At 75.2% G+C, this 56,364-nt stretch carries 53 protein-coding genes and 1 pseudogene (2 of these 54 running past the window's edge); 29 read left to right on the top strand and 25 right to left on the bottom strand.

Annotation, left to right across the window (positions count from 1 at the left end; genetic code table 11):
• From ACYX4T_RS09115 to ACYX4T_RS09105, 3 genes are all read left to right on the top strand, one after another.
• Window positions 1-6, top strand: partial view of a vitamin B12-dependent ribonucleotide reductase gene (locus tag ACYX4T_RS09115; protein ID WP_476014220.1) — the 3' portion only. Its footprint begins 2,862 nt before the window's first position; only the last 6 of its 2,868 coding nucleotides appear in the window; its start codon lies off the left edge, out of view; it ends in the stop codon at window positions 4-6.
• 112 nt (window positions 7-118) lie between these two features.
• Window positions 119-3,517: a BTAD domain-containing putative transcriptional regulator gene (locus ACYX4T_RS09110; protein WP_476014219.1), complete on the top strand. Its 3,399-nt coding sequence runs from the start codon at window positions 119-121 to the stop codon at window positions 3,515-3,517.
• A 54-nt stretch (window positions 3,518-3,571) separates the two neighbouring features.
• Window positions 3,572-4,243 carry a hypothetical protein gene (locus ACYX4T_RS09105; protein WP_476014218.1) on the top strand — a complete coding sequence of 224 codons (672 nt, stop codon included), beginning with the start codon at window positions 3,572-3,574 and terminating at the stop codon, window positions 4,241-4,243.
• 73 nt (window positions 4,244-4,316) lie between these two features.
• Here ACYX4T_RS09105 and ACYX4T_RS09100 read toward each other — a convergent pair whose 3' ends face one another.
• Window positions 4,317-5,108: an endonuclease/exonuclease/phosphatase family protein gene (locus ACYX4T_RS09100; RefSeq protein WP_476014217.1), complete on the bottom strand. Its 792-nt coding sequence runs from the start codon at window positions 5,106-5,108 to the stop codon at window positions 4,317-4,319.
• 52 nt (window positions 5,109-5,160) lie between these two features.
• Here ACYX4T_RS09100 and ACYX4T_RS09095 point away from each other — a divergent pair, with 52 nt between their 5' ends.
• The 6 genes from ACYX4T_RS09095 to ACYX4T_RS09070 all read left to right on the top strand — a co-directional run bounded on the left by ACYX4T_RS09095 (window position 5,161) and on the right by ACYX4T_RS09070 (window position 11,853).
• Complete coding sequence (locus ACYX4T_RS09095; RefSeq protein ID WP_476014216.1) at window positions 5,161-5,826, top strand: hypothetical protein; 666 nt, start codon at window positions 5,161-5,163, stop codon at window positions 5,824-5,826.
• Between the two features lie 19 nt (window positions 5,827-5,845).
• Window positions 5,846-6,628: a HipA family kinase gene (locus ACYX4T_RS09090; protein ID WP_476014215.1), complete on the top strand. Its 783-nt coding sequence runs from the start codon at window positions 5,846-5,848 to the stop codon at window positions 6,626-6,628.
• A complete protein-coding gene (locus ACYX4T_RS09085) occupies window positions 6,625-7,017 on the top strand; it encodes a DUF3037 domain-containing protein (RefSeq protein WP_476014214.1) in 393 nt (130 codons plus the stop codon). Before ACYX4T_RS09090 ends, ACYX4T_RS09085 begins: the two co-directional genes overlap by 4 nt.
• A 113-nt stretch (window positions 7,018-7,130) precedes the next feature.
• Window positions 7,131-9,512, top strand: coding sequence for a phosphoenolpyruvate synthase (gene ppsA, locus ACYX4T_RS09080; RefSeq protein ID WP_476014213.1), 2,382 nt, complete (start codon window positions 7,131-7,133; stop codon window positions 9,510-9,512).
• A gap of 242 nt (window positions 9,513-9,754) precedes the next feature.
• On the top strand, window positions 9,755-10,654 hold the full coding sequence (locus ACYX4T_RS09075) for a patatin-like phospholipase family protein (protein ID WP_476014212.1): 900 nt from the start codon (window positions 9,755-9,757) through the stop codon (window positions 10,652-10,654).
• On the top strand, window positions 10,651-11,853 hold the full coding sequence (locus ACYX4T_RS09070) for a CynX/NimT family MFS transporter (RefSeq protein WP_476014211.1): 1,203 nt from the start codon (window positions 10,651-10,653) through the stop codon (window positions 11,851-11,853). Before ACYX4T_RS09075 ends, ACYX4T_RS09070 begins: the two co-directional genes overlap by 4 nt.
• Before the next feature lie 82 nt (window positions 11,854-11,935).
• Here the strand turns inward: ACYX4T_RS09070 and ACYX4T_RS09065 are convergent, their stop codons facing one another.
• Together ACYX4T_RS09065 and ACYX4T_RS09060 are read right to left on the bottom strand one after the other, a co-directional pair.
• Complete coding sequence (locus tag ACYX4T_RS09065; protein ID WP_476014210.1) at window positions 11,936-12,124, bottom strand: alpha/beta fold hydrolase; 189 nt, start codon at window positions 12,122-12,124, stop codon at window positions 11,936-11,938.
• Between the two features lie 27 nt (window positions 12,125-12,151).
• Window positions 12,152-12,895 (bottom strand): TetR/AcrR family transcriptional regulator C-terminal domain-containing protein, encoded by a 744-nt coding sequence (locus ACYX4T_RS09060; RefSeq protein ID WP_476014209.1) that lies wholly within the window; start codon window positions 12,893-12,895, stop codon window positions 12,152-12,154.
• Between the two features lie 66 nt (window positions 12,896-12,961).
• Between ACYX4T_RS09060 and ACYX4T_RS09055 the strand changes: the two genes are divergently transcribed.
• Window positions 12,962-13,360: a VOC family protein gene (locus tag ACYX4T_RS09055; RefSeq protein ID WP_476014208.1), complete on the top strand. Its 399-nt coding sequence runs from the start codon at window positions 12,962-12,964 to the stop codon at window positions 13,358-13,360.
• 20 nt (window positions 13,361-13,380) lie between these two features.
• Window positions 13,381-13,869 (top strand): GNAT family N-acetyltransferase, encoded by a 489-nt coding sequence (locus tag ACYX4T_RS09050; protein WP_476014207.1) that lies wholly within the window; start codon window positions 13,381-13,383, stop codon window positions 13,867-13,869.
• 45 nt (window positions 13,870-13,914) lie between these two features.
• Here the strand turns inward: ACYX4T_RS09050 and ACYX4T_RS09045 are convergent, their stop codons facing one another.
• The 8 genes and pseudogenes from ACYX4T_RS09045 to ACYX4T_RS09010 form a co-directional block, all read right to left on the bottom strand.
• Window positions 13,915-15,984, bottom strand: coding sequence for a prolyl oligopeptidase family serine peptidase (locus ACYX4T_RS09045; RefSeq protein ID WP_476014206.1), 2,070 nt, complete (start codon window positions 15,982-15,984; stop codon window positions 13,915-13,917).
• A gap of 87 nt (window positions 15,985-16,071) precedes the next feature.
• Window positions 16,072-16,926, bottom strand: a complete 855-nt coding sequence (locus tag ACYX4T_RS09040) for an alpha/beta fold hydrolase (RefSeq protein WP_476015219.1) — start codon at window positions 16,924-16,926, stop codon at window positions 16,072-16,074.
• A gap of 220 nt (window positions 16,927-17,146) precedes the next feature.
• Window positions 17,147-17,896: a PadR family transcriptional regulator gene (locus tag ACYX4T_RS09035; RefSeq protein WP_476014205.1), complete on the bottom strand. Its 750-nt coding sequence runs from the start codon at window positions 17,894-17,896 to the stop codon at window positions 17,147-17,149.
• A gap of 182 nt (window positions 17,897-18,078) precedes the next feature.
• Window positions 18,079-18,336: a DUF6295 family protein gene (locus tag ACYX4T_RS09030; protein WP_476014204.1), complete on the bottom strand. Its 258-nt coding sequence runs from the start codon at window positions 18,334-18,336 to the stop codon at window positions 18,079-18,081.
• A gap of 4 nt (window positions 18,337-18,340) precedes the next feature.
• Window positions 18,341-19,096, bottom strand: a complete 756-nt coding sequence (locus ACYX4T_RS09025) for a dienelactone hydrolase family protein (RefSeq protein ID WP_476014203.1) — start codon at window positions 19,094-19,096, stop codon at window positions 18,341-18,343.
• Between the two features lie 169 nt (window positions 19,097-19,265).
• The gene (locus tag ACYX4T_RS09020; RefSeq protein ID WP_476014202.1) at window positions 19,266-19,574 is read right to left on the bottom strand and encodes a fumarate hydratase C-terminal domain-containing protein; all 309 of its coding nucleotides are present in this window, start codon (window positions 19,572-19,574) and stop codon (window positions 19,266-19,268) included.
• Between the two features lie 112 nt (window positions 19,575-19,686).
• Window positions 19,687-19,848: pseudogene (locus ACYX4T_RS09015) on the bottom strand (fumarate hydratase C-terminal domain-containing protein); the annotation flags it as partial.
• A gap of 41 nt (window positions 19,849-19,889) precedes the next feature.
• Entirely contained in the window at window positions 19,890-20,735 is an 846-nt protein-coding gene (locus ACYX4T_RS09010) for a fumarate hydratase (protein WP_476014201.1), read from the bottom strand.
• Between the two features lie 125 nt (window positions 20,736-20,860).
• Here ACYX4T_RS09010 and ACYX4T_RS09005 point away from each other — a divergent pair, with 125 nt between their 5' ends.
• On the top strand, window positions 20,861-21,988 hold the full coding sequence (locus ACYX4T_RS09005; RefSeq protein ID WP_476014200.1) for a baeRF2 domain-containing protein: 1,128 nt from the start codon (window positions 20,861-20,863) through the stop codon (window positions 21,986-21,988).
• Between the two features lie 90 nt (window positions 21,989-22,078).
• On the opposite strand, the gene ACYX4T_RS09000 is transcribed toward ACYX4T_RS09005, so the two are convergent.
• Together ACYX4T_RS09000 and sthA are read right to left on the bottom strand one after the other, a co-directional pair.
• Window positions 22,079-23,239, bottom strand: coding sequence for an aminotransferase class V-fold PLP-dependent enzyme (locus tag ACYX4T_RS09000; RefSeq protein WP_476014199.1), 1,161 nt, complete (start codon window positions 23,237-23,239; stop codon window positions 22,079-22,081).
• Window positions 23,217-24,623, bottom strand: a complete 1,407-nt coding sequence (sthA, locus tag ACYX4T_RS08995; protein ID WP_476015218.1) for a Si-specific NAD(P)(+) transhydrogenase — start codon at window positions 24,621-24,623, stop codon at window positions 23,217-23,219. The genes ACYX4T_RS09000 and sthA overlap by 23 nt, the downstream gene beginning before the upstream one ends.
• A 223-nt stretch (window positions 24,624-24,846) precedes the next feature.
• On the opposite strand from sthA, the gene ACYX4T_RS08990 reads away from it, so the two are divergent.
• On the top strand, window positions 24,847-25,977 hold the full coding sequence (locus ACYX4T_RS08990) for a DUF4192 domain-containing protein (RefSeq protein WP_476014198.1): 1,131 nt from the start codon (window positions 24,847-24,849) through the stop codon (window positions 25,975-25,977).
• Between the two features lie 32 nt (window positions 25,978-26,009).
• Here ACYX4T_RS08990 and galE read toward each other — a convergent pair whose 3' ends face one another.
• Complete coding sequence (galE, locus tag ACYX4T_RS08985; protein WP_476014197.1) at window positions 26,010-27,020, bottom strand: UDP-glucose 4-epimerase GalE; 1,011 nt, start codon at window positions 27,018-27,020, stop codon at window positions 26,010-26,012.
• Window positions 27,021-27,071: 51 nt separating this feature from the next.
• Window positions 27,072-27,800, bottom strand: a complete 729-nt coding sequence (locus ACYX4T_RS08980; RefSeq protein WP_476014196.1) for an iron-dependent transcriptional repressor DtxR — start codon at window positions 27,798-27,800, stop codon at window positions 27,072-27,074.
• An 85-nt stretch (window positions 27,801-27,885) separates the two neighbouring features.
• Here ACYX4T_RS08980 and ACYX4T_RS08975 point away from each other — a divergent pair, with 85 nt between their 5' ends.
• The 4 genes from ACYX4T_RS08975 (at window position 27,886) to ACYX4T_RS08960 (ending at window position 33,392) form a co-directional block, all read left to right on the top strand.
• On the top strand, window positions 27,886-28,845 hold the full coding sequence (locus ACYX4T_RS08975; RefSeq protein WP_476014195.1) for a sulfurtransferase: 960 nt from the start codon (window positions 27,886-27,888) through the stop codon (window positions 28,843-28,845).
• Window positions 28,842-30,038 (top strand): acetoin utilization protein AcuC, encoded by a 1,197-nt coding sequence (locus tag ACYX4T_RS08970; RefSeq protein ID WP_476014194.1) that lies wholly within the window; start codon window positions 28,842-28,844, stop codon window positions 30,036-30,038. Before ACYX4T_RS08975 ends, ACYX4T_RS08970 begins: the two co-directional genes overlap by 4 nt.
• 32 nt (window positions 30,039-30,070) lie before the next feature.
• On the top strand, window positions 30,071-32,764 hold the full coding sequence (locus ACYX4T_RS08965) for a bifunctional acetate--CoA ligase family protein/GNAT family N-acetyltransferase (RefSeq protein ID WP_476014193.1): 2,694 nt from the start codon (window positions 30,071-30,073) through the stop codon (window positions 32,762-32,764).
• 118 nt (window positions 32,765-32,882) lie between these two features.
• Window positions 32,883-33,392, top strand: coding sequence for a hypothetical protein (locus ACYX4T_RS08960; protein ID WP_476014192.1), 510 nt, complete (start codon window positions 32,883-32,885; stop codon window positions 33,390-33,392).
• Window positions 33,393-33,702: 310 nt separating this feature from the next.
• Here ACYX4T_RS08960 and ACYX4T_RS08955 read toward each other — a convergent pair whose 3' ends face one another.
• The 3 genes from ACYX4T_RS08955 to ACYX4T_RS08945 all read right to left on the bottom strand — a co-directional run bounded on the left by ACYX4T_RS08955 (window position 33,703) and on the right by ACYX4T_RS08945 (window position 36,856).
• Window positions 33,703-34,698 (bottom strand): sigma-70 family RNA polymerase sigma factor, encoded by a 996-nt coding sequence (locus tag ACYX4T_RS08955; protein ID WP_476014191.1) that lies wholly within the window; start codon window positions 34,696-34,698, stop codon window positions 33,703-33,705.
• A 190-nt stretch (window positions 34,699-34,888) separates the two neighbouring features.
• Window positions 34,889-35,314 (bottom strand): D-aminoacyl-tRNA deacylase, encoded by a 426-nt coding sequence (gene dtd, locus ACYX4T_RS08950; RefSeq protein WP_476014190.1) that lies wholly within the window; start codon window positions 35,312-35,314, stop codon window positions 34,889-34,891.
• 21 nt (window positions 35,315-35,335) lie between these two features.
• Entirely contained in the window at window positions 35,336-36,856 is a 1,521-nt protein-coding gene (locus ACYX4T_RS08945) for a DUF7782 domain-containing protein (RefSeq protein ID WP_476014189.1), read from the bottom strand.
• Between the two features lie 238 nt (window positions 36,857-37,094).
• On the opposite strand from ACYX4T_RS08945, the gene acs reads away from it, so the two are divergent.
• On the top strand, window positions 37,095-39,032 hold the full coding sequence (acs, locus tag ACYX4T_RS08940; RefSeq protein WP_476014188.1) for an acetate--CoA ligase: 1,938 nt from the start codon (window positions 37,095-37,097) through the stop codon (window positions 39,030-39,032).
• A 119-nt stretch (window positions 39,033-39,151) separates the two neighbouring features.
• On the opposite strand, the gene ACYX4T_RS08935 is transcribed toward acs, so the two are convergent.
• Together ACYX4T_RS08935 and ACYX4T_RS08930 are read right to left on the bottom strand one after the other, a co-directional pair.
• Window positions 39,152-39,988: a lysophospholipid acyltransferase family protein gene (locus ACYX4T_RS08935; protein WP_476014187.1), complete on the bottom strand. Its 837-nt coding sequence runs from the start codon at window positions 39,986-39,988 to the stop codon at window positions 39,152-39,154.
• Between the two features lie 48 nt (window positions 39,989-40,036).
• Window positions 40,037-40,804, bottom strand: a complete 768-nt coding sequence (locus ACYX4T_RS08930) for a M50 family metallopeptidase (RefSeq protein WP_476014186.1) — start codon at window positions 40,802-40,804, stop codon at window positions 40,037-40,039.
• A gap of 70 nt (window positions 40,805-40,874) precedes the next feature.
• Between ACYX4T_RS08930 and ACYX4T_RS08925 the strand changes: the two genes are divergently transcribed.
• On the top strand, window positions 40,875-42,200 hold the full coding sequence (locus ACYX4T_RS08925) for a class I SAM-dependent methyltransferase (protein ID WP_476014185.1): 1,326 nt from the start codon (window positions 40,875-40,877) through the stop codon (window positions 42,198-42,200).
• Window positions 42,197-43,009 (top strand): DUF1295 domain-containing protein, encoded by an 813-nt coding sequence (locus ACYX4T_RS08920; protein ID WP_476014184.1) that lies wholly within the window; start codon window positions 42,197-42,199, stop codon window positions 43,007-43,009. The genes ACYX4T_RS08925 and ACYX4T_RS08920 overlap by 4 nt, the downstream gene beginning before the upstream one ends.
• 6 nt (window positions 43,010-43,015) lie before the next feature.
• On the opposite strand, the gene ACYX4T_RS08915 is transcribed toward ACYX4T_RS08920, so the two are convergent.
• Window positions 43,016-43,477 carry a peroxiredoxin gene (locus tag ACYX4T_RS08915; RefSeq protein WP_476014183.1) on the bottom strand — a complete coding sequence of 154 codons (462 nt, stop codon included), beginning with the start codon at window positions 43,475-43,477 and terminating at the stop codon, window positions 43,016-43,018.
• 139 nt (window positions 43,478-43,616) lie between these two features.
• Between ACYX4T_RS08915 and ACYX4T_RS08910 the strand changes: the two genes are divergently transcribed.
• From ACYX4T_RS08910 to ACYX4T_RS08885, 6 genes are all read left to right on the top strand, one after another.
• Entirely contained in the window at window positions 43,617-44,321 is a 705-nt protein-coding gene (locus ACYX4T_RS08910) for an alpha/beta hydrolase (RefSeq protein ID WP_476014182.1), read from the top strand.
• A gap of 12 nt (window positions 44,322-44,333) precedes the next feature.
• Complete coding sequence (locus ACYX4T_RS08905) at window positions 44,334-45,575, top strand: NAD(P)/FAD-dependent oxidoreductase (RefSeq protein WP_476014181.1); 1,242 nt, start codon at window positions 44,334-44,336, stop codon at window positions 45,573-45,575.
• A complete protein-coding gene (locus ACYX4T_RS08900; RefSeq protein WP_476014180.1) occupies window positions 45,572-46,369 on the top strand; it encodes a DUF1365 domain-containing protein in 798 nt (265 codons plus the stop codon). The genes ACYX4T_RS08905 and ACYX4T_RS08900 overlap by 4 nt, the downstream gene beginning before the upstream one ends.
• 18 nt (window positions 46,370-46,387) lie before the next feature.
• Window positions 46,388-46,915, top strand: a complete 528-nt coding sequence (locus tag ACYX4T_RS08895; RefSeq protein WP_476014179.1) for a GNAT family N-acetyltransferase — start codon at window positions 46,388-46,390, stop codon at window positions 46,913-46,915.
• A 4-nt stretch (window positions 46,916-46,919) separates the two neighbouring features.
• Window positions 46,920-47,510 carry an HhH-GPD-type base excision DNA repair protein gene (locus tag ACYX4T_RS08890; protein ID WP_476014178.1) on the top strand — a complete coding sequence of 197 codons (591 nt, stop codon included), beginning with the start codon at window positions 46,920-46,922 and terminating at the stop codon, window positions 47,508-47,510.
• Between the two features lie 125 nt (window positions 47,511-47,635).
• Window positions 47,636-48,070, top strand: a complete 435-nt coding sequence (locus ACYX4T_RS08885; RefSeq protein WP_476014177.1) for a DUF3099 domain-containing protein — start codon at window positions 47,636-47,638, stop codon at window positions 48,068-48,070.
• Between the two features lie 26 nt (window positions 48,071-48,096).
• Here the strand turns inward: ACYX4T_RS08885 and ACYX4T_RS08880 are convergent, their stop codons facing one another.
• On the bottom strand, window positions 48,097-49,899 hold the full coding sequence (locus tag ACYX4T_RS08880; protein ID WP_476014176.1) for a DUF1996 domain-containing protein: 1,803 nt from the start codon (window positions 49,897-49,899) through the stop codon (window positions 48,097-48,099).
• Window positions 49,900-50,013: 114 nt separating this feature from the next.
• On the bottom strand, window positions 50,014-51,594 hold the full coding sequence (locus ACYX4T_RS08875; RefSeq protein ID WP_476014175.1) for a hypothetical protein: 1,581 nt from the start codon (window positions 51,592-51,594) through the stop codon (window positions 50,014-50,016).
• A 170-nt stretch (window positions 51,595-51,764) separates the two neighbouring features.
• Between ACYX4T_RS08875 and ACYX4T_RS08870 the strand changes: the two genes are divergently transcribed.
• Entirely contained in the window at window positions 51,765-52,016 is a 252-nt protein-coding gene (locus tag ACYX4T_RS08870; protein ID WP_274198675.1) for a DUF3039 domain-containing protein, read from the top strand.
• A 44-nt stretch (window positions 52,017-52,060) separates the two neighbouring features.
• Entirely contained in the window at window positions 52,061-53,836 is a 1,776-nt protein-coding gene (locus ACYX4T_RS08865) for a DEAD/DEAH box helicase (RefSeq protein WP_476014174.1), read from the top strand.
• A 415-nt stretch (window positions 53,837-54,251) separates the two neighbouring features.
• Here the strand turns inward: ACYX4T_RS08865 and ACYX4T_RS08860 are convergent, their stop codons facing one another.
• Window positions 54,252-54,446: a DUF7455 domain-containing protein gene (locus ACYX4T_RS08860; protein ID WP_274189263.1), complete on the bottom strand. Its 195-nt coding sequence runs from the start codon at window positions 54,444-54,446 to the stop codon at window positions 54,252-54,254.
• Between the two features lie 332 nt (window positions 54,447-54,778).
• Between ACYX4T_RS08860 and ACYX4T_RS08855 the strand changes: the two genes are divergently transcribed.
• Window positions 54,779-56,131: a type I glutamate--ammonia ligase gene (locus ACYX4T_RS08855; RefSeq protein WP_476014173.1), complete on the top strand. Its 1,353-nt coding sequence runs from the start codon at window positions 54,779-54,781 to the stop codon at window positions 56,129-56,131.
• Window positions 56,132-56,137: 6 nt separating this feature from the next.
• Here the strand turns inward: ACYX4T_RS08855 and ACYX4T_RS08850 are convergent, their stop codons facing one another.
• A protein-coding gene (locus ACYX4T_RS08850; RefSeq protein ID WP_476014172.1) for an inositol monophosphatase family protein crosses the window boundary here: on the bottom strand, window positions 56,138-56,364 show its end. It continues 556 nt past the right edge of the window; only the last 227 of its 783 coding nucleotides appear in the window; its start codon lies beyond the right edge, outside the window — the gene reads right to left on this strand; the stop codon is at window positions 56,138-56,140.

Here is a 56,364-nt window from a genome sequence, read left to right as displayed (position 1 = left end):
AGCTAGTACTCCACCACCGGCTCGCTCCCCGGCCCGCACGAGGGGCGCCCCGTCCGTCACCGGAGGAGGCGCCCCTCGTGCCGGGGTGGCACGAGGATGATCGCCGTAGCCTGGTCGCGTGCTGGAGATCGGCGTGCTGGGGGAGGTACGGGCGCACCTCGACGGGCGGCGTCTCGACCTCGGCGGACCCCGCCAGCGCGCGGTGCTCGCCCTGCTCGTGGCCGCGGGCGGATCGGTGGTGCCGACCGAGCGGTTCGTCGAGGACCTGTGGGCGGGCGAGCCACCGCCGCGGGCGATCGGCGCCCTGCAGGCCTACGTCTCCCACCTACGACGGGTGCTCGAGCCCGACCGCGCCCCGCGACGCCCCGCGACCGTGCTGGTCAGCGCCGCGCCGGGCTACCGGCTCGCCCTCCCCGTCGAGGCGGTCGACGCCTGGCACCACGTCGCCCTCGTCACCGCGGCCCGCCGGGCGCTCGGGGCGGGCGACGCGACCGGCGCGCTCGCCCACCTCGAGCACGCGCGGACCCGCTGGACGGGCCCGCCCTACGCCGCGTCCGCCGACCAGCCGTGGGCCGCGGCCGAGATCGAGCGGCTGGCCGGCGTCCGCGTCGCCGCGGCCGAGCTCGGCGGCGAGGCCGCGATCGCGGCGGGCCGCCCCGACGAGGCGGTCGCCGATCTCGAGGCCGTCCTGCGGGACGACCCCCTGCGCGAGCGGACCGCCGCCGTGCTCGCCCGCACCCTCGCCGCGGCCGGGCGCCAGCACGACGCGCTCGCCGTCCTCCGCGCCACCCGCGATCGCCTCGTCGAGGAGCTCGGCGTCGACCCGGGCGCAGACCTCCGCGCCGCCGAGGGCGCCGTCCTCGCCGGTGACGGCGGTCGACATCCTCGCCAGGCGCTCTCCGAGGCCCTCGCCGCCGGAGCGAACGGGACCATCGCGCGCGTAGAAGCAGCGAACGGCGCGTTCGCGGCACCGGACCCCGCGACCGCGCAGCCGCCCCGCGGTGTGAACGGGGAGTTCGCGCGCCTAGAAGCAGCGAGCAGCGCGTTCGCTGCACCCGATCGGGACACCGACCTGCCCGGCGTGTTCCTCGGTCGCGCCGCCGAGCGGGAGCGCCTCCACCGCGCGGCGCGGGTGACGGGGCCGGGCGCGACCGTCGTGTGGGTCGAGGGCGCGGCGGGCAGCGGCAAGTCCGCGCTCCTCGAGCAGGTGGCGGGCGAGCTGGCGGCGGAGGGGGCGGGGATGCTGCGCGCGCGGTGCTCGGAGGTTGACGGAGCCCCGCCCGGGTGGGCGTGGCGCGACCTGCTCACCCGCTCGGCGGGCACCTCGGCCGCGGCCCGCGACGCCTTCACGCTCGCCGGCGACCTCGCGGCCGTGCTGGACACCGCGCGCGGGGACGGGCTCGGCGTGCTGGTGGTCGACGACCTCCACCGCGCCGACGGCGAGACCCTGCAGGTCCTGCGCCACCTCGTGACGACGTCCGCGGCCCCGCTGCTGGTGCTCGCCGGGTTCCGGGACGACGAGGTGTCCGACGACCTCGCGCGCACCCTCGCGCTGCTGGCCGGCCGCACCGCCGACCGGGTCGCGCTCGCCGGGCTCGACGAGGCCTCCGCCCGGGCCCTGCTCCGGCGCGCCGCGGGACGCGAGCTGCCCGAGCCGATCTGGCGCACGCTGGTCGAGCGCGCCGCGGGCCACGCCCTGTTCCTCGGCCAGCTCGGGCGCCTCGTCGCGTCCGAGGGCGTCGAGGTGGCCGCCCGCGGGGTGCCGGCCGGGGTGCGCGAGGTGCTCGACCGGCGCATCGAGCGTCTCCCGGCGCGCGCCGTGGCGACGCTGACCCGGGCGGCGGTGCTCGGCCGCGACGTCGACGTCGACCTGCTGCTCGCGGTCGACGCGCTGCGGGGCGGGCTCGCCGACGACGACCTGCTCGACGACCTCGACACCGCCCTCGTCACGGGGCTGCTCGTCGAGCGGCCGGAGGGCGGGCTGCGGTTCGGGCACGCCCTGATCCGTGACGTCTTCGCCGCGCGCACGCCGCCGATGCGCCGCGCCCGGATGCACCTCGCGCTGCTGGACGTCCTCGAGCGCTGCCACCCCGGCCGGGTGCACGCGCTGGCGCACCACGCCGAGGTCGCCCTGTCCACGACGACCGCTCCCCGGGCGCGCGGCCACCTCGAGCGCGGCGCGCGGGACGCCCGGGCGGCCGGGGCGGTCGACGACGCCGTGCGCTGGTGGCGGGCGGTGCTGCGCGCGCACGAGCTGGGCGCCGGCACGCCGGAGGGTCGCGTGGAGGCCCGCAGCGAGCTGGTCGGCGCCCTGGCCGCGAGCGGGGACCTCGTGGCGGCACGCGCCGAGCGGGCCCGGGCGGTGGCCGAGGCGTCAGCGCTCGGCGACCTGGCCGCGGAGGCCCGGGCGTGGCGCTGGGACGTCGCCACGCTGTGGGGCACCCGACCGAGCGACGAGGACAACGCCCCGGCCGTCGCGCGCGTGCAGGAGCTGCTCGAGGCCGTGGACCCCACCGACCGGGCGCTGCGCGTCGAGCTCCTGCTGGCGCTGGCCCACGAGTGCGAGCCGTGGCTGCTGGAGGTGGGGCGGCCCGCCGCGGTCGAGGCGCTGACGACCGCCCGCGACCTCGGTGACCCGCGGCTGCTGTGCCGGGCGCTCAACGTCGCGTACCTGCACACGTTCGCCGTCCCCGACCCGGACCACCACCGCCGCACCGGCGAGGAGATGCTCGCGCTGGCGACCCGCGCGGGCCTGACCGAGCACCGCGCACTCGCGCACCTCGTGCTCTCGGCCGAGGCGGTGGGGCGCGGCGCACCCGGCGAGGCCCGCCGCCACCTCGACGGCGCGGCGGCGGCGGCGACCGGCGGTCAGCTGCCGGTGCTGCTGCTGTCGATCGCCCTGTTCGAGGCGACGCTCGACCTCGTCGCCGGCCGCACCGACGCCGCGCACGCCGCGTTCGACGACCTCACGGCCCGCCTCGCCGCCACCGGCGACCCCAACGGGCGGGCGATCCGCGCCTGGGCGATGACCACGCTCGCGGTCGCCGCGGGCGACGCCGCACCGATGCTCGCCGATCTCGAGGACATCGCCACGCGTGACGCCCCGGCCGTCGCGGTCCTGCTCGTGCACGCCCGACTCGACGCCGGGCTCGAGGACCGTGCCCGGGCGGGCTGGCCGATCCCGCGACGGCCGCGCGAGGGGACGTGGCTCCTGGACACCGCGCTGCAGTGCCTCGCCGCTGCGCGCCTCGGCGACGCCGCCGTCCTCGGCCGCACCCGCGCCGACCTCGCGCCGTGGCGCGGTCGGCTGGTGCACACCGTCAACGGCCAGCTCGTGCTCGGCCCCGTGGACCTCGTCCTCGCCCGCGCCGCGCTGGCCGCGGGGGAGCCCGGGGACGCGGCGGCCGCCCTGGACCGCGCCGAGACCCTCGCCGCGCGCCTCGACGCCCCGCACTGGCGTGCCGAGGTCGCGACCCTGCGCCGGCGTCTGCAAGTCGCTCGCAAGGACGGAGCGTGAGGGTGATCCCCGTCAGGGCGGCCATGAGGGTCGTCCGCGGACCGGGAGGCCCCCATGATCGTCTCGCGTCGTCTCGTCCACGTCCTCGGCGCGTCCGCGCTCGGCCTGTCCGGCCTGACCGGGCTCGCCGGCGGCGTCCTCCACCCCGTCGTGGACGGGCAGTCGCACTCCCCGGCCTCGCTGACCGCCCCGGGCGGTCCACCGGCCTACCTGCTGCTCTACGGGGGTGCCGTGCTGCTCATGCTCGGCCTGCCCGCCGCCTACGCCTGGCTCGCCCCGCGGGTCGGCCTGCTCGGGCTCGTCGGGTTCGGCCTCTACATGATCGGGAACGCGCTGGGCGCGCAGTCGCACCTCGTCGTCGAGGGCTTCGTCGCCCGCGACGTGGCGGCCCGTGCCCCCGAGCTGGTGCCCGCGGACGGCTCGATCCTCGACGCCCCGTCCTTCACCACGCTGCAGGTCGTCGGGGGTCTCACCTTCGTGGCCGGGGTGCTCCTCGTCGGTGTCGCGCTGCTCGTCCACCGGCCCGTGGGGCGCTGGGTCGGCGTGGCGTTCGTGCTCTCGGCGCTCGGGGTGCTCGTGCCGCTGCCCGAGGCCCCGGTGCTGACCGGCCTGCAGGTCGAGCTGTTCGAGGCCGTCGCCACCGTCGGCCTGGCCCTCGCCATGCTGGCCGCCGCCCGTCGCCCCGCGCCGCTGGCCGACGCCCATGCGCCCGCTCTCGCCGGCTGAGCCCACCGGGGAGCGAGGGACGCCTCCGCTGCGTGCCACGCAGCCGAGGTGACCCGCGCTCCCGGGGGCCGCCTCACTCCGCCGGCACCACCGTGGCCGAGAGCGCGCGGTGGTCGGACAGCGGCGGGTGGTGCACCTGCGGCGCGGTGGCGACGACGCCGCGCCCGAGGACGTGGTCGATCTGGCGCTGCGGGGCGTCGGCCGGGAACGTCAGCCCGGCGACGAGGCCGGGCAGGCCGCTGCCGAGGTGGGCGCGGCGGGCGCCGAGGTTGAGGTCGCCGGTGACGACCAGCGGGTCCTCGTCGCGCAGCTCGCGCACGAGGTGGCGCAGCTGGACGAGGTTCCAGCCGGGGATGAACGACAGGTGCGTGGTCACCACGGTCACCGGGCCGTGCGGGCCGACGACGCGGGCGGCGAGCGCGGTGCGGGGCTCGTCGCGCACGAGGACCGGGCGGCGCGGGCTCCCGAGCAGCAGCGGGACCCGGCGGGGCAGGTGGGGCAGGGACAGCACCCGCCAGTCGACCACCGGCAGCCGCGACACCAGCGCGATCCCGTACGCGGGCGAGGTCCCCGGTGGGGGGCGGGTGTCGCCCTCGGTCGTCTCGCCCACCGGGTCCGGCGCGGGCACCCAGTCGCCGGGCACCCCGTGCAGGGTCGGCGCGAACCGGTGCTCGACGGCGCCCATCGCGTCGGCCGCCACGGCCGCCAGGTCCGCGCCGTCGGAGCGTGGCTGGGCGCGGTCGACCTCCTGCAGCCCGAGCACGTCGACGTCGAGCGCGTCGACGGCCGCCGCGAATCCCTCCACGTCGGCCGGGCCGGTGGCCGTCGCGGCGCCGTGCAGCACGTTCCAGGTCCCCAGTCGCACGAGCCCCAGGGTGCCCGGTTCGCTCGCGATCTCCCCGGGTACCGCCCTCGGGGTGAGCGGACCCCACGGCGACGTCGATCACCCGCCCGACGGCGTCGGCCGCCGCGAAGCGCTCAAGCGCGTCGCGGTCGCGCTGCGCGCGGGTGGGGTCGGGTTCGCGCTGGCCGGAGGGTACGCGGGCTGGGCGCTGGGCGGGCCGGAGCCGGAGAACGACGTCGACTTCGTCGTCGCCGAGGCCGACGCGGAGCGCGCCGAGGAGGTGCTGGCCGCCGCGGACCTCGACGTCCGGCAGCCGCCCGAGGACTGGCTGTTCAAGGTCTACAGCGACGGCGCGCTGGTCGACGTGCTGTTCCGCCTCGCCGGCGAGTCCGTCGACGAGGCGCTGCTCGCCCGGGCGCACGAGCAGGAGGTGCTGTCGGTGGCGATGCCGGTCGTCGACGCCACCGACCTCCTCATCGGCAAGCTCGCCGCGCTCAACGAGCACGCCTGCGACCTCGCCAAGGTGCTGCCCACCGCGCGGGCCCTCCGCGAGAAGATCGACTGGTCGCGGGCGGAGAGCGCCACGGCGTGGAACGACATCGCCGTCGCGTGCCTGTTCCTGCTCCGGCGGATCGGGGTGGCGCCGCAGGTCGAGCAGGTCGAGCAGGTCGAGCAGGTCGAGCGCGCCGAGCACCGGGTCGACCACCGGGCCGGGGACGCCGCACCCCCGGCCCGCTGAGCGGACGGGGACCGGCACGATGACGCCCGTGGACGAGGGCGGGGCGGGGCTGCGCCGGGTCGTCGCCACCCGGTACGTCACCCCGCTGCGCGAGGGCGGATCGCTGCCCGGGCTGGTCGAGGCCGACGACCTCGGCACCTACGTCGCCAAGTTCGTCGGGGCGGGTCAGGGCGCGAAGGCACTGGTCGCCGAGGTGATCTGCGGCGAGCTCGCCCGGCGCCTGGGGCTGCGGGTGCCCGAGCTCGTGGTGCTGGAGCTCGACCCCGTCATCGCCCGCGCGGAGCCCGACTGGGAGGTCCAGGAGCTGCTCGCGCGCAGCGGCGGCGAGAACCTCGGCATGGACTTCCTGCCCGGCGCCATCGGCTTCGACCCGGTGGCGCACCGCATCGACCCCTCCGAGGCCTCGCGGGTGCTGTGGTTCGACGCGTTCGTCGAGAACGTCGACCGGTCGTGGCGCAACCCGAACCTGCTGCGCTGGCACCGTGACCTCTGGCTGATCGACCACGGCGCCTGCCTGTACTTCCACCACTCCTGGGCCCGCGCCGACGCCGTGGTCGCGCGGCCCTACGACACGGGGGACCACGTCCTCGCGCCGGCGGCGACGGCCCGGGCGGAGGCCGACGCCGAGCTCGGCGTGTCGGTCGACCGGGCGCTGCTGACCGACGTGGTGGCCCGGGTGCCGGACGGGTGGCTCGACGAGCCGGGCACCGACCCGACCGCTGGGCCCGACGCCCGCCGCGAGGCCTACGTCGAGCACCTCCTGGCGCGGCTCGACGCCCGCGAGGCGTGGGTGCCGCGATGAGCGCCCCCGAGGCCAGGGACACCTTCGAGTACGCCCTGCTGCGCGTGGTGCCCGACATCGAGCGCGGCGAGCTGGTCAACGTCGGCGTGCTGCTCTACTGCCGTCACCGCGAGCACCTCGCCGCCCGCACCGACCTCGACCCGGACCGCGTGCGCGCCCTCGCGCCGCACGCCGACCTCGACGCCGTGCGCGACGCCGTCGCCGCGTGGGAGCGGGCGGTGCGGGGTGAGGGACCGGCGGCGGTGCTGTCGGCGGGCGAGCGGTTCCGGTGGCTGACCGCGCCGCGCAGCACCGTCCTGCAGCCCGGGCCGGTGCACACCGGCCTGACCGCGGACCCCGAGACCGAGATCGACCGGCTGGTGGCCCGGCTGGTGCGCACGCCGTCCTGAATCGTTCCGCCGTTTCCTGCAGCGCCGGCACGGGGGACTCCGCCCGGTGCTCGGCCGCGCGCAACCCGTCCCGGGAGGGACCGGCGGCGCGGCCACGGACGGAGGAGGACGCGGTGGCCGACGAGGTGCGCTGGCTGGAGACGGTGGGGTCCGGCGACGTCGAGGAGGTGGGCGGCAAGAACGCCTCGCTCGGCGAGATGATCGGGAACCTGGCCGGGCGCGGCATCCGCGTCCCCGGCGGCTTCGCGACGACGGCGAGTGCCTACCGCACGTTCCTCGCGCACAACCACCTCGACGAGAAGATCGCCGGCATCCTCGGCGAGCTCGCCGACGGCTCCCGCGAGCTCGCCGACGCCGCCGCGGCCGTCCGCGACCTGTTCGCCCAGGCCGAGTTCCCGGAGCCGACGGCGGAGGCGATCCGCGCGGCGTACGCGGAGCTGGGAGAGCGGTACGGGACCACCGACGTCGACGTCGCCGTGCGCAGCAGCGCGACCGCCGAGGACCTGCCCGACGCGAGCTTCGCCGGCCAGCAGGACACCTACCTCAACATCACCGGCGCCGACGCCCTGCTCGCGGCCTGCCGCGACTGCTACGCCTCGCTGTTCACCGACCGCGCGATCAGCTACCGCGTCGAGCAGGGCTTCGAGCACACCGACGTCGCGCTCTCGGTCGGCGTCCAGAAGATGGTGCGCTCCGACCTCGGCTCCGCCGGGGTGATGTTCACGATCGACTCCGACACCGGCTTCCCCGACACCGCTATCATCAACGCCGCCTGGGGTCTCGGCGAGAACGTCGTCGGCGGTGAGGTCACCCCGGACCAGTACACGGTCTACAAGCCGTTCCTCGACCGCGAGGAGCTCGTCCCGATCCTCGCGAGGACGATCGGGGCGAAGGAGCGCAAGCTCGTCTACACCGACAGCGGTGACGAGCCGACGGAGAACGTCGACACGACCGACGAGGAGCGGCGCGCGCTCGTCCTGTCCGACGAGGAGATCCTCGCGCTCGCGCGCTGGGGCTCGGTCATCGAGGGACACTACGAGCGCCCGATGGACGTCGAGTGGGCCAAGGACGGGCGCAGCGGCGACCTGTTCGTCGTCCAGGCGCGTCCCGAGACCGTGCAGTCGCGCGCCGGCGCCGGGACGCTCTCCACCTTCAGCCTCACCGAGACCGGCGAGGTGATCCTCTCGGGCCTCGCGATCGGGCAGGCCATCGCGGCGGGCGAGGTCCAGGTCATCGCGTCCGCCGACGACGTCGACCGGTTCACCGACGGCAAGGTCCTGGTCACCGAGATGACCGACCCGGACTGGGTGCCGATCATGCGCCGGGCCGCCGCCATCGTCACCGACCGCGGCGGGCGCACCTCGCACGCCGCCATCGTCAGCCGCGAGCTCGGCGTGCCCGCGATCGTCGGGTCCGGCAACGCCACCGAGCTGCTCGCCGACGGCCGCGAGGTGACGATCTCCTGCGTCGAGGGCGACGAGGGGCGCGTCTACGAGGGGCTGCTCGCCTACGAAGAGCGCGAGCTCGACCTCGAGTCGGTGCCGCAGCCGGAGACGCGGGTGATGATGAACATCGGCAGCCCGGCGGCGGCCATGCAGTGGTGGCGCCTGCCCGCCCACGGCATCGGGCTCGCGCGCATGGAGTACCTGGTCAACAACGTCATCCAGGCCCACCCGCTGGCGCTGCTGCACCTCGACGACGTCGAGGACGCCGAGGCGAAGGCACGGATCGAGGAGCTCACCGCCGGCTGGGACGACAAGGGCGAGTACTTCGTCGACCACCTCGCCCGCGGCGTCGCGACGATCGCGGCGTCGCAGTACCCGGAGCCGGTCGTCGTGCGGCTCTCGGACTTCAAGACCAACGAGTACGCCGGTCTGCTCGGCGGGACGCAGTTCGAGCCCGACGAGGAGAACCCGATGCTGGGCTGGCGCGGGGCGTCGCGGTACTACAGCGACGACTACGAGGAGGCGTTCGCCCTGGAGTGCCGGGCGCTGCGGCGCGTCCGCACCGAGATGGGCTTCACCAACGTCGTCGTCATGGTCCCGTTCTGCCGCACGCCCGAGGAGGCCGACCGGGTCCTGGAGGTCATGGCCGAGTACGGGCTCGAGCGCGGGCAGGACGGCCTGCAGGTCTACGTCATGGCCGAGATCCCGTCGAACGTGCTGCAGGCCGACGAGTTCGCCGACCGCTTCGACGGCTTCTCCATCGGCTCCAACGACCTCACGCAGCTCACCCTCGGCATCGGCCGCGACGACGACCGCCTTTCGCACCTGTTCGACGAGCGCAGCCCGGCGGTCAAGAAGATGATCACGATGCTGATCGGGGCGGCCCACGCCAAGGACCGCTACGTCGGCATCTGCGGCCAGGGCCCCAGCGACCACCCCGACCTCGCCGAGTTCCTCGTCTCCCAGGGCATCGACTCGATGTCGCTCAACCCCGACAGCGTGCTCACCGTGATCGAGCGCGTCGCCGAGGCCGAGTCCCGCCGCGGCTGAGGTGTGTCAGCGAAGTGCCGTCGCTGACACTCAACGTCCGTATCGGTACTTCGATCACGGTCGCCGGCCGTTCACCTCGGTGCGGCACGGTGCCGCGGTGATCCGCGCGGCGGCCCCTCGCGGCGCTGCCAGTGCTCGTGGCGAGCGGGTGCGCCGGGTCGTGGTGGGCCTCCCACCGAGGTGAACGTGCGATCCGTGACACCGCGCGTGCGGAGCGTGCCCCGGAGGTGGAAGGTGGCGCCGTGACCGCCGACGCTCGCACCCGTCCGACCCGCGCCCTCGTCCTCGGCGGCGGAGGCCTCGCCGGCATCGCGTGGGAGGTGGGCGTGCTCGTGGGTCTGGCCGAGGGCGGCGTCGACCTCGGCCTCGCGGACCGCGTGGTCGGCACCTCCGCCGGCTCGGTCGTCGGCACCCTCCTGACCACCGGCGTGGACCTGGCGAAGGTGCACGAGGAGCACCTCGCCGGGTCGTCGGGCACCACGGAACCGCCCGCGAACCTCGACATGGAGGTCCTCGGCGCCGAGCTCGCCGCCGCGATGGACGGCGCCCGCGACGCGGGGGAGATGCGGGCCCGGCTCGGCGCGTGGGCGCTGGCCGCCGACACGCCCCCGGAGGCCGAGCGGCTCGCCGTGATCGACGCCCGCTTGCCGGTCAAGGAGTGGCCGGCGACCGACCTGCGCATCACCGCGGTCGACGCGCAGTCCGGCGACCTCGCGGTCTTCACCAAGGACGCCCGGGTGCGGCTCGTCGACGCGGTGGCGGGGAGCTGCGCGGTGCCCGGCGTCTGGCCGCCGATGACGGTCGGCCGGTGGCGCTACGTCGACGGCGGCGTCGCGTCGGTGGTGCACGTGGCGCGCGCCGACGACGACGGCTTCGAGATCACCGGCCCGGCCGACCGGCTGCTCGTCGTCGCCCCGCTCGACCCGCCGGCGGGCGGCCCGTTCCGGTCGGTGAGCCAGGAGATCGAGCACCGCCAGGAGCAGTACCCGGACACCACGGCGATCGCGATCCTCGCCGACGAGAACGCGGTCACCGCGTTCGGCACCAACGTGCTCGACCCGGCCACCATGCCGGCGTCGGCGAGGGCCGGCCGGGAGCAGGGCCGCGCCCGCGCCGCCGAGGTCCTGCGGTCCTGGGCATGAGTGCCCCGACCACCACCGCGACGACGGTGCGCCGTGGCGGCGCGCTGGCCGCGTTCGCGGTCCTGCTGCTCGCGGCGAACCTGCGCCCGCCGGTGGTCGGCGTCGCGCCGTTGGTGGACCAGGCGCGAGACGCGCTCGGCGTCTCCAGCGGCGTCGCGGGGCTCTTGACCAGCCTGCCGGTGCTCTGCTTCGGTCTGCTCGCCCCGGTCGCGCCGCGGCTGGCGAGGCGCTGGGGTCTCGAGCGGCTGCTCGTCGCGGCGCTGGTGGTGCTCGCGGCCGGGATCGCGCTGCGGCTGGTGTCCTCGCTGGCCGTCATCCTCGCGGGCAGCGTGCTGGTCGGCACCGCGATCGCGGTCGGCAACGTCTCGCTGCCGACGCTGGTCAAGCGCGACTTCCCGCACCGCACGGGCGCGATGACCGGCGCCTACTCGATGGTGCTCACCGGCGGCGGCGCGGTGGCCGCGGCGGTCACCGTGCCGCTGCAGCGGGTCACGGGCCTGGACTGGAGCGCCACCCTCGGGCTGTGGGGGCTCCTGGCGCTCGCGACGCTCGTCGTCTGGCTCCCGCGGGCGCGACGGCGCACGGTGCCCCCGCCGCCCGCGCGCGAGGGGCCGACGCTGCGCAGCGCGCTGCTGCGCGACCCGCTCGCGTGGCAGGTCACGCTGTTCATGGGCCTGCAGTCGCTGCAGTTCTACGCGCTGTCGGCGTGGATCCCGACGATCTTCGTCGATGCCGGGCGCACCCCGGCCGAGGGCGGCCTGCTGCTCTCGCTCGCCGGGTTCGTGGGGCTGGTGTTCTCGGCGACGGCGCCGTCGTTCGCGATGCGCCGCCCGTCGCAGAGCCTCGTGGTGACCACGACGTGCCTGTTCTACGTCGTCGGCTACGTCGGGCTGCTCCTCGCGCCGGACTCGCTGGCCGTGCTGTGGATGGTGCTGCTCGGGATCGCGCAGGGCTCGAACATCGCGCTCGGGCTGCTGCTGATCACCCTGCGCTCGCCCGACACCGAGCACACCGCGGAGCTCTCGGCGATGGCCCAGGGCGTCGGTTACACCCTCGCCGCGCTCGGCCCGTTCGCCCTCGGCGCGCTGCACGACGTCACCGGCGGCTGGACGGTGCCGCTGGTCGTGATGCTGGTGCTCGTCGTGCCGCTGATCGCCGTCGGCTGGGGCGCCGGGCGGGACCGGCACGTGCTCGGCTGAGGAGCCCCAGGAGCACCCGGGCGGTGCCGTCGGGGTCGGTGACCATCGCGTCGTGGCCGGTGTCGAGGACCTCGACCCCGCGTCACGTCGCGACGACGTCCTGCACGTGCGTCGCCGGCCCGACGTGCGGTCCGTGGAGGTGCGCGCGGTCCCCGACGCCGGTCAGCGTCGGCGTGTACACGGCGTGGCCCGCGGCGCGCAGCCGCGCGGTGGCCGGGCCCCACACCCAGCCGCCGTGCCACCCGCCGTGCACCAGGACCACCGCCGCCACGGGTCCATGGAACCGCGGGGGAGCCGTTCAGTCGACGAGCGCGGCGAGGCCGTCGAGCACGCGCGCGAGGCCGAAGCGCCAGGCGCGGTCGGGGTCGCGGGCGGAGTCCTGCGCCGCGCCCGCCGCGGCCCCGACCCGGACCGCGCGCGGGTAGCGCTCGGGGTCGAGGACCTGCTCGAGTACGGGGGCGCGGGCCGCCCACCAGGCGGAGGGGTCCTCTCCGTCCGACGACTGCTGCTCCACCAGCGCCGCCGCGCGCGTGACGTCGAGCAGGAACGTCAGAGCGGCGTCACGGTCGGCGTCGTCGAGGTCCGCGAGCGCGGCGAGCTCGTCGAACGCGGCCAGCTCGTGCTCGTACTTCGCGGTCTCGCCGGGTCCCAGCACCGGTCGGCCGGGGTCGACGCGCGCGGCCCACGGGTGGGCGCGGTGGAGCGCGCGGTTCTCCTCGGCGACCGCGGTGAGGCGCTCGCGCCAGGGCCGCCCCGTCGTGTCGCGCCGGGCCATCGCGGCGTAGGCGGCGTCGACGACGAGGTCGGCGAGCTCCTCGCGCCCGGGCACGTAGGTGTAGAGCGTCATCGGGGCGACGCCGAGCTCCCGGGCGAGCGCGCGCACGGAGAGCCCGGCGAGCCCGTCGGGGCCGCCGGCGTCGGCGAGGGCGGTGGCGCGGGCGACGACGTCGTCGAGGTCGAGAGCCCGCCGCGGGCCGCGGACACCGATCGTCGGCTCGACCCGCCACAGCAGCGCGAGCGTGCGCGCGGGGTCGGGGGCCACGAGGGCATCGTGGCACATCGTCTCCGTACAGCGTACGTTGTACGGCGTACGGAGAAAGGGGTATCCATGCAGATCAGCGCCTCCGCGGTCTCGCTCACCGTCGCCGATCCGGCGGCCTCGGCGGCCTTCCTCGTCGAGCACTTCGGGTTCACGCCGGCGATGGCCGCCGACGGCTTCGCGTCGCTCCAGCGCGAGGACGCGGGGATGTCGGTCGTGTTCCTGCGCACCGGGCTCGCGTCCCTGCCCGCCGACCAGCGTGACGAGCACGCCGCCGGGCTGATCCTCGCGTTCGTCGTCGACGACCTGGAGGGCGAGCTGGCCCGGCTCGAGGCCGAGGGCGTGGCGATCACGATGCCGCTCACCTCCGAACCCTGGGGCGAGCGCGCCTTCCAGGTGCGCGACCCGAACCGGGTGATCGTGCAGCTCGTGGACTGGGAGGGCGAGGTGACTCCCGAGTACCGCTGAGCCGTGGGCAGGATGGGGGCGTGGAGATCGTCCTGACGGCCGTGCGCCCCGACTCGCCCGACGGGCTGACCGCCCTGCGCGCCTACGCCGGCGAGCTCGCCCGCCGCTGGCCCGCCACGGCGCCCGAGCCGCAGTGGTCCGAGGAGCTCATCGCCGACGACCCGTTCGCGCTCACCCCGCCGTCGGGGATCTTCGTCGTCGCCAAGCAGGGCGAGCGGGTGGTCGCGTGCGGGGGCCTGCGGCTCGAGGGCGCCGACGTCCCGCCCGGCGCGGGGGAGATCAAGCGGATGTGGGTCGACCCGGACGTCCGCGGCCAGGGGCTGGGCCGGCGGCTGCTCGCGCACCTCACCGACCTGGCCCGCGAGGCCGGGCTGCGCCGGCTGGTGCTCGACACGGCCGACGACCTCCTCGAGGCCCGCGCGCTCTACGCCCGCGAGGGGTTCGTCGAGACCGAGCCCTACAACGCCAACCCCTACGCCCACCACTGGTACAGCCGCGACCTGTGGTGACCGCCGCATGTGAGCACTTTCCGGGCCTATGGGCCCGGAAAGTGCTCACATAGCGGACCCGACCTGCTGCCAGCAGAAGGTGAACACCAGCGCCCACTGGAAGGCGCGCTGGGCGTTGTCGGCGGCGCCGCCGTGGCCGCCCTCGATGTTCTCGTAGTACTCGACCTGGTGGCCCTGCTCGCGCAGGCGGGCGACGGCCTTGCGCGCGTGGGCGGGGTGCACCCGGTCGTCGCGGGTCGACGTCGTCACCAGCACGGGCGGGTAGGCCGCGTCGGACCGCAGGTTCTGGTACGGCGAGTACTGCGAGATCCAGCCCCACGCCTCCGGGTCGTCGGGGTCGCCGTACTCCGCCATCCACGACGCCCCGGCGAGCAGCAGGTGGAACCGGCGCATGTCGAACAGCGGCACCATCACCACGATCGCCCCGAACAGCTGCGGGTAGCGCGTGAGCATCACGCCCATGAGCAGCCCGCCGTTGCTGCCCCCGTGGATCGCCAGCTGCGAGGCGGTCGTGATCCCGCGGTCGACGAGGTCGCGCGCGACGGCGGCGAAGTCGGCGTAGGCGCGGTGGCGGTGCTCGCCGAGCGCGGCGGTGTGCCAGGTGGGGCCGTACTCGCCGCCGCCGCGGATGTTGGCGACGACGTAGGTCCCGCCGCGCGCGAGCCAGCCGCGTCCGATCACCCCGCTGTAGCCCGGGGTCAACGCGATCTCGAAGCCGCCGTAGCCGGTCATCAGCGTCGGGCCGGGGGCGTTCGACGGATCGCCCACCACGAAGTACGGGATCCGCGTGCCGTCGTCGGAGGTGGCGAAGAACTGCCGCACCTCGAGCCCGGTCGCGTCGAAGCGCGCGGGCGCGGTGCGCAGCACCTCGGGCTCCGGGTCGGACTCGAGGCCGAGCTCGCCGCGCAGGAACGTCGAGGGACGCGTGTAGCCGTCGGTGTCGAGGAAGTACTCGTCGCTCTGGTCGGGGTCGACGCCGACGACGTCGACCGAGCCCAGCTCCGGGCCGGCGGGCAGGTCGCGGCGGGCCCAGTCGCGCGACGGCGTGAGCACCTCGAGGCGGGTGACGACGTCGGTGAGCACCGTCAGCACCAGGTGGTTCCTCGTCCACGCGTGGTGGCTCAGCGAGCGGCTCGCCGTGGGCGCGAAGAGCACTCGCGCGGTGCGGTCCCCGGCGAGGTAGGTCTCGAGGTCGAAGCACAGCAGCGAGCCCGCGGGGTGCTCGGTGCCCTCGACGGACCACGGCGAGCGGGTGCGCACGAGCAGCCACTCCCGCTCGACGTCGGTCTCGGCGTCCGGCGGCACATCGATGAGAACCTGCGTCCCGTCGGGGCGCAGCAGGTACTCCTCGGTGGTGTGGAAGTCGGGGCTGCGGCCGACGAAGTCGCGTTCGTAGCCGGGGGTGTGGTCGTGGCCGGCGAAGGCCGCGACGTCGGTCTCCTCGGCGGTGAACACGACCTCGGCGTCGGTGACCGACTGCCCGCGGCGCCAGCGCCGCATCACCCGCGGGTAGCCCGACGTCGTCAGCGACCCGGGGCCGAGGTCGGTGCCGACGAAGACGGTGTCGTCGTCGATCCAGCTGATGCGGCTCTTCGCCTCGGGCAGGGTGAAGCCGTCGGTGACCCAGCCCTTCGTCGGCAGGTCGAACTCGCGCACGACGGTGGCGTCGGCGCCCCCGCGCGAGAGCTGGACGAGCGCGCGCGAGTAGTCCGGGTAGCGCACTCCCGCGCCCGCCCACACCCAGTTCTCGTCCTCCGCCGCGGCCAGCGCGTCGACGTCGAGCAGCAGCTCCCAGTCGGGGTCGCCGGTGCGGTAGCTCTCCAGGGTCGTCCGCCGCCAGAGCCCGCGGGGGTGCTCGGCGTCCTGCCAGAAGTTGTAGAGCAGCTCGCCACGGCGCCGGACGTAGGGGATGCGGTCGTCGGCGTCGAGCACCGCGCGCAGGCCGTCGCGCAGCTCGTCGAAGTCCGCGGAGCCGGTGAGGACCCCGAGGGACTCGGCGTTGCGCTCCTGCACCCACGCCAGGGCCTCGTCGCCGGTGACGTCCTCGAGCCAGAGGTACGGGTCGTCGGGGGCCTGCGTCGTCGTCGGGGAGCTCACCCGGCCATCCTCACCCATCGCCGGGGGTCCCTGCCCGCGGGCGGGATCCGGCGCGGTGGACGACCTCCTCGACGAGGCCACGTCGTCGCCCACGACGGTCCCGGGTCACGATCCTTCGTCGCGGCCGCGCCGCAGCAGCGCGCGCCACTCGGCGGCGCTCCAGTGGGCGGGCTCGGTGTCGGCGAGGAACGCCCGCAGGGTCGCGAGGACCTCGGCCGGGTGGGTGTGGAACGGGAAGTGCCCGGCTTCGTCGAACACCTCGAGCCGGCTGCCCGGCATCGCGTCGTGGGCGAGCTGCGCGTGCTCGACCGGGACGATCATGTCGTCGGAGCCCCACAGCAGCAGCGTCGGCATGCCGGCGGTGAGGTAGCAGCGGTCGAGCATGGTGACGACCTGCCCGCGCCAGTCGACGACCGCGCGCAGCGTGCGCAGGAAGGCGCTGCGGCTGGTGGCGTCGGGCAGGGCGTCGACGAGCCGGACCAGGTCCTCGGCGTCGCGGCCCAGCGGGTGGTCGAGGCGGGCGAGCGCCCACAGCACGGCCTCGGTCTGCGTCCGCATCCCGGGCAGCCCGAGCATCCCGAGGACGAGCTGCGCCCCCGGCAGCGACGCCGCGCGCAGCGCCGGGCTGACCGACTGCGAGACACCGCCGGCGCCGACGAGGACGATCCGCTCGGTGCGCTCGGGGTACTGGTAGGCGAACTGCATGGCGACGCCGCCGCCGAGCGAGTGCCCGACGAGGGTGGCGCGGTCGATGTCGAGGACACCGAGCAGGTCGCGCATGCCGTTGGCGTAGGCGGCGACCGAGTAGTCGCCGCGGGGCTTGTCCGAACCGCCGTGCCCGAGGAGGTCGGGGGCCAGGACGGTGTGGTCCCGGGCGAGGTCGTCGAGCAGCGGCCGCCAGGTCGACGAGTCGTCGCCGATGCCGTGGATCAGCAGGAGCGTCGGCCCCGACCCCGCCATGCGGAAGGCACGGCGGTACCCGTGGACGGTGCGGTACTGCAGGGCCCACGCCTCGCCCGGGACGTCGCGGAGGACGGGCCCGGGCGAGGGGGGTCCCGACGGGGGTCGGCGCAGGAGCACGGCCGGTCCTCGGGCCTCCTCGGTCTCGGCGTCTGCGGGATCGGGAGCCTAGGCCGTGCGTGTGACGCCACGTGACGTCGGCGTTGCCGGCCCGTCACGGTCACCCGTCGTCCTCCGCGGTGTCGGTCGACCCGGCCGTGCCCTCACCCGCGAGCAGCAGGTAGAGGCGCCGGCGGGTGTCGTCGAGCAGGCGCACCGCCTCGGCGACCTGCTCGTCCCGCCCGACCTGGGCAACCTGCGTCACCGCGCCGAACAGCCCGCGGCCGGCCTCGCGCAGCGCGCCGAAACCGTCCTCGGCCGCCGCGGTGTTCCACACGGCGTCGAGCTCCTCGCGGTGCTCGTCGACGTAGGCGCGGCCGGCGTCGGTCAGGTGGATCACCGAGCGGCCCTCGGCCTTCTCGGTGCGCACCAGGCCCTCGTCGGCGAGCTGCGAGACGGTCGGGTAGACCGAGCCGGGGCTGGGGCGCCACGAGCCGCCGGAGCGCTCGCCGATCTCCTGGATGATCTGGTAGCCGTGCATCGGCTCCTCCGCGAGGAGGGCCAGCACCGCCGTGCGCACGTCGCCGCGCGCCCGGCGTCCGCGGTGCCCGCGCGGGCCGCCGCCAGGGCCGAACGGTCCGGGACCCCCGAAGCCGAAGCCCCCGGGGCCCCCGGGACCGCCGAACGGGCCGCCCCGCCCGGCCCGTCCGCCGCCGCGCCGGAACCCGCCGCGCGGGCCGCCGTGACCGAACACCCCCTCGCGGGCGAACCCGCCGTGGCGGCGCGGGCCGTGCCCGTGACCGCTTCCGTGACCCCGGTGCTCGGGGCCCTCTCCGTGTCCCCGTCCGTCGGGGATGTCGTGCCAGCTCATGTCGCTCCTCCTTCTACGTTCGTTCGCGACACGTCAACGATATATCGTGAGTGTCGGCAGAGCAAGGCGTTCTCGAGCGAAGGGCCCCTTCGCTCGCATAGACGGGCGAGCGGTGCCCTTCGCCGACCCGCGCGGGCGTCAGAAGAGAGCGAAGGGCCCCTTCGCTCGAACGGGCGACCGCCTCAGTGGTCGGCGGCGCGTTCCACGGTCACCTGGAGGGCGGCGAGGAGCTCGCGGGCCGCGTCGAGGCTCAGCTCGACGGCGACCCGGGCGCCGGCGCCGCGCTCGGGGTTGAGGAAGTCGATGTTCACGGTGTGCGCGTCCGGGGCGTGGACGGGGTGGTCGTAGTAGACGGTCGCCGTCCGCAGCGGGAACCAGCCGTCGGCGCCCTTGCCGCTCGAGCGCGCGAGGTCGAGCTTCTCGGTGCTGTAGGTGCACACGGTCCTAGACCTCCCGGGTGGCGAGGTGGCGGGCGAGGAAGTCGGCGATCCTCTGCCAGCCGTCGACGGCCGCGGCCGGCCGGTAGCTGGGCCGGTCGACGGCGAAGAAGGCGTGGCCGGCGTCGTCGTAGCGGTGGAACTCGTAGGTCTTGCCGTGCTCCTGGAGCAGCTTCTCGAGCTCGTCGACCTGGTCGGGGGAGGGGTAGGAGTCCTCGTTGCCGAACAGGCCGAGCAGGGGTGCCTGCAGCTGCGGGACGCGGTCGGCCAGCGCGGAGACCTGGAGCGGGAAGCCCTCGGGCGGGGTGCCGACGACGAAGGCGCCGTAGCAGTCGATCGCCGCCTGGACGTCGACCGCGATCCCGGCGAGGACGGCCTGGCGCCCGCCGGAGCAGAAGCCGATCGCGCCGACCCGTCCGTTGGACGTCGGGAGCGAGCGCAGCCAGCGCGCGGCGCCCGCGGCGTCGCCGACGAACCGCTCGTCGGGCACCCCGCCCTGCGCGCGGGCGGCGGCCGCGGCGTCGTCGGGGTCGGCGCCGGGCGCCTCGCGGGTGTAGAGGTTCGGGCAGACGGCGTGGTAGCCCATCGCGGCGAAGCGCCGCGTGATCTCCTTCGTCGCGGCGTCGTAGCCCGGCATGTGGTGGATGACGATCATGCCCCCGCGCGGGGTGCCGTCCATCGGCCGCGCGGTGTAGGCCTCGATCTCGTCGTCGCCGTGTCCGCGGATGCCGATCGTCTCGGCCAGGACCGCGTCGTGCTGCATGTTCTCTCCTCCGGTCTGGTGCTGGCGCGCTCGATCAGAGCACCCCCCGGCGCCCCGGGCCGCGCGAGGGCGTGGTTCGCGTGGTCTGCGAGGCCCGGGGTCGTGCCAGCGATGCGGCATCGCTGGCGATTCGATGCAGCACGCCGATAGGGCCAGGATCGCCACATCCTCACTGCGCGGCGCGCCGCCAGCGGGCCGGGCCGTCGCGGTACAGGTCGCCGCCGTCGAGGTCGTTGACGACCAGGGCGGGGAACTCTCGGATCTCGAGGCGGTGCACGGCCTCGGCGCCCAGGTCCTCGTACGCGATCACCTCGGACGACGTCACGCACTGCGAGAGCAGCGCCGCGGTGCCCTCGATGGCGCCGAAGTAGACGCATCCGTGCCGGGCCATGGCGTCCTTGACCGCGTCCGAGCGCCGGCCCTTGCCGATCATGCCGCGCAGCCCGCGCTCGACGAGCAGCGGCGACCAGGCGTCCATCCGCGACGCGGTGGTCGGGCCGGCGGCGCCGATCGGGTGGCCGGGACGCGGGCGTGGGGCCGACGAAGTACAGCGTCTCGCCGGCCGGGTCGAACGGGAGGTTCTCGCCGGCCTCGATCGCCGCGGCGAAGCGGGCGTGCGCGGCGTCCCAGCCCGTCACCAAGGGGCCGGAGAGGAGCACCGAGTCCCCGCTGCGCAGCTCACGCAGCGTGTCCGCGTCGAGGGGGAGGCGGATCGAGGATGTGGAGTTCCTCGCCCTAGCGGCGTGCTGCATTGAATCGCCAGCAACCGCATCGCTCGTGCCACCCGAGCCGCTCACAGGGTCACCGTGCGCACGCGGTGGGAGTGGCAGTCGAGGTTGACGGCCACGGGGAAGGCGGCGATGTGGGTCGGGTAGGCCTCGACGTGCACGGCCACCGTCGTCACCGTGCCCCCGAAGCCGGCCGGCCCGATGCCCGTGGCGTCGATCGCGTCGACGAGCTCGGCCTCCAGCTCCGCCAGCTCCGGGACCGGCGACGGCGACCCGGTCGGCTCGCGGGTCAGGGCCTTCTTCGCGAGCACCGCGGCCCGGTCGAACGTGCCGCCCATCCCGATCCCGACGGTGACCGGGGGCGACGCCGACGGGCCCGCGGTCTCGATCGTCTCCACCACGAAGCGCTTCATGCCCTCGACGCCGGCGGCGGGCGTGAGCCTCCGCAGCGCCGACATGTTGTCGCAGCCCGCGCCCTTGACCAGGAGCGTCAGCCGCACGTCGGCGCCCTCGACGAGGTCGTAGTGGACCATCGCCGGGGTGTTGTCGCCGGTGTTGGCGCGGTCGACCGGCGAGCGCACCAGCGAGGCCCGCAGGTAGCCCTCCCGGTAGCCCTCGGCGACGCCCCGGTCGAGCGCGGCGGCCAGCGACCCGCCGGTGAAGTGCACGTCCTGCCCGATCTCGAGGAAGCACACCGCGTACCCGGTGTCCTGGCAGAACGCGATCCGCTCCCGCGCGGACACCTCGGCGTTCGCGAGCAGCCGGTCCAGCACCTCCTGCCCGATCGGCGACTCCTCGCGCTCCCGGGCCCGCCGCAGGGCGTCGACGTGGTCGCCGCGCAGCTCGTGGTTGGCCTCGACGCACAGCCGCCGGACGGTGTCGGCCACCTCGTCGACCGGAATCTCCCGCACGCCGCAGGGCTTACCGCACACCCGCCGGGGACGCATGCCGGACCGGACGAGAGGGTAGGCGTCGAGGACGAGCAACGACGTTCCCCGCCCCACACCGGGACGGGGTGGAGCAGGAGGAACACCGGATGGACCTGTCGCGTACTCGGGACATCTTCGAGCGGCCGGGGCCGTTCGCGACGGTCTACCTGGAGGCTGTGCAGGCCGGCGAGAACTCGGCCAAGCAGGTCGAGCTGCGGTGGCGGGACCTGCAGGAGCAGCTCAAGGGCGCGGGCGCCGACGACAAGACGCTCGCGGCGCTCGACGACGAGCTCTCCGGCGAGCGCTCGGGATCGATCACCGGAGTCGGCCGTGTCCTCGTGGCCTCGTCGGAGGGGATCCTCTTCGACGACGAGGTGGAGGCCGTCGACGCCGCCGGTGATCTCGCGATCTGGTCGCCGCTGCCCGAGCTCGGGCGTTACTACCGCAGCCAGAGCGGCTCGGTGCGCGTGCTGCTCGCCGTGGTCGACCAGACCGGTGGCGACCTCTACCAGGTGATCGCCGACAACTCCGAGGGCGCCCGCGAGCTCGACGAGCAGACGATCAAGGGCCAGGCCCTCGAGACCGTGCACAAGGCCCGCGGCGGCGGCCCCGGCAACCGTACGCGGCAGAACCGCCACGAGATGGCCTCGTACGAGAACGCCGACGAGGTGGTCAAGGGCATCCGCAGCGCGGTCAAGCAGTTCCGCCCCGAGGCCATCGTGCTGGCGGGCGAGATCCAGGGGCGGTCGTCGGTGCGGGGCGAGCTCCCGGGCGACCTGGCGCAGATCACCCGCGAGATCGAGGCCGGCAGCCGCGCCGCGGGCGCGTCGGAGAGCGCGCTCGAGGACGCCATGCTCACGGCGGCCGGCGTCGTCGCCACCGAGCGCGAGACCGGCGTGCGCGAGCGCTTCGCGGAGGCCAAGGGCCACGGCAACGCCGTCGAGGGCTTCGAGCCGGTGCTCGAGGCCGCGCGGCAGGGGGCCGTCGACACGCTGCTGGTGATCGACGGCAAGGAGGTCCCGGGCGAGCTGTACGTCGGCTCGTCGCCGGAGCAGATCTCCACGGACCCGAAGAACCTCGAGCAGCTCTCGGACACCGAGCCGGTCAAGCGCCCGGCCGAGCAGGTGCTGCTGCGTACCGTCGGCGCGCTCGGCGGCAACGTCGACGTCCTCGGCGGGGGCACCGACCTCGTCGACAACGTCGGCGCGATCCTGCGCTTCCCGACCGGGAGCTGAGCCGCCCCGGCCGTCGCGACGACGACACGAACGCGCCGTTCGCTGCTTCTACCGCAGCGAACGGCGCGTTCGTTGTTCCCGGGGGCCGCGCTACAGCAGCGCCGCGAGCTCCCGGGCCGCGGTCCGGGCGTCGTCGAGCGTCACGTAGGGCGCGGCGAAGCCGAAGCGCAGCAGGTCCGGTGGGCGGGCGTCGACGACGACCCCGCGCCGGGCCAGCGCCGCGCACGTCGCGTCGGCGTCGCGCACCCGCACCGCCACGTGCCCGCCCCGGCGCTCGTGCTCGCGCGGGGTGACGACGTCGGCGTCGGCGGGCAGCGCCTCGAGGAACGCGTCGGAGAGCGCCAGCGACGCCGCCCGCACGCCGGCGAGGTCGGGGCTGCCGGGGTCGTCGAACACCTGCAGCGCGCCGTCGAGGGCGAGCATCGACAGCATCGGCGGCGTCCCGACGCGCAGCCGCCCGACGCCGGGCGCGGGGGTCCACGCCTCGGTCATCCCGAAGGGGTCGGCGTGCCCGGTCCAGCCGGTCAGCGGGGGGTCGAGCACCTCGTGGTGGCGCGCCGCGACGTAGGCGAAGGCGGGCGCGCCGGGCCCGCCGTTGAGGTACTTGTACGTGCAGCCGACGGCCAGGTCGACGCCCAGCGCGTCGAGCTCGACGGGCATGGCGCCGACCGCGTGCGAGAGGTCGGCGACGACGAGCGCGCCGGCCGCGCGGGCCCGCTCGACGACCGCGGCGAGGTCCCACCGCTCGCCGGTGCGGAAGTCCACCGCGGGCACGGCGACGACGGCGGTGTCGGCGTCCGGGGTCATGGCGTCAGGCGAGGTGGCCCGCAGCGTCAGCCCGGTCAGGCGCGCCACCGACGTCGCGAGGTAGCGGTCGGTGGGGAAGTGGCCGGCGTCGGAGAGCAGCACGTGACGGTCGGGACGCAGCCGCGCGGCCGCGACGAGCAGGCCGAAGAGCTGCACCGACGTCGAGTCCCCGACGACGACCTGCCCCGGCGCCGCCCCGACCAGGGCTCCCACCCGGTCGCCGAGGCGCTGCGGCGTCGCCCACCAGCCGCAGTCCTCCCAGCCGGCGACCCCGACCCGCGCCCACTGCTCGTCGACCGCGGACAGCAGCGCCGCCCGCGCGGCGTGCGGCTGCGCGCCGAGGGAGTTGCCGGCGAGGTAGACCGCCTCGGCGCCGTCGGGGGCGCGGGGGAGGGTGAAGGCGGCGCGGGCCCAGCCGGGCTCAGGAGAACTGTTCGAGGGCACGGATCTTGTTCGTGGCGTCGAGGGCGGCGACCTTGTAGGCCTCCGAGAGCGTCGGGTAGTTCAGCACGGCCTCGACGAGGTAGTCCACGCTCCCGCCGCAGCCCATGATCGCCTGGCCGATGTGCACCAGCTCGGTCGCCGACGTCCCGAAGACGTGCACCCCGAGCAGCGCGTGGTCCTCCGGCGACACGAGGAGCTTCAGCATCCCGTAGTCGTCGCCGACGATCTGGCCGCGCGCGAGCTCGCGGTAGCGCGAGATGCCGACCTCGTAGGGGATCGCCTTCTCTGTCAGCTCGGCCTCGGTGGCGCCGCAGTAGCTGACCTCGGGGATCGTGTAGATCCCGAACGGCGACACCTCGGCCATCGAGCGCACGGGCTCGTCGAACGCGTGGTACGCCGCCTGCCGGCCCTGCTCCATCGAGGTGGCGGCGAGTGCGGGGAAGCCGATGACGTCGCCGACGGCGTAGATGTGGGGCACGGCGGTGCGGAAGTGCTCGTCGACCTTGACCCGACCGCGCGCGTCGGTCTCGAGCCCGGCGCGCTCGACGTCGAGCTGGTCGGTGACGCCCTGGCGACCCGCCGAGTACATGACGGTCTCGGCCGGGATCTTCTTGCCCGACGCGAGCGTCGTGACCGTCCCGCGCTCCGACACCGACACCCCGGACACCTCCTCGCCGAAGCGGAAGGTCACCGCGAGATCGCGCAGGTGGAACTTCAGCGACTCGACGACCTCGGTGTCGCAGAAGTCGAGCATGGTGGGGCGTCGCTCGACGACGGTGACCCGCGTCCCGAGCGCGGCGAACATCGAGGCGTACTCGATGCCGATCACCCCGGCCCCGACGACGACCATGCTCGCCGGGATGTGCTCCATCGCGAGGATGCCGTCGGAGTCGACAACGCGGCGGTCGTCGAACTCGACCTGCGGCGGGCGCGCCGGCCGCGTGCCGGTCGCGATGACGAAGCGGTCGGCGGTCACCGTCCGGTGCTCCCCGGGGCGGTCGCCGAGCACCTCGACGGTGTGGTCGTCGAGGAAGCGGGCCTCGCCGCCGAGCAGGTCGACCCGGTTGCGCTGCAGCTGCGCGCGGACCACCTCCTCCTCGCGCCCGATGACGAAGTGGGTGCGGGCGAGGAGGTCCTGGACGGTGATGTCCTGCTTGACCCGGTAGCTCTCGCCGTAGAGCCCGCGCATGGCGTAGCCGGTGAGGTAGAGGACGGCCTCGCGCATCGTCTTCGACGGGATCGTGCCGGTCTGCGTGCAGACGCCGCCGATCATGCCGCGGCGCTCGACGACGGCGACGCGGCGACCGAGCTTGGCGGCCGCGATCGCCGCCTTCTGCCCGCCGGGCCCGGAGCCGATGACGACGAGGTCGTAGTCGCGGCGCACGGCGGCGGCGTCGCCCGCGGGCTCCGGAGCGGGCGCCGAGCGGGGCGGGGTGTCCGTCGCGGGATCCACCGGGTGCACCCGCCCACCCTCGCCGCCACGGGGAGTGCGGGCAAGCCGACCGCCGGTGACGGTCCCGCGAACTCCCACGGGCCGCGGCCGCCGAGTTGTCCACAGGCCCGGAATCCCCGGGAGCCGCCGGAGCGGGGGCTGCGTCGAAACCCGTGTGAGCAACCGTCACCGTCGCGCCCGCCCCCGACCCGGGCCGCCGGGGCCCTCGTCCGCCGACGGGGAGCCCCTGCGGCTGCGCCTGCACGAGCCCGGCGAGCTCGTCGCCGCCGTACCCCACCTGCTCGGGTTCCGTCCCGTCGCGTCCCTCGTCCTCGTCGCCGTGCACGACGACGCCGGCGGTGCCGCGGGCCGCCGGCGCCTCGGCGTCGTCGCCCGCGCCGACCTGCCCGCGCCCGGCGACGTCGCGGCCGTGGTCGGCGCGTGCGCCACCCGCATGGTGCCGACCGGGCCGGCGGAGGTGACGGCGGTGGTGGTGGCGGAGGGCCCCGACGGCGCTCCCGACAGCGCTCCCGACGGCGCCGGCGTCCCGCCGCGGACCGACGTCGCCGACGCCGTGGGCTCGGTGTTCGCCGCGCACGGGATCGTCGCGCCGACCCGGCTGTGGGTGCCGCGGATCGTCTCGGGCGCGCCGTGGCGCTGCTACCCGCCGTGCGACTGCCGGGGCCGGGTCGCGGCCACCGACGACTCGCCGGTGGCCGCGGCGTCGGCGTGGCTCGGGCAGGTCACCTACGAGTCGCGCGCCGCCCTCGAGGCCTCGCTGGCGCCCGGGCCGCCCCGCCCGGGTCTCGCCGAGCTCGTCGACGCCGAGTGGGAGGCCGCCGTGCTCGACCGGGAGCTGGGCGGGCCCGCCGCCGCGCGCCGCGACCTCGCGGCCGTCGCGGCGGCGCGGGATGAGGTGGCGGCCGGGCGCCCGCTGGGCGACGGGGAGCTGGCGCGGCTCGCGGTGGCGCTGGCCGACCCCGGGGTGCGCGACGTCGTCATGGGCTGGGCGCTCGCCGACGAGGCCGTCGCCGCGGCCGCCGAGCAGCTGTGGACGCTGCTGGTGCGGGCGCTGCCGGCCCCGGAGGTCGCCGAGCCCGCGGTCCTGCTCGCCTGCGCGCAGCTGGTGCGCGGGGGGTCGGCGCTGGTCGGCGTGGCGCTCGAGCGGGCCCGGCGCGCCGACCCCGGGCACCGCCTCGCCGGACTGGTCGAGAGCCTGCTGGCGAGCGGCGCCGCCCCGGACGCCGTGCGCACCGTGATCCGGGAGGCGAGCACGGAGTCCGCGGCGCGCCTGCGGCCCGGGTGAGCCGGGGTGAGCCGGGGTGAGCCCGGGTGGGCTCAGGTGGCGCGGCTGCGGGCGAAGGCCCAGGCGTCGGCGACGATGCCGTCGAGGTCGGTGTGGGTGGGCTTCCAGCCCAGCTCGGCGCGGGCGCGGGCCGACGACGCGACGAGCACGCCGGGGTCGCCGGTGCGCCGCGGGGCGACGCGGGCGGGGATCGGGTGCCCGGTGACCCGCCGGCACGCCTCGATCACCTCGAGCACCGAGAACCCGGTGCCGTTGCCGAGGTTGCACACGAGGTGGCCGCCCGCCCCGGTCGCCGCGGCATCGCCGCGGCCCAGCAGGTCGAGCGCGAGCAGGTGGGCCTCGGCGAGGTCGTCGACGTGGATGTAGTCGCGCACGCAGGTGCCGTCGGGGGTGGGCCAGTCGTCGCCGAAGACGGCGATCTCGTCCCGCTGCCCGAGGGCGACCTGGAGCACGAGGGGGATGAGGTGGGTCTCGACGGTGTGCCGCTCGCCCAGGGCGGGCGCGCCGCCGGCGCCGGCGTGGGCGCCCGCGACGTTGAAGTAGCGCAGGCTCACCGCGGCCAGCTCGCCCTGCGACGCCGTGGCGTAGGTGCCGATGGCGTGGTCGATGGCGAGCTTGGTGGCCCCGTAGGTGTTGGTGGGGCGGGTGGCGGCGTCCTCGGTGATCGGCGAGGTCTCGGGCTCGCCGTAGGTCGCCGCGGTGGACGAGAACACCAGGCGCGGCACGCGGTGGCGGCGCATCGCGTCGAGCAGCGCGATCGAGGTGACGACGTTGCCGTGCCAGTACTTCGCGGGCTCGACGGCCGACTCGCCGACCAGCGAGCGCGCCGCGCAGTGGATGACGCCGTCGACCTCGCCGGCGCCGAGGACCTCGTCGGCGACCACGGCGACGTCGCCCTCGACCAGCCGCGCGCCCGCGGGGACGGCGTCGCGGTGCCCGGTGGACAGGTCGTCGACCACCACCACGTCGTGGCCGGCGTCGAGCAGGTGCTGCGCGCAGACGCTGCCGACGTAGCCCGCCCCACCCGTGACCACCAGCGTCATGCGCGCCAGTGTGCCGGGCGGAGCCGGGCGTGCCCCGTGCGGGTCGGATGGCTACTGGGCGCGGACGAGCACCGCGTGCGCGACCAGCGGGTCGACCTCGGAGCGCGAGCCCTTGTGGCCGACGCCCACCGCGTCGCCGAAGCGGGGGATGGCGACGACGTCGACGTCGCTGCCCGGCAGCACGCCGGCCTTCTTGAGGTGCGCCATCAGCGGCTCGTTGAGCTGGATGTGCTCGGCGATCCGCCGGACCTCCACCTTGCCGCCGCCGCTGCGGGCGAACTCGTCGAGGCGCACGAGGCCGGCCTCGTCGGGCGTCGGGGTGCGCTGCGGCGCGGTGACCTCGCCGTCGATGTCGGTGCCGCTGCGCAGCGCCTCGAGGCCGGGGATCGGGTTGCCGTACGGCGACACCGAGGGCTCGCCGAGCAGCGTGAAGAGCTTGCGCTCGACCGCGTCGCTCATCACGTGCTCCCAGCGGCACGCCTCGACGTGCACGTGCTCCCACTCGAGCCCGATGACGTTGACCAGCAGCAGCTCGGCGAGGCGGTGCTTGCGCATGACGGCCACGGCCTTGGCGCGCCCGGAGGGGGTGAGCTCGAGGTGGCGGTCGCCGGCCACGTGGACGAGACCGTCACGCTCCATGCGCGCCACGGTCTGGCTCACGGTCGGCCCGCTCTGCTCGAGACGCTCGGCGATGCGGGCTCGGAGGGGGACGACCCCTTCCTCCTCGAGCTCGTAGATCGTGCGCAGGTACATCTCGGTGGTGTCGATGAGGTCGTTCATGCCCACCCCTTTCCGCCCGCCCATCCTACCGACGGCGGACCCCACCGGACGGCGGCGTCGTCGTGGGGCAGGGCACGATCGTGACATGGCCACCTCGCCGGGTCCCCTGCCCACGCCCGTCGTGCCCGTCGCCTGGCTGCGCGACGCGGTGGCGCGGCCCGACGGGAAGCCCGTCGTGCTCGACGTGCGGTGGACCCTGCGCCCGCCGCCGCGCACCGCCAAGGAGCGCAGGGCCGCCGCGAAGCAGGACCCGCCGGGCCTGGTGGAGCACGAGGCCGGGCACGTGCCGGGCGCGGTCTACGTCGACCTCGACACCGAGCTCGCCGGTCCGCCCGGGCCCGCGGGGCGCCACCCCCTGCCCGACCCCGACGTGCTCGAGGAGACCCTGCAGCGCGCCGGGGCCGGGGCCGACTCCGAGATCGTCGTCTACGACGGCGGCGACGGGATGGGTGCCGCCCGTGCCTGGTGGGTGCTGCGCTGGGCCGGGGTGCGCGCGGACCGGGTCGCGGTGCTCGACGGCGGGTGGCCGGCGTGGGTGGCGGCCGGCGGCGAGGTCTCCACCGCCGGCGGCGGCGTCCGCCGGCCCGGCGACCTGCAGATCCGCACCGGCGCCATGCCCGTGCTCACCGCCGACGCCGCCGCGGGCCTGGCCGCGGGCGGGGAGGGCGTGCTCCTCGACGGCCGGGCCGCCGAGCGGTTCCGCGGCGAGGCCGAGCCGATCGACCCGGTCGCGGGCCACGTGCCGGGGGCCGCCAACCTGCCCGCGGCGTCGCTGATCGCCGACGGACAGTGGCGCGCGTCGGACGACGCCGCCGAGGTGCTGCGCCCGCTGGTCGAGGACGCCGGGGCCGTCGGTGCCTACTGCGGCTCCGGGGTGAGTGCGGCCATGCTCGTCCTCGGGCTCGAGCACGCGGGCCTGCGCCCACCGGACGACCCCGCCGGGCTCTACGTCGGCAGCTGGTCGCACTGGTGCGGCACGGGGCGCCCGGTGGAGACCGGCGACCCGGGGCCCGGTGCCGCGGGTCCCGGTACGGTTCGGGCGTGACCAGCTCCGGGGCGACGGTGGACCCGGCCCGTGTGGCCGTGGTGTGGGACGAGAGCCTGCTGGGCTACAAGCTCTCGGAGTCCCACCCGCTGCACCCCGTGCGCCTCGACCTCACGATGCGTCTGGCCACGGCGCTCGGGGTGCTCGAGGGTGTCGAGCCGCTGGTGCCCACGCCCGCGCCCGACGAGGAGGTCGAGCGCATCCACGTGGCGTCGTACCTCGACGCCGTGCGGCGCGCGCCGCTCGAGGGGGACGACCCGCGCCACCAGCTCGGCACCACCGACAACCCGATCTTCGAGGGCATGCACGAGGCCAGCGCGCTGGTGTGCGGCGGCTCGATCGCGGCGGCCCGCGAGATCGCCGAGGGCCGCGCCGACCGCGCGGTGAACATCGCCGGCGGCCTGCACCACGCGATGGCCGACCACGCCTGGGGCTTCTGCGTCTACAACGACTGCGCGGTCGCGATCTCCTGGCTGCTCGACCACGGCTACGAGCGCATCTGCTACATCGACACCGACGTCCACCACGGCGACGGCGTCCAGGCCGCGTTCTACGACGACGACCGCGTGCTGACGATCTCGACGCACCAGCACCCGCGCACGCTGTGGCCGGGCACGGGGTTCGCCTCCGAGCTCGGGGGCGGGCGGGCGTCGGGCACCGCGGTGAACCTGGCGCTCCCGCCCGGGACGCGCGACGCCGGGTGGCTCCGCGCGTTCCACGCGGTGGTCCCCGGGCTGCTGCGCGCGTTCCGGCCGCAGATCCTGGTCACCCAGTGCGGTGTGGACACCCACCACGAGGACCCGCTGGCCGAGCTGTCGCTCTCGGTCGACGGGCACCGGGCGATCTACCGGTCGCTGCGCGCGCTGGCCGCCGAGTACAGCAACGGCAAGTGGCTCGCCCTCGGCGGGGGCGGCTACGGCCTCTACCGTGCGGTGCCGCGGTCGTGGACGCACCTGCTGGCCACGGTGCTCGACCGGGACGTCGACCCGTCGCGCCCGATCCCCGCCGACTGGACCTCCTACGCCAGCGAGAAGACCCGCCGGCCGCTGCCGACCTCGATGACCGAGGAGGCGCCGACCGACTTCGAGCCCTGGGGCGGCTTCACCGAGGTCGAGGTCGACCCGTTCCTGCTCGAGACGCGCCGCGCGGTGTACCCGCTGCACGGCCTCGACCCCCAGGACACCCGCGACTGACGAACCCCCCACCCCTGAGCCAAAGGGCGAGGATGACCGACACGGCGGACCCCGACGCCACCACCGCAGAGGTCCGGGCGGTACCCGACGCGCCCTACCCCGCGCACTGGGAGGCCGACGTCGTCGCCTCCGACGGCGCGACGGCCCACCTGCGCCCGATCTCGACCGCCGACGCCGACGACGTCGTCGCCTTCCACGCCCGCCTCTCGGACCGCACGCGCTACTACCGCTACTTCAGCCCCTACCCGCAGATCCCCGAGCGCGACCTCAAGAACTTCGTCGAGGTCGACCACCACGACCGGGTCGCCCTCGTCCTGTGGCTGGGCCGGGAGATCATCGCGATCGGGCGCTACGTGCGGCTCGCGGAGTCGACGGCCGCCGAGGTCGCGTTCGTCGTCCGCGACGACCACCAGGGGCGCGGGCTCGGGTCGATCCTGCTCGAGCACCTCGCCGCCGCGGCGCGCGAGTGCGGGCTGACCCGGTTCGTCGCCGAGGTGCTCACCGAGAACCAGCAGATGGTGCGGGTGTTCCGCGAGGCCGGGTTCGAGGTCAGCCGGGCGCTGGAGGGCTCGACGCTGCACCTGGAGTTCGACGTCGCGGCGACCTCGCGCAGCCGCGAGGTGCAGCTCGCCCGCGAGCAGCGCGCCGAGGCCCGCAGCGTCGCCAACGTGCTCTCGCCGCGGTCGGTGGCCGTCGTGGGCGCCTCGCCCGACGAGACCAAGATCGGCCACGTGGTGCTGGCGAACCTCCTGCGGGCCCGCTTCACCGGCCCCGTCTACCCGGTGCACCCCGAGGCCCGCTCGGTCCGGGGCGTGCGTGCCTACCCGACGGTGACCGATATCCCCGACGACGTCGACCTCGCCGTGCTCGCGGTCCCGCCCGACGAGGTCCCCGGCGTGTTCGAGGCCTGCCTGTCGAAGGGGGTGCGCGCGCTCGTCGTCATCACCTCGGGGTTCGGGGAGACCGGTCCGCTGGGCCTCGCCGCGCAGCGCGAGCTGGTGGCCGACGCCCGGGCCAACGGCATGCGGGTGATCGGGCCGAGCGCGCTCGGGGTGATCAACCTCGACGCGCGGGTGTCCCTCAACGCCTCGCTCGCGCCGACCCTGCCGCCGGCGGGCCGGGTCGGGTTCTTCTGCCAGTCCGGGGCGCTCGGCATCCAGATCCTCGAGGCCGCGGCGACCCGCCGCCTGGGGCTGTCGTCGTTCGTGTCGGCCGGCAACCGCGCCGACCTCTCGGGCAACGACCTCATGCAGTACTGGGACACCGACCCCGACACCGACGTCGTCCTGCTCTACCTCGAGACCTTCGGCAACCCGCGCAAGTTCGCCCGCGTCGCCCGGCGTCTCGCCCGCCAGAAGCCGGTGGTCGCGGTGAAGACCGGGCGCCACGTGGCCGCCGCGCCGGGCCTCGCGGCCAGCGCCCAGCCGATCGACGAGGCCGCGGTCGGCGCGGTGTTCGACCAGTCCGGGGTCATCCGCGTCGACTCGGTCGACGAGCTCTTCGACGCCGCCCAGCTGCTGGCCCACCAGCCGCTGCCGCCCGGCCCGCGCGTCGGGATCGTCGGCAACTCCACCGCGCTCGGGGTGCTCGCCGCCGACGTCGTGCTCGCCCAGGGGCTCTTCCTGGCCCGCGACCCGGTCGACCTCGGCACGTCCAGCGGCGCCGAGGAGCTGCGCGCCGCGGTCGCCGACCTGCTCGCCGACGACCAGTGCGACGCCCTCGTCGTCGTCTTCGTCCCGGCGATCACCACCGACCCGACCGACCACGCGCGGGCGCTCGCCGAGGCGGTGCACGGCGCCGAGAAGCCGGTGGTCTCGACGTTCCTCGCCTCGGAGGGCGTCCCCGAGGTGCTCACGGTGCCGGGCGGTCCGGGCGGGGGCCCGGGCCGCGGCAGCATCCCCTCCTACCCGAGCCCGGAGCGCGCGGTGCTCGCCCTGGCCCGGGCCGTGCGCTACACGCAGTGGCGCTCGCGGCCGGTCGGCGAGTTCGTGGTGCCCGACGGCGCGGACGTCGAGGCCGCGCGGGCGCTCGTCGCGGAGATGGCGCCGGCGCCGCGCACCGTGCTCTCCGACGAGCAGGCCGACGCGCTGCTGCGCTGCGTCGGGGTCGTCGTCGCCCCGTTCCGCCGCGTGACCTCGGCCGAGGCCGCCGTCGCCGCGGCCCGCGAGCTGGGCGGGGCGGTGGTGCTCAAGACCGCGGACCGGGGCTGGCGCCACCGGACCGACCTGCGCGGGGTGCACGTGGGGCTCACCGAGTCCTCGGCGATCTCGACCGCGTACGCGCAGCTCGTCGAGCTCTCGGGCACCTCGGAGGTGTACGTCCAGGTGCAGGCGCCGCCGGGCATCCCGTGCGTCATCGAGGTGCGCGACGACCCGTCGTTCGGCTCGCTCGTGTCGTTCGGGCTCGCCGGGGTCGTCGGCGAGCTCCTCGACGACCGCGCCTACCGGGCCACGCCGCTGTCGACGATGGACGCCGCGACGCTCGTGCGCGCACCGCGGGCGGCCCCCCTGCTCGACGGCTACCGCGGTGCCCGCCGCGTCGACCTGCCGGCCCTCGAGGACCTCGTGCTGCGCATCGGGGTGCTCGCCGACGCCGTGCCCGAGATCCGCTCGCTCGTCCTCGACCCGGTGCTCGCCGCCGACCGCGGCGCCCACGCCACCGGCGTCACCGTCATGCTCGGCCCGCCGCCCGGGCCCCGCGACGGCGGCCCGCGTCGGCTGCGCTGACCCGGGTGCGCTCACCGGGTGCGCAGGCGCGCTCGTGAGCACTTTCGGGTGCCATGGCCCCGGAAAGTGCTCACGGACGACGCGGTCGTCCCTCGGCGGTCCTACGGTCGGTCGGACCATGCCCGCGATGTCGCTCTCGATCCCGACGCCCATCCGTCTCGGCCTGCTCGCGGCCGTCGTCCTGCTGGCCGCGGGCTGCGGGTCGTCGGGAACCCCGGAGCAGCCGGAGCCGGCGCCGCAGCCGCCGTCATCGACCATCCCGACCGACGCCCCACCCTCGAACCGGCCGTCGCCCGCCGTCCCGGATCCGCTGGTCGCGACCCCGCCGCCCGGCGCGAGCGCGCTGGCGGGGGAGCGGGTCGACGCCACGGGGCTGCCGCCGGGCCTGCCGACGCTGGTGTGGACGCGCGACGACCGTGTCGTCGGGGTCTACGGGCGCGCCGGCGGGTGCACGGACGCACGCCTCGAGGTGGTCGAGCAGGGTGCCGGGCGCGTGGTCCTGCGCGTCGTGCAGTTCAGCACCGGACCGGGACCCTGCACGCGAGAGCTGGTCTACCCGCCGCTGGAGGCGACGCTCGACGCGCCGTTGGGGGAACGCTCCATGGTGCTGACCGGCGCCGTGTCCTGAGTGATCGACGGAAGAATACGGACACTCAACGTCAGCAACGGCACTTCGCTGACACGCCCCGCACACGAGAAAAGCCGGAAGACCGGGCCGGCCCCCGACCGTCCCGGTCTCCCGTCGCCGACGGGCCGTGCCCGTCTCGTGGTTGGCCGGACCGATGGCTCCACGTGAGTGGGGTCACACGCGGCCCGTGCGATTCAGACTGCCGTTACCCGCGAGTCACCGTCAAGGCGGCGATGGGGCGGAGGTCACCGGACCGATCCGGTGACGCTCCGTGCCCGCATCGACGCACCTCGACGCCCATCGACCGGCGTCAGCTCGCCGCGTAGGCCTTGAGGCGACGCGCGCGGTCACCGTCGCGCAGCTTGACCATCACCTCGCGCTCGATCTGGCGCACCCGCTCGCGGGAGAGCCCGAACTGGCGCCCGATCTGGTCGAGCGTGCGCGGCTGGCCGTCGTCGAGGCCGTAGCGCAGCCGGATGACGTTCTGCTCGCGCTCGTCCAGCGTCGCGATGACGCGGCGCATGTCGTCGTGGAGCAGGCCGGAGATGACCGTGGACTCGGCGTCGGTGGCCTCGGCGTCCTCGATGAAGTCCCCGAGCGGGGCCTCCTCCTCGGAGCCGACCGGCATGTCCAGGCTCACCGGGTCGCGGCTGTGGTCGAGCAGGTCGGCGACCTTCTCGACGGCCAGGCCCGACTCCTCCGCCAGCTCCTCGTTGGTGGCCTCGCGGCCGAGGGTCTGGTGCAGGTCGCGCTTGATGCGGGCCAGCTTGTTGACCTGCTCGACCAGGTGGACGGGCAGGCGGATGGTGCGGGCCTGGTCGGCCATGCCGCGGGTGATGGCCTGGCGGATCCACCACGTCGCGTAGGTCGAGAACTTGAAGCCCTTGGCGTAGTCGAACTTCTCCACGGCCCGGATCAGACCCAGGTTGCCCTCCTGGATCAGGTCGAGCAGCGGCATGCCGCGCCCGGTGTACCGCTTGGCCAGCGAGACCACGAGGCGCAGGTTGGCCTCGAGCAGGTGCGCCCGCGCGCGACGGCCGTCACGGGCCACGGCCCGGAGGTCGGCGGCACGCTGACCGTCGAGGTCGTCGGAGCCCTCGAGCAGGTGCGCTGCGTACACGCCGGCCTCGATGCGCTTCGCCAGCTCCACCTCGTCGGCGGCCGTCAGCAGCGCGGTCTTTCCGATACCGTTGAGGTAGACGCGGACGAGGTCCGCCGCAGGGCCCTGGGCGTCGAGGTCGCTCTCGGCAGGCACCGAGGGGAAAACCGCATCGGAGTCGGACTGCGGTGCGAGTGTCGCCGTCATTGCTTCCTCCCTGCGCGGCGCGAAGGTGCTGTGGCGCCGCGTCACATGCTCGAACGCGTCGGGGACGGCGTTCGTTCCCGTCGTGGGATACAACAGCGGGGTGCCCGGTGTGGCGTGCCCGACGCATGGCGCGCGCCACCGCGGGGCAACGTCTTTCGGATCTCCGACTGCGACGACGGGCGCCCCGGTGTCAGGTCTCCACGATCACCGTGAACGGCCCGTCGTTCACCGACACAACGCGCATGTCGGCCCCGAACTTCCCGGTGGCCACCGGCGCCCCGCGCGCACGTAGCGCCGCCACGACGGCGTCGACCGCCGCCCGCGCGCCGTCGGGCGCCGCGGCCGCCGACCACGACGGACGGCGCCCCTTGCGCGTGTCCCCGTAGAGCGTGAACTGGCTGACGACGAGCAGGCCCGCGCCCGTCTCCGCGCACGAGCGCTCGTCGCGCAGCAGGCGCAGCTCGTGCAGCTTGCGGGCCATGGTGCCGGCCGCGTCCGGGGCATCGTCGCGGTGCACGCCGAGCAGCACCAGGAGCCCCGGCCCGTCCAGCGCCCCGACGGTCTCCTCGTCCACGACCACCCGCGCCTCGGTCACGCGGCTGACCACCGCCCTCACGTCGCGGCCCTCACGGTGCCCTCATGCCGGCACCAGCATCCCGTGGTGCACGAGGTCGCGGACGACGGGCAGCGCGGCTGCGGCGAGCTCACCGGGGTCACGGCCGTGCGCGACGGCGAGGAGGTCGACGAGATCCCGCAGCGGCAGGTACCCCCGGCACCCGGCGAGGAGCGCGACGCCGAGCTCGTCGACGTCGTGGCGCCACTGCGGGCCGTTCAGGCGCACGAGGGTCGCCGCGACCGGGTCCCAGCCCTCGTCGGTCGACACCAGGCCGCGCTCGAGGGCGACGGTGTCGGGCACGCGCAGGCGGGCGTCGAGCAGCGCGTCACCCGGGCGCGCGGCGAGCCAGGCCGTGCGGTCGAGCCACGCCTCGATCTCGGGGCCGAGGGGGTCGTCGTGGGACTGGCGCAGGTCCTCGCAGACCACGGTGCCCGGCACGTCGGGCGCGGTGCGCCGCAGCGTCACGAAACCGAACCCGATCGCCACCACGCCCTCGGAGGCGAGGAAGTCGAGCCACCGCTCCGAGAGCGCCGTCCCCTCCGGCGAGGCGGGATCGACACCGGCGTCGCGCAGCCACGTGGCGACGTGCAGGGCGGGGTCGGCGACGTCGCGCTGCACGACCCACGCGTCGAGCCCGCCGGGTGCCGCCGACCGGGCCGCCTCGGCGAGCCAGGTGCGGGGTCGCTCGGTCCAGTCGTCGGAGGTGATCAGCCACGACGCGAGCAGCTGCGCGACCCCGCCCTCGGTGAGGTGGGCGGGCAGGACCCCGACGAGCAGTGCCGAGGCCCCGTCGCCGCCCAGGCCCGCGTCGCGGTAGACGTGGTCGACCTGCGGCGGTCCGGGCACGAACGGCGGGTTGGTGACGATCTGGTCGAAGCGCCGCCCCGCGACCGGCTCCAGCCACGGCCCCGCGAGCAGCTCGACCTCGATGCCGGACAGCGCGCACGTCACGCGGGCCATGGCGAGCGCCCGGTCCGAGACGTCGGTGCCCGTGAGCCGCGCGGCGTGCCCGGAGGCGTGCAGGACCTGCACCCCGCACCCGGTCCCCACGTCGAGCAGCGTGTCCACCGGTCGGCGGACCATCGCCCGCGCCAGCGACAGCGAGGCCGCGCCGGTGCCCAGGACGTGCTCGCGGTCGGCCGTGCGCGTCGTCGGCCCGACCTCCAGGTCGGAGAGCACCCACCAGGGCGCGGCGTCGGGGATCGAGGCGTCGCCGTGCGGGCGCAGGTCGAGCGCGGCACGCACCTGCCCGTCGGCCTCCCCGCCCGCCTCCCCGTCCGCCGCGACCAGCAGCCCGGCCCCGATCGCCTCGTCGAGGTCGGCGGGCGCGAGCGCCGACGCGGCCTCCGCACGCGCGACGGGATCGCCGAGCAGGAACAGGCGCACCAGCGTGCCCGCGTCCCCGGCCCCGCGGACCGCGCGGCGTGCCGGTGTGGTCTCGCCCCGGTCGAGCGCCGCACGGGCCGCCGGGCCGAGGAGCGAGGCCACGCCGTCGACGGTGAATCCGGTCCGTGCGAAGGACGGGAGTAAGCCACGCCACATTCGGGCATCAGGAACGACAGCACCCGCCGCGGAGGCGCGGTGCGTGTCGGGGTGGTCCGGTCGTGACACGCGTAGATCGTCACACTGCAGCTGCAGTCGATCTTCGCGACCCTGTCCGCGGCCCTCCGAACGCACCGTTGCCTCGGCACGGGTCGTGCGTGACGCTGCGCACACCGCCAGGCACCGGGACGCCCTCGGGCGCCCGCGGTGCGGACGACGACCGGGAGGGCACACACGGATGTCGGAGCAGACGGCCACCGAGGGAAAGACCTACCCGCCGGACCCGGAGCTGTCGAAGACGGCGAACGTGCGGCCGGAGATGCTGGAGCAGGACCTCCAGGCGTTCTGGGACGAGCAGGCCAAGCAGCGCCTGAGCTGGTTCCAGGACTACGACCAGGTCCTCGACTGGAACCTGCCGTACGCGAAGTGGTTCGTCGGCGGCAAGCTGAACGCCTGCTACAACTGCGTCGACCGCCACGTCGAGAACGGCCTGGGTGACAAGGTCGCGCTGCACGTGGTCCCCGACGAGGGGCCCGATTCCCCCGAGGCGCGGGACATCACGTTCTCCCAGCTCCAGCGCGACGTCGTGAGGATGGCCAACGGGCTCAAGGAGCTCGGCGTCGGCAAGGGCGTACCCGTCGGGATCTACATGCAGATGATCCCCGAGGCCGTCGTCGCGATGCTCGCGTGCGCCCGCCTCGGCGCGCCGCACACGGTGGTGTTCGGCGGCTTCAGCGGCAAGGCCGTGGCGGAGCGGTGCAACGACCTCGAGTGCAAGGTCCTCATCACCCAGGACGAGGCGATGCGCGGCGGCAAGGCCGGCGCGCAGAAGACCAACGCCGACGAGGGCCTCGACGCCGGCCCCACCACGGTCGAGAAGGTCGTCGTCGTCAAGCGCAGCGGCGCGGACATCCCGATGGGTGACCGCGACGTCTACCTCGACGACCTGACCGCGAACGTCTCGGACGACCCCGAGAGCTGCCCGTGCGAGCCGATGGACTCCGAGGACCTGCTGTTCCTCCTCTACACCTCGGGGTCGACGGGCAAGCCCAAGGGCGTCGTGCACACCACGGCCGGCTACCTGCTGGGCGTCGCGACCACCCACAACCTGGTGTTCGACGTCAAGGACGACTCGGTCTACTGGTGCGCCGCCGACATCGGGTGGATCACGGGGCACAGCTACATCACCTACGGCCCGCTGGCCAACGCCTGCACGTCGGTGCTCTTCGAGGGCGTCCCCGGCTACCCGGGCAAGGACGTCTGGTGGAAGATCATCGACAAGTACGGGGTGACGATCCTGTACACCTCACCCACGGCGATCAAGTCGCACATGAAGGCGGGCGAGCAGCACATCGAGGGCCACGACCTGTCGTCGATCAAGATGCTCGGCAGTGTCGGCGAGCCGATCAACCCCGACGTCTGGGAGTGGTACCGCAACCACGTCGGCGGCGGCCAGGCGCCGATCATGGACACCTGGTGGCAGACCGAGACCGGGCACATCCTCATCACGCCGCTGCCCGGCATCACCACCCTCAAGCCCGGCATGGCGCAGCAGCCGTTCCCGGGTGTGCGGCCGGAGATCCGCGACGACGAGGGCAACCAGCTCGACGTCGAGCAGACCGGCAACCTCGTGCTCACCCAGCCGTGGCCGGGCATGATGCGCACGCTCTACAACGACGACCAGCGCTTCAAGGACACCTACTGGTCGAAGTACTCCGACGCGTACTTCGCCGGTGACGGCGCCAAGTACGACGCCGACGGCGACATCCAGCTGATGGGCCGCATCGACGACGTCGTCAACGTGTCCGGCCACCGTCTCTCGACCTTCGAGGTGGAGAGCGCCCTGGTCGAGCACGCCGACGTGGCCGAGGCCGCCGTCGCCGCGCGCAAGGACGACGACACCGGGCAGGCGATCGTCGCCTTCGTATCGCTCAAGGGCGACAAGGAGGGCACCGAGGAGCTCGAGCAGGCCCTGCGCGAGCAGGTCGCCCAGTCGATCGGCAAGCTCGCCCGCCCGGCGTCGGTGATCTTCGCTCGGGACATGCCCAAGACCCGGTCGGGCAAGATCATGCGGCGGCTCCTCAAGAACCTGGCCGAGGGCGAGGAGCTGGGCGACACGTCCACGCTCGTCGACCCGACCGTCGTGGAGGAGATGCAGAAGCAGATGCAGCGCTAACCAGGGGATCGGGAGCCCCGAGAGCACGGACGGCGCCCCCGCTGCCACGCGGCAGCGGGGGCGCCGTCGTTCTGTCCGGGCGGGCTGGGGTGTTCCAGCGAACGCGCTGCTCGCTGCTTCTAGGCGCCCGAAGTCCCCGTTGATCGAGGTTCGGGGTCGGCGTCCTGCACCTCGGGCGTCGGCGGCGGCTCCTCCTGCCGCAGCACGGCGAGCTGCTCGGTGATCCGGCCCATGATCCGCTCGGTGGCCTCCTGCAGCGAGCGACGCCCGATGCGTCCCTCGCGCAGGTCGTCGAGGGCGACGGGCGGGCCGGCGAGCACCCGCAGGGTCGCCCGGGGCCACAGCGTGGGGCGCGACGCCGACGGGGCGAGCAGGTGGTTCGAGCCCCACTGCGCCACCGGGATCACCGGCGCGCCGGTCTCCAGGGCCATCCGCGCGATGCCGGTGCGGGCCGCGCGGGGCCAGCCGTCGGAGTGGGTCGCGAACCCGCCCTCGGGATAGACGACGACCACCTCGCCGCGACGCACCGCCTCCACCGCCGCGCGGTAGGCCTCGATCCCCGACGCCGTCCGGTCGACCGGGATGTGCCTTCCCCCGCGCAGCGGCGCGCCGACCACCGTCCGGGACCACAGCTCCTGCATCGCGAGGAACCGCGGCACCCGTCCCTGGGAGACCACGTACGACACGAGGACGATCGGGTCGACGTGCGAGAGGTGGTTGACCGCGAGCAGCGCCCCGCCCGACGTCGGCATCCGCTCGCCGCCGCGGAAGTCCCAGCGCGCGACGGCCATGAGCACCGGCCACAACAGGTCGATCGCGAAGCCGTACCAGAAGCCCCGGTCGGTGCGGGGGTAGAGCGCCCAGATCGCGAGCTTGCGCCAGAGCCGGATCGCCCGCCCCGGCCGCCGACGGTCGTGGGCCTGGGAGATCCGCCGGAGTCGGTCCTGCCGCGCCATGCCCCGGATCATGTCGGGCCGCGCCGGGGCGTGCATGCATGAATGCCCCTAGCCGGGCATGTACCCGGGACGCAGGAGCAGCTGGGCGCCGACGATGAGGGCGACGACGGCGACGAAGACCCAGACGAGGTTCCAGATGGCGTTCGGGAGCAGGGTCAGTTCTGCCAACGCCGTGCCGTCTCCGGACTTCCCCTGGAGCAGGCGAATCGCGTCGAGGAGGCCACCGATGAGCAGGAACCACGCGATGCCGACCGCAATCGCAGCTTGCAGAGCGCTCGATCCTGCGATCAGTAGCCAGGTGAGACCGATGACAATCAATGCCGGGATGAGGAACGCCAGGCCGTTGCGGGAGAGCGCTAGCGCCAGCAGGCTCAGGACGATCGTGGCCAGCAGGACGGCCCAGGGATTGCCCGCGGCGATCAACGCTGCTGCACCAAGGCCCAACAGCGGCGGTGCCGCGTAGCCCACCAGCGCGGTGATGATCTGGACGAGCCAGATCCCGCCGTTCTTCGCCTTCGTCACGGCGGAGGCGTCGTCGTTCAACTTCCAGCCGTCATTGCCGAGCAACAACGCGAGGTTCGCGAGCATGTGCCCGCCCTCATGCGCCAACGTGATCGGATAGTTGCTGATGTATCGCGACAGCAGGACCAGCAGCAGCGCGATGAACCCCGTCCCGTACGCGACCGGTTCCCCCACGATCGGGACGTCGTTGACCCCCAGGTCCACCCCCACCATGGTGTGAATCTCAGCACGTTCCGTATCCGGACCGCCCGAACGACGCGCCGGGATGCGCCCGTTCGCGAGGTCGTCGTGCACCCTCTGCCAGCGCCCGAACCGTCCGCCCGCCTCGTCCGATCACGGTTCGACACGGCGGAGGGAGATCAGGGTGGGTGCAGGGGCAGCACAGCGGGTGGTCGGTGCGGTCGGGGCGTTCCTCGACGGGCCGGTACCGGTGCGGATCCGGGCCTGGGACGGCAGCGAGGCCGGGGCCGGACCGGGCCCGGGCGTGCCGACGGTCGTGCTGCGCTCGCGCCGCGCGCTGCGCCGCCTGCTGTGGGAGCCGGGCGAGATGGGGCTGGCGCACGCCTACGTCTCCGGTGACCTCGACGTCGACGGCGACCTCGCCGCCGGGCTGTCGACGATGTGGGCGCTGGTGCGCGCGGGGACGATCGCCCCGCGCCGCCCGCAGGTCCGCGAACTGCCCGGGCTGGGGCTCGCGGCCGCCCGGATGGGGCTCCTCGGCCCGAAGCCGCCGCCGCCGCCCGAGGCGATCCGCATCCGCGGCCGCCTGCACAGCCGCCGGCGCGACCGCGACGTCATCGCCCACCACTACGACGCCGGCAACGACTTCTACGCCCTGCTGCTCGACGACTCGATGGCCTACTCGTCGGGCTACTGGACCTCACCGGGGAGCACCCTCGCGCAGGCCCAGCACGACAAGCTCGAGCTGATCTGCCGCAAGCTCGACCTCGGCCCGGGCCGGCGGCTGCTCGACATCGGCTGCGGCTGGGGCTCGCTCGCGGTCCACGCCGCGCGCGAGCACGGCGCGCAGGTGCGCGCGGTGACGATCTCGCGCGAGCAGCGCGACCACGTCAACGCCCGCATCCGCGCCGAGGGCCTCGCCGGGCAGGTGCAGGTCGACCTGCTCGACTACCGCGACGTCGCCGCGCGGATCACCGCCGCCGACGGCCCGTTCGACGCCGTCAGCGCGATCGAGATGGGCGAGCACGTCGGCGACGAGCACTACCCGACCTTCGCCGCGACGCTGCACGGCGCGCTGCGCCCCGGCGGACGGGCGCTGGTGCAGCAGATGTCGCGGGGCGCCGACGCGCCGGGGGGCGGCGCGTTCATCGAGACCTACGTGACCCCGGACATGGTCATGCGCCCGGTCGGCGACACGCTGACCTTCCTCCAGCGCGCGGGGCTCGAGGTCCGCGACGTCCACGTCATGCGCGAGCACTACGTGCCGACGATCCGTGCCTGGCTCGCCACGCTGGAGGAGCGCTTCGACGAGGCCGTCGCGCTGGTCGGGGAGCGCGGTGCGCGGATGTGGCGGCTCTACCTCGCGGGCGGCGCGCTGGCGTTCGAGGAGAACCGCATGGGCGTCGACCAGCTCCTCCTCGTGCGGCCCACGAAGCGCGGCACGAGCGGGATGCCGGCCACCCGCGACGACTGGACGGTGACCACCCGCAGCGTGGCGGAGGCCCCGTGATCGCCGCCGGCGTCCTGCTGACCGGCGCGGTGGTCGCGGTCGTCGTGGCGTTCGGCCTGACGCTGGTGGTGGCCCGGGCGACCGGGCGCCACAGCGTCGTCGACGTCACGTGGGGGCTCGGCTTCGTCGCCGTCGCCGCGGTGTCCTTCGTGCTCTCCGGCGTCCTCGGCACGGGCGACCTGCTGGTGCGGGTGGTCGTGCTCGCCCTCGTCGCGATCTGGGGGCTGCGTCTCGCGGTCCACATCGGGCGACGCAACCGCGGGAAGGGCGAGGACCCGCGCTACACCGCGATGCTCGGCGACGACCACCCACCCGGCGCGGTGACGGCCACGGTGCTGCGGCGGGTCTACGTGCCGCAGGCGGCCGTCATGGTCGTCGTCGCGCTGCCCGTGCTCGCGGCGATGCTGCGGCCCGCGACCGTGCTGCCGGTGGTGATCGCCGGCATCGTCGTGTGGCTGGTCGGGTTCGTCTTCGAGACGGTCGGCGACGCCCAGCTCGCGGCGTTCAAGGCCGACCCGGCGAACCGGGGTCGCATCCTCGACACCGGGCTCTGGCGCTACACCCGCCACCCGAACTACTTCGGCGACGCCTGCGTCTGGTGGGGCGTCTTCGTGGTCGCCGCCGGTCACCCGCTCGCGCTGGTCACCGCGGTCGGGCCGGCGTTGATGACCTACCTGCTCGTGTCGGTGACGGGCAAGGAGCTCACGGAGCGCTCGATGTCGGGGCGGCCGGGGTACGCCGAGTACGTGCGGCGCACCTCCGGCTTCCTGCCGCTCCCCCCGGGCACCCGCGCGGCACGCGCCACCTGACGGCCGTCAGGCGCCCTGACGCGACCGCAGCAGCGCGAGCGCGTCGTCGGCGTGCTGGTCGAACTTCATCTCGCCGTTGATGACACCGAGGACGGTGCGGTCGGTGTCGATGACGAACGTCCTGCGCTTGATCGGCAGCATCGGCAGCCACGACCGCTTCGCGTCGAACTGCTTCGCCACCTCGCCCTCCGGGTCGGACAGCAACGGGTAGTCGAACCCGTTCGCCGCGGAGAACGCGTGCTGCTTCTCGACCGGGTCGGCGCTGATGCCGACACGCCGGGCGCCGACCGCCGCGAAATCCCCGGCGAGGTCGCGGAAGTGGCAGCTCTCCTGCGTGCAGCCGCCCGAGGAGGCGAGCGGGTAGAAGAACAGCACCACCGGGCCGTCGGCCAGGAGCTCCGAGAGCGTCCGGCGGGTGCCGGTGTCGTCGGCCAGCTCGAAGTCGGGAGCGAGGTCTCCGGTCTTCATCGGTGTCCTTCCGAGGGGCGGGTCGGCCGCGAGCGCGTTCGCGGCCGGGCCGTCAGCGGTTCGACGGGCGGTGACGGCCCACGCCGTGAGGGGGCGGTGCTCGCGCGCCGGGACGGGCCCGCGGCCGCAGGATGGGGTCGTGACCCTGCCGCGCCTCGACCGTGTCCGCCCCGCCACCCGGCGGCCCGTGACGGGCGCGGTCCTCGTGATGCACGGCGGCCGGCCCGAGGGACACGACGCCGCCGACGGGCTGCGGCTGCCCTACCTGCGGATGGTGCCGTTCGCCCGCAGCCTGGCCGCTGCCGGCGCCCGCCGCGGCGTCGACGTCGGGCTCCTGCGCTACCGCTACCGCGGCTGGAACGCCCCCGACCTCGACCCCGTGCAGGACGCCCGGTGGGCCCTGCGCGACCTGCGGGCGCGCCACGGCGACGTGCCCGTCGTGCTCGTCGGGCACTCGATGGGCGGCCGGGCGGCGCTGCGCGTCGGCGGCGACGACGCCGTCGTCGGGGTGGCCGGGCTCGCGCCGTGGATCGAGCGGGGCGAGCCGTGGGAGCACCTCGGCGGGCAGACCGTGCTCATCGCCCACGGCGACCGCGAGCGGATGACCAGTCCGCGGGCGTCGCGGTGGTTCGCCGGACGGGTCGCGACGGTCTCGGACCAGGTGGCGCGGTTCGAGGTCCTCGGGGACGGCCACGCGATGCTGCGCCGCGCGGCCGCGTGGCACGGCCTCGTCACACGCTTCGCCCTCGGCGCCCTCGGACTCGAACCGTTCCCCGAGCCCGTCGCGAAGGCCATGGCGGCCGGGGACCCCGACGGACTGGCGGTCCCCCTCGACGATCCGTAGGGGAGTGGTGGCGTGCGCGAGCGGGTGGCGGTCGTCGGGGCGGGCGTGGCGGGGCTGACGGCGGCGTACCTGCTGGCGCGGCGCTATGAGGTGACGCTGTTCGAGGCCGAGGACCGTCTCGGCGGCCACGCGCACACCCACGACGTCGGCGCGCTCGCCGTGGACACCGGCTTCATCGTCCACAACGACGTCACCTACCCCCACCTGCTGCGGCTGTTCGCCGAGCTCGGGGTCGCGACGCAGGACTCCGAGATGAGCATGAGCGTGCGGGACGAGGCGAGCGGCCTCGAGTACGCCGGCGCCCGCGGCCCGCGTGGCCTGTTCGCCCAGCCGCGCAACCTCACCCGGCCCCGCTACCTGCGGATGCTCGGCGAGGTGCTGCGCTTCCACCGCGCCGCGCGGGCCGTGGTCGACGGGACGTCGCCGCTGGCCGAGGACGTGACGTTCGGCGAGTTCCTCGACGCCGGCGGCTACTCGCGCTTCTTCGTGGAGATGTTCGCGGTCCCGGTGGTGTCGGCGGTCTGGTCGTCGGGCCCGGAGCTCTCGCGGCAGTACCCGGCGCGCTACCTGTTCGCCTTCCTCGCCCACCACGGGATGCTCTCGGTGGGCGGCTCGCACCGGTGGCGCACCGTCGTCGGCGGCTCGCGGTCCTACGTCGAGCGCGCGGCCAAGGGGCTCGCGGCCGTGGAGGTGTCGACGCCGGTGCGCGCGCTCGCCCGCACCGACGACGGGGTGCTCCTGCGCGACGACGCCGACGTCGAGCACCGCTTCGACCGCGCCGTCGTCGCCGTGCACGCCCCGGACGCGCTGCGGCTGCTCGTCGCGCCGACGCCGGACGAGGCGGAGGTGCTCGGGGCGTTCCGGTACTCGCGCAACGAGACCTGGCTGCACACCGACACCTCGGTGCTCCCGCGGGCCGCCGGCGCCCGCGCGTCGTGGAACCTGCTGCGGGTGCCGGGGGAGTCCCGGGTGCTGGTCAGCTACGACATGACGCGGCTGATGGATCTTCCCGGGCCCGACACACACATCGTCACCCTCAACGCGACCGACCGCGTGGACCCGGACACCGTGCTCGCGCGGATGGTCTACGAGCACCCGGCCTACACCCCGGCGTCGGTGGCGGCGCAACGCCGACTGCCGGCGCTGGACGACCACCGCCTCGCCTTCGCCGGCGCCTACCACGGCTGGGGCTTCCACGAGGACGGCTGCGCGTCGGGGGCGCGCGCGGCGGCGTCGCTCGGCGTGACGTGGTGAGACGTCAGCGGAGTGGCTCCGCGGACGTCCAGCGTCCGCATCTCCGCTCCGTCGCGCCGGCGATCTACGAGGCCGAGGTCGATCACCGCCGGCTCGAGCGCCTCGACGACGCGTTCACCCACCGCCTCTACCTGTGGCTCGTCGACCTCGACGACCTGCCCCGCCTGCCCGCGCCGCTGCGCCCGTTCGCACGGTTCCGCGGCGCCGACCACCTCGGCGACCCGCGGTGCTCGATCCGCGAGAACCTCGACGCGTTCCTCGCCGCGCGGGGGATCGCGCGCCCGGCGCGGGTGCTGATGCTCGCCCACGCCCGCGTGCTCGGGCACGTGTTCAACCCGATCACCCTGTACTGGTGCCGCGACGAGGCCGGGACGCTGGTCGCGGTCGTCGCCGAGGTCCACAACACCTACGGCGGGCGGCACCACTACCTGCTCGACGTCTCCGACGACCCCGAGGCCGGCCTCGCACGGGTCGACAAGGACTTCTACGTCTCGCCCTTCTTCCCGGTCGACGGCGAGTACCGGATGCGCGTGCCCGAGCCCGGCGCCACGCTCGCCGCGACCGTCGTCCTGCGCCGCGAGGGCGCCACCGCCTTCGTCGCGACGCTGCGCGGACGACGCTGCGCCGCCACCCCGCGGGCCGTGCTCGCCGCCGTCCTCCGCCACCCCGCGGTCACCCTGCGCGTCGCCGCGGCGATCCGGCGCCGCGGCGTCCGGCTCTGGGCGCGCGGCGTGCCCGTCGTCCCGCGCACCCCGGCCGCCACCCACCGCGGGCCGGGACAGCTCACCCGCTGACGGGCAGACTGGGGCTCCGTGACCGCCTCTCTCACCGTCCGCGTCGCCGGCGCCGCCGACGTGGACTCCCTGCTGGCCCTCGTCCACAGCGCCTACCGCGGACCGTCGGGACGCCAGGGCTGGACGTCGGAGGCCGACCTCATCGACGGCCCGCGCACCACCCGCGACCTGCTCGCCGCCGACGTCGCCGACCCGACGATCACGGTGCTCGTCGCCGGCGACCTCGTCGGCTGCGCGGCCGTCACCCTCGCCGAGGGCGCGGCCACCGCGTCGTTCGGCCTGTTCGCGGTGCGCCCGGACGTGCAGGCCGGCGGCGTCGGGTCGACGCTGCTCTCCGCCGCGGAGGAGAACGCCCGCGAGCGCGGCGCGTCGACCATGGAGATGTGCGTGATCGACCGGCGCACCGAGCTCATCGCCTGGTACGAGCGGCGCGGCTACGCGCGCACCGGCGAGACGCGGCCGTTCCCGTACGGCGCCGAGGGCGTCGGCGAGCCCCGCGGCGACGACTTCGTGTTCGCCGTGCTGGAGAAGGATCTGCGAGGCTGACCCCGTGCCCGACCTGACCCTCGCCCAGGACGCCGACGCCGACGCGGTCCTGAGTGCCAACCCGCTGGCGCTGCTCATCGGGATGCTGCTCGACCAGCAGTTCCCGATGGAGCGGGCGTTCGCCTCGCCGGCGCTGCTCACCGAGCGCCTCGGCGGTCCGCTCACCGCCGCCGGCATCGCCGAGTACGACACCGAGGCGCTCGTCGCGGCCTTCACCGGCCCGCCCGCGCTGCACCGCTACCCGCGGTCGATGGCCGAGCGGGTGCAGGCGCTGTGCCGCCAGCTCGTGGCCGACTGGGGCGGCGAGGCCGAGCGGCTCTGGGTCGACGCGGCGTCGGGGCGCGAGGTGCTGGCGAACCTGCAGTCCCTGCCCGGCTTCGGCAAGCAGAAGGCGCAGATCTTCACCGCGCTGCTCGGCAAGCAGTGCGGGGTGCGGCCCGAGGGCTGGCGGGAGGCCGCGGGGTCGTACGGCGACGAGGGGTCGCGCCGCTCGATCGCCGACGTCGTCGACCCGGTGACGCTCGGCGAGGTGCGCGACTTCAAGCAGGCCCAGAAGAAGGCGGCCAAGGCCGCGAAGGCCGCGCCGGCCTCCTGACCGTGTCCTGATCGGCCCGCGTCCGGTCCGTCGGTCGTGTTCCGGTGGCGCGCGACCCGTCCAGGGTTCAGTGTGGTGTGTGAGGGCACCCGACGGTAACGGCCGGTGCCGAGGAGGCGACGAGCGTGAACCGACGTCACGACGACGACGGGCCCATCCTGATCACCCAGGCCGCGGTCTCCTACGACGAGGAGTTCGCGGCCCGGAAGAAGCGCTATTCGCTGATCATGGCCTTCCGCATCCCGTGCCTCGTGCTGGCCGGGATCTTCGGCATCGGGCTCCAGCTGCCCTGGGTGGCGGTGGCGTTCATCGTGCTGTCGGTGCCGCTGCCGTGGGTCGCGGTGCTCATCGCCAACGACCGGCCGGCGAAGAAGGCGGAGAAGCCCAACCGCTACAAGCGCGAGTCGACCCAGCTCGGCGAGGTCCCCGAGGCGCGGATCATCGAGGCCGCCGAGGTGCTCGAGGGCCGCAGCCCCTACGTCGGGCACAGCGAGCGCCCGCGCCAGCCGCGGCAGGACTCCGCCGATCACGAACCCCCGCGCACGGGCACCGAGGGCTAGTCGGCCGGCGCCCCGGAGCTGCGGTGTCAGGTGCCGTGCCCGGCGCCGGGGTGTGACCCGAGCGGGGCGGCGAGTCCCGGGAGCGGCGCGAAGCCGGGCAGGCGCCCGAGCGCCGCCGCCGGGCCGAGGGCGCTGGAGGATCCGCTCGCCGCCTCGGGGTCGGCCATCGCGGCCGGGGCCGCACCCATCGCCGCCCCGGGGACCGCGCCACCCGCTGCGCCCGCGCGACCGCCGGGCCCGGTGTGGCCGTGGCGAGGTGCGGCGAGGCCGGGGACGCCGGCGATCTCCGGAGTGACCGGAGCACCGCGCACGCCAGGGGCGCCGTGACCCCCGTGGGCGCCGTGTCCCGGCGGCACGACCCGGGCCGCCGGGTGCTTCGCGCCGTGGCGCGCGTGGGTCGCGAGGGCGTGGGCGAAGGTCTGCGAGCGCGGCACCCGGTCGGCGGCGTCGGTCGACCCGGCGGCCGCCGCGTCCTGCTCCGGCCCCTGCACGCACCGCCGCGCGGCGTTGATGCACGCGGCGCCCTCCTGGGCGCGGCGCTCGGAGGACAGGTACTCGAGCAGCGCGTGGTCGGTGATCGGGTCGTGCTGCTGCTCGGGGAAGCTGTCGATCGCGAACTGGCGCCCCGGCGGCGGGTCCTCGTAGTTCACCGTGATCCGCAGCGCGGGCACCGGGACGAGGTCCTCGGCGCACTCGCCGTCCTCGTCCGGGTAGACGATGTGGCTGCTGTGGTCCTCGGAGTCGAGGTCCTGGCCGTTCCAGCAGCTCGGGAAGTCGTAGACCCGCTGCAGGGTCGAGCCCTGCGGGCACATCGGGTAGAGGTCGGTCATCCGCCCGCCGGACCCGGTGCAGGTGAACTTGGCGTTGCTGCCCTTGCCGCCGTTGGTGCCGGCCTTCGCCGAACCCGTCACCAGCGCGATGTTCAGGGGCAGCGGCTCGGTGCGCCGCGTGCCGTGCCCGTGGAAGGTGAAGTCGACCGCGGACGGCTCGATGAAGGACCCGACGTTGCCGTCGAGGCTGCCGCCGTCGGCGCCGACGTCGGGGCCCTGCCCGCGCAGGTCGCGCAGGACCGGCCAGAAGATCGGGGAGCGGTCGCCGTTGGTGCAGGTGGTGGTCGACTCCTCGAGCGTCTCGTCCTCGCTGGCGAAGTTGGTGCCCTCGTTGCCCGCGTAGTCGTGGGTGTGCTGGGCGCCGTTGCGCACGCCGGGGGCGATGATGAAGTTGTCCGAGTTGTGGTGGGCGCTCATGGCGCAGCGGATCGAGTAGCTCCCGCCGGAGAACACCCCGCCCTCGCCCCGGACCCCCCGGTCGGCCTGCTGGATCGAGATGTACTCGTTCGCCGACGCCCGCCCGGCCTGGTCGCGGTTGGGGAACGCCTCGCCGCCCTCGGCTCCCGCACCGGCGCCGCCACCACCGCCACCGCCGCCACCACCGCCACCACCGCCACCGCCGCCACCGCCACCGGCCTGCTCGCCCTCGTCGTCCTGGTCCTGAGCGCCGCCACCCGAGCCGGAGCTGCCGCCGGAGCCGGAGTCCGAGTCGCCGCCGGAGCCCGAGTCGCCGCCGGAACCCGAGTCGCTGCCGGAACCGGAGCTCGACCCCGACCCCGATCCCGAGCCCTCGTCGGAGCCCGACCCCGACTCGGCTCCGTCCGACGAGTCCTCGTCGTCGGCGACCGACACCAGCCCGCCGTGGGACACGACGGGCGTGCCCGCGCCCAGGGCGACGCCGACGACCAGCGCCGCGACCCCGACGAGCCCGAGCAGCAGCACCGGGAGGCGGCGCGGGCCCGGCCGCCGGTCGAGCGTGGCCCAGGGGCTCTCGGGCACGCCGGACGAGCGCGCGCCGGCACGCCCCGATCCCGCCCGACCACGCCCACCCGGCCCCCACGCCGACCCGCTCATCGCCCTCCGCTCCCCGGTGCCGACCCCTCGTCGCGGACGCTAGCCACGCGTCGCGGACGTCGGGTGCGGTTTCGCGGAACTCGTGCCCGCCGCCTCGCGCGGGCCGCCGAGCCACGGGTCGGCGTGCTCGGGCGGCACCGCGAGCCCCCAGGCCCCGGCCCGGCGGTCGGCGCGCGCGGACCCCGTCGGCACACCGGCGGCGTCGCGCGGCGCGCGCGGACCGCCGGCACCCCAGAGCGGGACGGGCGCCGACGGCGTCCCCAGCACCTGCACCGGACCGGGGACCGGGTCGCGACGCGGGGGCGGCGAGGCCGACGGCCGCTCGACCGGCACGGCACCCGGCGGCGGGCCGCCCGGAGACGGCCCGGCCGCCGGCGCACCGACCTGCCCGGCGACCGGCCGTCCGGTCGGCCGCCCGACCGGCACCGGCCCGGAGGCAGGACCCACCGCCGCCCGCCGGGGCGGTGCCGGCGGCGGACCCGGCGGAGGCCGCAGCGGTGGGCCCACCGACGACCGCTGCCACGCCTCGGCCCACGCCGCGGCCGAGGACCCGTCCCGCCGGCCGACCGGCAGCGGCCCCGACGGCGGGTCGTCGCTCCCGCGGGCGTTCCGCGCCGGCGCCGTCGACCGCCCGGCCCGGGCGACCGGGCGCTCGACGACGATCTCGGTGACCTCGCCGGGCGCCTCGGGGACCGCGGCCCGTGCCGGCGCCGGGCCCAGCAGCGACACCCCGGTCGACCGCGGCACCACGAGGTTCGCCGGCCCCCAGCCGTCGTCGGGACGAGCCGGGGCGCCGGTGGGCCCCGCCCAGGGCCGGTCGAGCAGCGCCGGCCACGGCCAGCGCTCCTCGAGCCCGCGGCACCGCGCGCACCCGAGCCCCAGGACCAGCCCGAACACGAGGTGCCCGAGCAGGGACAGCGCGACCGTGGTGGGCGTCAGCGGGAACATCAGCCGCTCGCCCCGCGGGGCGATCGCGACCGTGGCGACCAGCCCCGTCCACACCGGGAACACCGCGAACGCCACGGCCGCGGCCACCGTCGCCCGCTCGCCCCAGCGCCGCAGCCCGGTCGCGGCGACGAGCAGGAAGAACGTCACCCCGATGCCGCCGCCGTCGCCGACGTAGCGCCAGAGGTACCCCACCACCGCGCCCGTGGCGGTGGCGCCGCCCGTGTCGCCGAGGATCCAGGTGCCGACGGTCGGGATGAAGTCGCCCCACCAGCCGAGCAGGTAGACGGTGTCGAGGCGGACGGCGTCGTAGACGAGGGTGGCGAGGACGCCCCACACCGCGCCCACGAGCACGATCCGGTCCTCGCCGACCGGCGCGAAGACGCCGAGCACGAGCACGAGCAGCGTCAGCGGCACCACGAACAGCCCGCCCGTCACGTTCATCGGCGCGATCCCGAACACGTGCGCCGAGATCGCGAGCAGCGGCAGCGCCGCCACCACGAGGTGCAGGCCCAGGCGGGCGAGCCGCGCCCGGTGCTCGTTGACCAGGGCGAGCGCGTCGCTCAGGAGCGACCCCGGGTCGCCGGGCAGCTCCTCCGGGGGCACCGCGACGGCACCGGTGCGGGCGCGTCGGGGCACGCGCGGGGCCGGGTGGGGCACGGCCGGGTGGGCCACGGGGCCTCCTCACCGTCGGTGGACCGGGGCGCGCTCACCGTGACAGCCCGGGCGGCGGTGTGGGTGCCGTTCCGGGGAATCCGCAGGGTGCGCGCGGTCCGCCGCGTCACGGCGCGCACAAGCGCCCACGAGCGTTCGTCGCCGGGGGTCCGTGGGGCATCATGGGAGCCATGAGCCAGACGACCGTGCTTCCCGACACCCGCCCGCAGGGGACCGACCGCACGGGCGACGACGACCCGAAGATGTTCCACTACGTGCGGAAGAACAAGGTCGCCGAATCGGCCGTCACGGGGTCGATGGTGGTGGCGCTGTGCGGCGAGACCTTCCCGGTCACGCGCTCGCCCAAGCCCGGCTCGCCCGTCTGCCCGGCGTGCAAGGAGATCTTCAACAAGATGCCCCGCGGCGGCGACGACGGCGAGTAGGCCCCCGGGCCGCCCCTCGTCCTCTCGTCCGCCCCGGAGGGCCCTTGACCAGCCGTACGACGACCAGTGCGACCGGTAGTCCCGCCAGCACCGATCCCTCGGGAGCCCGTCCGCTGCGCCAGTGGCAGCGACGCGCGCTCACCCGGTACCTCAGCGAGCGTCCCCGCGACTTCCTGGCCGTCGCGACGCCCGGCGCCGGCAAGACGACCTTCGCGCTGCGCGTGGCCGGCGAGCTCCTGGGCGACCGCACCGTCGACACGGTGACGATCGTCTGCCCCACCGAGCACCTCAAGCACCAGTGGGCCGAGGCCGCGCGCGCCGCGGGCGTGGCGATCGACCCGGAGTTCTCGAACGCGGTGGGCCGCACGTCGACCGACTTCCGCGGCGTCGCCGTCACCTACGCCCAGGTGGCCGCCCACCCGGTGCTGCACATGAACCGCACCGAGGGCCGCCGCACGCTGGTGATCTTCGACGAGATCCACCACGCCGGCGACGCCAAGAGCTGGGGCGAGGCGACGCGCGAGGCGTTCGCCGGCGCGACGCGGCGCCTGGCCCTGACCGGCACCCCGTTCCGGTCCGACGACAGCCCGATCCCGTTCATCACCTACGAGCCCGACGCCGCCGGCGTGCTGCGCTCGCGCGCCGACCACTCCTACGGCTACGCCGACGCGCTGGCCGACGGCGTCGTGCGCCCCGTGGTGTTCCTGGCCTACTCGGGCCAGGCGAGCTGGCGGACCAGCGCCGGCGAGGAGATGACCGCGCGGCTCGGCGAGCCGCTGACCGCCGAGCAGAACTCCCGCGCCTGGAAGACCGCGCTCGACCCCAAGGGCGAGTGGATGCCAGCCGTGCTCCAGGCCGCCGACACCCGGCTCACGCAGCTGCGGGCCGGCGGGGTCCCCGACGCCGGTGGCCTGGTCATCGCCACCGACCACACCACGGCGAAGGCCTACGCCACGCTGCTGCGCCGCATCGGGGGCGAGGAGCCGGTCGTCGTGCTCTCCGACGACCCCAAGGCGTCCGGGCGCATCGCGGAGTTCTCCCGCTCGAACGACCGGTGGCTCGTCGCCGTGCGCATGGTCTCCGAGGGCGTCGACGTCCCGCGCCTCGCCGTCGGCGTCTACGCCACGAGCGCGTCGACCCCGCTGTTCTTCGCCCAGGCCGTCGGGCGCTTCGTCCGGTCGCGCCGGCCGGGCGAGACGGCCAGCGTGTTCCTGCCCAGCGTGCCGTCGCTGCTGACGCTGGCCAGCGAGCTCGAGGTGCAGCGCGACCACGTCCTCGGCGAGCCGCACCGCCCGAAGGAGGGGTGGGACGACGAGCTCGTCGAGCAGGCCAACCGCACCGAGGACGAGCCCGGCGAGCAGGAGAAGGCGTTCGAGGCGCTGTCCGCGGAGGCCGAGCTCGACCAGCTGATCTACGACGGCTCCTCGTTCGGCACGGCGACCGGCGCCGGCACCGACGAGGAGCAGGACTACCTCGGGCTGCCCGGGCTCCTCGAGCCCGACCAGGTGCGCGCGCTGCTGCGCCGGCGCCAGAGCGAGCAGCTCGACCGCGAGGAGGCCCGCGAGCCCGCGGCGGCGGTGACGACGGCCGAGCCCGCGGCGCCGACCCGCGAGTTCCGGCGCGAGGTCGGGGTGGCCGAGCGGCTCAAGGATCTGCGCCGCGAGCTCAACGGGCTCGTCGCCGCCCACCACCACCGCACGAACAAGCCCCACGGGCAGATCCACGGCGATCTCCGCAAGCACTGCGGCGGACCCGCCACCCCGATGGCGACGATCGAGCAGATCGAGGAGCGGATCGCGACGTTGCGGTCGTGGCGGTGATCGACCCACGCAGCGTGGCCGCTCGGTGACCTGTGGTGCACATCACACACCGTGGCGGCGAGCCCGTGTCGCGGTCGTCGCCGTCCGACACCGCCTCGTCACGTGGTTCACCGGAGTGTCACCACCGCGGGTGACCACCCCGGCCGTCGCGGCCGGGGGGAGCGCGGCGTGGTGCCCGCCACGGCGACGCGGCCGCGGGGCGGCGCGGGCCGGGACGGGGCCGATCACCGGTGATCGTCGAGAGGTCGCCGCGATCCGGACGGATCGGACACGGCGGCGGGCGTCGCGGCCGGGGGCGTGATCGGCCCCCCGGACCCGGACACGAGGACGGGCGAGGACCTCGGAGGTCCTCGCCCGTCGTGGTCTCGATCTCGGTCTGCGGGTGTCGCTGAGGTCTTCGCTGGTCAGGCGGCCGTCATGCGCTCTCACCGGCCTGCACGTCCACCGACAGCTCCTTCAGCTTGGCCTCGTGGGCCCGGGCGTGGTGCCCGCAGAAGAGGAGTTCTCCACCGGAGGGCAGTACGGCGCGAACCTTGGCCGCTGCACCGCAGCGATCGCAGCGGTCCGAGGCGGTGAGTTCTGGCCGGGTCAGGGTGCCGGGCATCGTCATCTCCCTCCGTCGAGGCCCTGGACGAGTGTCCGGGCCCGCGAGCTCCGGTCGTGCGACCGTCGCCTCTCCACTGTGGCAGACGCGGCCCCCGACCGCTCGTGTTCACGCGCCGCTTTGTCGTCCGTCACGAACCGCTCATCGTCGGTGCAGGACCGCTCGTTGCGGGGTACGGACAGCGACCACCCGATCGGGAGTCGATCTCCGACGACGAGTGGTCGGCGCCGCCTCGTCCGGCGACGGAGCACCCCGCGCGCTCCCGAGCGCGCGGCGTCGGTGACGGGGTCGCCCACTAGCCTGTGCGCCACCACGCGGGCGGGCGACGGGAGGACACGGTGCGCGACGCGACGGAGAAGGTGGTCGAGCACCTGCGCGGCCAGGGCGTCCACGGCGTCACGGTCGCCTGGGCGGACAACAACGGCATCCCGCGGTCGCGCACCGTCCCGGTCGGGGCGCTCCCGCAGGCGGCCGCGGCCGGCATCGGCGTCACCACGCTCTTCCCGGTGTTCGACACCAACGACGCCATCACGTTCTCCGCGCCCGGCCTCGAGACGCCCTCGGGCGACGTGCGGCTCGTGCCCGACCTCGACCGCCTGACGCCCCTGGCCGGCCAGCCCGGGCTCGCCTGGGCGCCGGGCAGCGTGGTCACCGCCGACGGCGAGCCCTGGCCGTGGGACCAGCGCTCGCTGCTCGCCGCGACGGTCGGCGAGCTCGCCGCCCGCGGCTTCACCGCGCTCGTGGGCTACGAGCTGGAGTTCGTGCTCTCGCGCCCGAGCCCCGACGGCGCCTTCGTCCCCGCGCACGAGGGTCCGGCCTACAGCCCGCACGCGCTGGTGCCGATCGACGGGTTCGTCACCGACCTGCTGCGCGACGCCGAGGCCAGCGGGCTGGAGCTCGGCCAGGTGCACGCCGAGTACGGGCCCGCGCAGGTCGAGCTCTCGATCGCCGCCGCCGACCCGGTCGCCGCCGCGGACCGCCAGCTGCTCGCCCGCCAGACCGTCCACGCGGCGGCCGCCCGCCACGGACTGCGCGCGAGCCTCGCGCCGCTGCCGTCGCTGCAGGCCGCGGGCAACGGCTGGCACGTGCACACCTCGCTGTGGCGCGACGGCCGCAACCTGCTCGCGGGCGGCCCCGAGGGCCCGGACGCGGCCGGGGCGGGCTACGTCGCGGGGCTCCTGCGCGACCTGCCGGCCCTCGCCGCGCTGACCGCGCCGTCGCTCGGGTCGCTGGCCCGGCTGCGGCCCGGCTTCTTCGCCGGCGCCTACGCGTTCTGGGGCGTCGAGAACCGCGAGGCCACGCTGCGCTACGTCCCGGGGTCGGCGCTCCTCGGGGCCGACCACGCGAACGTCGAGCTCAAGGCCTCCGACGCCTCGGCCAACCCCTACCTCGCGCTCAGCGCGCTGCTGACCTCGGGGGTCGCCGGCGTCGAGGAGGGCCTCACGCCGCCCGCGGCGATCGGCGCGGACCCGGGGACGTGGACGCAGGACGAGCGGACCGCCGCGGGCGTCGCCGCCCTGCCCACCACCCCCGAGGAGCAGGAGTCGGCGCTGCGCGGCTGCCCGCGGATCACCGACGCGCTCGGCGCCGAGCGCCTCGGCGCGTTCCTCGCGGTCCGGCGCGCCGACGCCGCGTGGGCCGCCGAGCGGGAGACCGAGGAGGTCCTCGCCGCCTGGCGCTGGCGCTACTGAGCCCCGTCAGCCCCGCAGGGCCTCGATGATCGCCTCGTGCACCGCGGGGCGGGCGATGAGCAGGTCGGGGGAGTAGGGGTCGTCGGCCCCGAACGGCAGCGGCCGGCCGTCGAGGCGGGTGACGCGCAGCCCGGCGCCCCGCGCCACCGCGGCGGGCGCGGCGTTGTCCCACTCGTACTGCCCGCCGGAGTGCAGGTAGGCGTCGACGGTCCCGTCGACCACGGCGAGGGTCT

The organism is Actinomycetospora sp. ABD4_176 (assembly GCF_056311855.1).
Note: the sequence above shows the minus strand (reverse complement) of the source record. Positions and strands in the feature narration are given on the sequence as shown.

Excerpts from the sequence above, each read along its gene's own strand:
- ACYX4T_RS08860 (WP_274189263.1), bottom strand. The coding sequence starts at position 54,446 with ATGACGATGCCCGGCACCCTGACCCGGCCAGAACTCACCGCCTCGGAC.
- ACYX4T_RS09025 (WP_476014203.1), bottom strand. The coding sequence starts at position 19,096 with ATGCAGCACGACGCGGTCCTGGCCGAGACGATCGGCATCCGCGGACAC.
- ACYX4T_RS09070 (WP_476014211.1), top strand. The coding sequence starts at position 10,651 with ATGAGTGCCCCGACCACCACCGCGACGACGGTGCGCCGTGGCGGCGCG.
- galE (WP_476014197.1), bottom strand. The coding sequence starts at position 27,020 with ATGACGCTGGTGGTCACGGGTGGGGCGGGCTACGTCGGCAGCGTCTGC.
- acs (WP_476014188.1), top strand. The coding sequence starts at position 37,095 with ATGTCGGAGCAGACGGCCACCGAGGGAAAGACCTACCCGCCGGACCCG.
- ACYX4T_RS09105 (WP_476014218.1), top strand. The coding sequence starts at position 3,572 with ATGATCGTCTCGCGTCGTCTCGTCCACGTCCTCGGCGCGTCCGCGCTC.
- ACYX4T_RS08975 (WP_476014195.1), top strand. The coding sequence starts at position 27,886 with ATGGCCACCTCGCCGGGTCCCCTGCCCACGCCCGTCGTGCCCGTCGCC.
- ACYX4T_RS09035 (WP_476014205.1), bottom strand. The coding sequence starts at position 17,896 with ATGAGCTGGCACGACATCCCCGACGGACGGGGACACGGAGAGGGCCCC.
- ACYX4T_RS08965 (WP_476014193.1), top strand. The coding sequence starts at position 30,071 with ATGACCGACACGGCGGACCCCGACGCCACCACCGCAGAGGTCCGGGCG.
- ACYX4T_RS08955 (WP_476014191.1), bottom strand. The coding sequence starts at position 34,698 with ATGACGGCGACACTCGCACCGCAGTCCGACTCCGATGCGGTTTTCCCC.
- ACYX4T_RS08960 (WP_476014192.1), top strand. The coding sequence starts at position 32,883 with ATGCCCGCGATGTCGCTCTCGATCCCGACGCCCATCCGTCTCGGCCTG.
- ACYX4T_RS09040 (WP_476015219.1), bottom strand. The coding sequence starts at position 16,926 with ATGGCGGGGTCGGGGCCGACGCTCCTGCTGATCCACGGCATCGGCGAC.
- ACYX4T_RS09020 (WP_476014202.1), bottom strand. The coding sequence starts at position 19,574 with ATGGACGCCTGGTCGCCGCTGCTCGTCGAGCGCGGGCTGCGCGGCATG.
- ACYX4T_RS09090 (WP_476014215.1), top strand. The coding sequence starts at position 5,846 with ATGACGCCCGTGGACGAGGGCGGGGCGGGGCTGCGCCGGGTCGTCGCC.
- ACYX4T_RS08945 (WP_476014189.1), bottom strand. The coding sequence starts at position 36,856 with ATGTGGCGTGGCTTACTCCCGTCCTTCGCACGGACCGGATTCACCGTC.
- ACYX4T_RS09005 (WP_476014200.1), top strand. The coding sequence starts at position 20,861 with ATGGACCTGTCGCGTACTCGGGACATCTTCGAGCGGCCGGGGCCGTTC.
- ACYX4T_RS08870 (WP_274198675.1), top strand. The coding sequence starts at position 51,765 with ATGAGCCAGACGACCGTGCTTCCCGACACCCGCCCGCAGGGGACCGAC.
- ACYX4T_RS08935 (WP_476014187.1), bottom strand. The coding sequence starts at position 39,988 with ATGGCGCGGCAGGACCGACTCCGGCGGATCTCCCAGGCCCACGACCGT.
- ACYX4T_RS08915 (WP_476014183.1), bottom strand. The coding sequence starts at position 43,477 with ATGAAGACCGGAGACCTCGCTCCCGACTTCGAGCTGGCCGACGACACC.
- ACYX4T_RS09055 (WP_476014208.1), top strand. The coding sequence starts at position 12,962 with ATGCAGATCAGCGCCTCCGCGGTCTCGCTCACCGTCGCCGATCCGGCG.
- ACYX4T_RS09085 (WP_476014214.1), top strand. The coding sequence starts at position 6,625 with ATGAGCGCCCCCGAGGCCAGGGACACCTTCGAGTACGCCCTGCTGCGC.
- ACYX4T_RS09045 (WP_476014206.1), bottom strand. The coding sequence starts at position 15,984 with ATGGGTGAGGATGGCCGGGTGAGCTCCCCGACGACGACGCAGGCCCCC.
- ACYX4T_RS08980 (WP_476014196.1), bottom strand. The coding sequence starts at position 27,800 with ATGAACGACCTCATCGACACCACCGAGATGTACCTGCGCACGATCTAC.